The 57,671-nt window shown below is 63.8% G+C and carries 48 protein-coding genes; 22 read left to right on the plus strand and 26 right to left on the minus strand.

What is annotated here, in order from left to right:
* Window positions 1-225 precede the first annotated feature (225 nt).
* Complete coding sequence (locus ACFW3F_RS05140) at window positions 226-1,149, minus strand: alpha/beta fold hydrolase (RefSeq protein WP_388054978.1); 924 nt, start codon at window positions 1,147-1,149, stop codon at window positions 226-228.
* A 30-nt stretch (window positions 1,150-1,179) separates the two neighbouring features.
* Here ACFW3F_RS05140 and ACFW3F_RS05145 point away from each other — a divergent pair, with 30 nt between their 5' ends.
* Entirely contained in the window at window positions 1,180-2,076 is an 897-nt protein-coding gene (locus tag ACFW3F_RS05145; protein WP_388054980.1) for an alpha/beta fold hydrolase, read from the plus strand.
* Between the two features lie 105 nt (window positions 2,077-2,181).
* Here the strand turns inward: ACFW3F_RS05145 and ACFW3F_RS05150 are convergent, their stop codons facing one another.
* Window positions 2,182-3,441: a DUF222 domain-containing protein gene (locus tag ACFW3F_RS05150; RefSeq protein WP_388054982.1), complete on the minus strand. Its 1,260-nt coding sequence runs from the start codon at window positions 3,439-3,441 to the stop codon at window positions 2,182-2,184.
* Between the two features lie 1,239 nt (window positions 3,442-4,680).
* Between ACFW3F_RS05150 and ACFW3F_RS05155 the strand changes: the two genes are divergently transcribed.
* From ACFW3F_RS05155 to ACFW3F_RS05170, 4 genes are read left to right on the plus strand one after another with little or no spacing between them, the layout of a single operon-like run.
* Window positions 4,681-6,225, plus strand: a complete 1,545-nt coding sequence (locus ACFW3F_RS05155) for a hypothetical protein (protein WP_388054984.1) — start codon at window positions 4,681-4,683, stop codon at window positions 6,223-6,225.
* Window positions 6,222-7,667 carry a glycosyltransferase family 2 protein gene (locus ACFW3F_RS05160; protein WP_388054986.1) on the plus strand — a complete coding sequence of 482 codons (1,446 nt, stop codon included), beginning with the start codon at window positions 6,222-6,224 and terminating at the stop codon, window positions 7,665-7,667. The genes ACFW3F_RS05155 and ACFW3F_RS05160 overlap by 4 nt, the downstream gene beginning before the upstream one ends.
* Window positions 7,660-9,624 (plus strand): hypothetical protein, encoded by a 1,965-nt coding sequence (locus ACFW3F_RS05165; RefSeq protein ID WP_388054988.1) that lies wholly within the window; start codon window positions 7,660-7,662, stop codon window positions 9,622-9,624. Before ACFW3F_RS05160 ends, ACFW3F_RS05165 begins: the two co-directional genes overlap by 8 nt.
* Entirely contained in the window at window positions 9,621-11,378 is a 1,758-nt protein-coding gene (locus tag ACFW3F_RS05170) for an ArnT family glycosyltransferase (protein WP_388054990.1), read from the plus strand. The genes ACFW3F_RS05165 and ACFW3F_RS05170 overlap by 4 nt, the downstream gene beginning before the upstream one ends.
* Before the next feature lie 3 nt (window positions 11,379-11,381).
* Here ACFW3F_RS05170 and ACFW3F_RS05175 read toward each other — a convergent pair whose 3' ends face one another.
* The 3 genes from ACFW3F_RS05175 to ACFW3F_RS05185 all read right to left on the minus strand — a co-directional run bounded on the left by ACFW3F_RS05175 (window position 11,382) and on the right by ACFW3F_RS05185 (window position 14,052).
* On the minus strand, window positions 11,382-11,798 hold the full coding sequence (locus ACFW3F_RS05175) for a hypothetical protein (RefSeq protein WP_388054992.1): 417 nt from the start codon (window positions 11,796-11,798) through the stop codon (window positions 11,382-11,384).
* An 87-nt stretch (window positions 11,799-11,885) separates the two neighbouring features.
* Window positions 11,886-12,713 carry an SGNH/GDSL hydrolase family protein gene (locus tag ACFW3F_RS05180; RefSeq protein WP_388054994.1) on the minus strand — a complete coding sequence of 276 codons (828 nt, stop codon included), beginning with the start codon at window positions 12,711-12,713 and terminating at the stop codon, window positions 11,886-11,888.
* A gap of 94 nt (window positions 12,714-12,807) precedes the next feature.
* Complete coding sequence (locus ACFW3F_RS05185) at window positions 12,808-14,052, minus strand: lipase family protein (RefSeq protein ID WP_388054996.1); 1,245 nt, start codon at window positions 14,050-14,052, stop codon at window positions 12,808-12,810.
* 68 nt (window positions 14,053-14,120) lie between these two features.
* Between ACFW3F_RS05185 and ACFW3F_RS05190 the strand changes: the two genes are divergently transcribed.
* Both ACFW3F_RS05190 and ACFW3F_RS05195 read left to right on the plus strand, forming a co-directional pair.
* Window positions 14,121-16,028: a glycosyltransferase family 2 protein gene (locus ACFW3F_RS05190; protein WP_388054998.1), complete on the plus strand. Its 1,908-nt coding sequence runs from the start codon at window positions 14,121-14,123 to the stop codon at window positions 16,026-16,028.
* Complete coding sequence (locus tag ACFW3F_RS05195; RefSeq protein WP_388055000.1) at window positions 16,025-18,157, plus strand: acyltransferase family protein; 2,133 nt, start codon at window positions 16,025-16,027, stop codon at window positions 18,155-18,157. Before ACFW3F_RS05190 ends, ACFW3F_RS05195 begins: the two co-directional genes overlap by 4 nt.
* Window positions 18,158-18,401: 244 nt before the next feature.
* On the opposite strand, the gene ACFW3F_RS05200 is transcribed toward ACFW3F_RS05195, so the two are convergent.
* Window positions 18,402-18,650 (minus strand): hypothetical protein, encoded by a 249-nt coding sequence (locus ACFW3F_RS05200; RefSeq protein ID WP_388055002.1) that lies wholly within the window; start codon window positions 18,648-18,650, stop codon window positions 18,402-18,404.
* Window positions 18,651-18,770: 120 nt separating this feature from the next.
* Window positions 18,771-19,406 (minus strand): glycoside hydrolase family 26 protein, encoded by a 636-nt coding sequence (locus ACFW3F_RS05205; protein ID WP_388055004.1) that lies wholly within the window; start codon window positions 19,404-19,406, stop codon window positions 18,771-18,773.
* 1,060 nt (window positions 19,407-20,466) lie between these two features.
* On the opposite strand from ACFW3F_RS05205, the gene ACFW3F_RS05210 reads away from it, so the two are divergent.
* On the plus strand, window positions 20,467-21,870 hold the full coding sequence (locus ACFW3F_RS05210; RefSeq protein WP_388055006.1) for a sugar transferase: 1,404 nt from the start codon (window positions 20,467-20,469) through the stop codon (window positions 21,868-21,870).
* 190 nt (window positions 21,871-22,060) lie between these two features.
* On the opposite strand, the gene rfbA is transcribed toward ACFW3F_RS05210, so the two are convergent.
* On the minus strand, window positions 22,061-22,945 hold the full coding sequence (gene rfbA, locus ACFW3F_RS05215; protein ID WP_388055008.1) for a glucose-1-phosphate thymidylyltransferase RfbA: 885 nt from the start codon (window positions 22,943-22,945) through the stop codon (window positions 22,061-22,063).
* A 1,223-nt stretch (window positions 22,946-24,168) separates the two neighbouring features.
* Between rfbA and ACFW3F_RS05220 the strand changes: the two genes are divergently transcribed.
* The 7 genes from ACFW3F_RS05220 (at window position 24,169) to ACFW3F_RS05250 (ending at window position 32,297) form a co-directional block, all read left to right on the plus strand.
* Complete coding sequence (locus tag ACFW3F_RS05220) at window positions 24,169-25,203, plus strand: glycosyltransferase (protein ID WP_388055010.1); 1,035 nt, start codon at window positions 24,169-24,171, stop codon at window positions 25,201-25,203.
* On the plus strand, window positions 25,187-26,506 hold the full coding sequence (locus ACFW3F_RS05225; RefSeq protein WP_388055012.1) for a hypothetical protein: 1,320 nt from the start codon (window positions 25,187-25,189) through the stop codon (window positions 26,504-26,506). The genes ACFW3F_RS05220 and ACFW3F_RS05225 overlap by 17 nt, the downstream gene beginning before the upstream one ends.
* A gap of 981 nt (window positions 26,507-27,487) precedes the next feature.
* Window positions 27,488-27,820 carry a hypothetical protein gene (locus ACFW3F_RS05230; protein WP_388055014.1) on the plus strand — a complete coding sequence of 111 codons (333 nt, stop codon included), beginning with the start codon at window positions 27,488-27,490 and terminating at the stop codon, window positions 27,818-27,820.
* Between the two features lie 28 nt (window positions 27,821-27,848).
* Window positions 27,849-28,739 (plus strand): glycosyltransferase, encoded by an 891-nt coding sequence (locus tag ACFW3F_RS05235; RefSeq protein ID WP_388055016.1) that lies wholly within the window; start codon window positions 27,849-27,851, stop codon window positions 28,737-28,739.
* A 272-nt stretch (window positions 28,740-29,011) separates the two neighbouring features.
* Window positions 29,012-29,791 carry a glycosyltransferase gene (locus ACFW3F_RS05240; RefSeq protein ID WP_388055018.1) on the plus strand — a complete coding sequence of 260 codons (780 nt, stop codon included), beginning with the start codon at window positions 29,012-29,014 and terminating at the stop codon, window positions 29,789-29,791.
* Between the two features lie 2 nt (window positions 29,792-29,793).
* Window positions 29,794-30,879: a polysaccharide pyruvyl transferase family protein gene (locus ACFW3F_RS05245; RefSeq protein ID WP_388055020.1), complete on the plus strand. Its 1,086-nt coding sequence runs from the start codon at window positions 29,794-29,796 to the stop codon at window positions 30,877-30,879.
* Window positions 30,880-30,881: 2 nt separating this feature from the next.
* On the plus strand, window positions 30,882-32,297 hold the full coding sequence (locus tag ACFW3F_RS05250) for a polysaccharide biosynthesis tyrosine autokinase (RefSeq protein ID WP_388055022.1): 1,416 nt from the start codon (window positions 30,882-30,884) through the stop codon (window positions 32,295-32,297).
* A gap of 963 nt (window positions 32,298-33,260) precedes the next feature.
* On the opposite strand, the gene ACFW3F_RS05255 is transcribed toward ACFW3F_RS05250, so the two are convergent.
* Window positions 33,261-34,046 carry an SGNH/GDSL hydrolase family protein gene (locus ACFW3F_RS05255; RefSeq protein ID WP_388055024.1) on the minus strand — a complete coding sequence of 262 codons (786 nt, stop codon included), beginning with the start codon at window positions 34,044-34,046 and terminating at the stop codon, window positions 33,261-33,263.
* 116 nt (window positions 34,047-34,162) lie between these two features.
* Between ACFW3F_RS05255 and ACFW3F_RS05260 the strand changes: the two genes are divergently transcribed.
* Entirely contained in the window at window positions 34,163-35,164 is a 1,002-nt protein-coding gene (locus ACFW3F_RS05260) for a cellulase family glycosylhydrolase (RefSeq protein WP_388055025.1), read from the plus strand.
* Window positions 35,165-35,167: 3 nt separating this feature from the next.
* On the opposite strand, the gene ACFW3F_RS05265 is transcribed toward ACFW3F_RS05260, so the two are convergent.
* The 11 genes from ACFW3F_RS05265 to ACFW3F_RS05315 all read right to left on the minus strand — a co-directional run bounded on the left by ACFW3F_RS05265 (window position 35,168) and on the right by ACFW3F_RS05315 (window position 45,785).
* Window positions 35,168-35,443 carry a cyclic-phosphate processing receiver domain-containing protein gene (locus ACFW3F_RS05265; protein WP_388055027.1) on the minus strand — a complete coding sequence of 92 codons (276 nt, stop codon included), beginning with the start codon at window positions 35,441-35,443 and terminating at the stop codon, window positions 35,168-35,170.
* Between the two features lie 84 nt (window positions 35,444-35,527).
* On the minus strand, window positions 35,528-36,589 hold the full coding sequence (locus ACFW3F_RS05270) for a capsular biosynthesis protein (RefSeq protein WP_388055029.1): 1,062 nt from the start codon (window positions 36,587-36,589) through the stop codon (window positions 35,528-35,530).
* Window positions 36,586-37,875, minus strand: coding sequence for an O-antigen ligase family protein (locus ACFW3F_RS05275; RefSeq protein WP_388055031.1), 1,290 nt, complete (start codon window positions 37,873-37,875; stop codon window positions 36,586-36,588). The genes ACFW3F_RS05270 and ACFW3F_RS05275 overlap by 4 nt, the downstream gene beginning before the upstream one ends.
* Window positions 37,872-38,597 (minus strand): hypothetical protein, encoded by a 726-nt coding sequence (locus ACFW3F_RS05280; RefSeq protein ID WP_388055032.1) that lies wholly within the window; start codon window positions 38,595-38,597, stop codon window positions 37,872-37,874. The genes ACFW3F_RS05275 and ACFW3F_RS05280 overlap by 4 nt, the downstream gene beginning before the upstream one ends.
* A complete protein-coding gene (locus tag ACFW3F_RS05285) occupies window positions 38,597-39,286 on the minus strand; it encodes an acyltransferase (protein ID WP_388055034.1) in 690 nt (229 codons plus the stop codon). The genes ACFW3F_RS05280 and ACFW3F_RS05285 overlap by 1 nt, the downstream gene beginning before the upstream one ends.
* Window positions 39,283-39,939, minus strand: coding sequence for a hypothetical protein (locus ACFW3F_RS05290; protein WP_388055036.1), 657 nt, complete (start codon window positions 39,937-39,939; stop codon window positions 39,283-39,285). Before ACFW3F_RS05290 ends, ACFW3F_RS05285 begins: the two co-directional genes overlap by 4 nt.
* A complete protein-coding gene (locus ACFW3F_RS05295) occupies window positions 39,936-41,969 on the minus strand; it encodes a GDSL-type esterase/lipase family protein (RefSeq protein ID WP_388055038.1) in 2,034 nt (677 codons plus the stop codon). Before ACFW3F_RS05295 ends, ACFW3F_RS05290 begins: the two co-directional genes overlap by 4 nt.
* Window positions 41,953-42,801, minus strand: coding sequence for a glycosyltransferase (locus ACFW3F_RS05300; RefSeq protein ID WP_388055040.1), 849 nt, complete (start codon window positions 42,799-42,801; stop codon window positions 41,953-41,955). The genes ACFW3F_RS05295 and ACFW3F_RS05300 overlap by 17 nt, the downstream gene beginning before the upstream one ends.
* Window positions 42,788-43,921, minus strand: coding sequence for a glycosyltransferase (locus ACFW3F_RS05305; RefSeq protein WP_388055042.1), 1,134 nt, complete (start codon window positions 43,919-43,921; stop codon window positions 42,788-42,790). Before ACFW3F_RS05305 ends, ACFW3F_RS05300 begins: the two co-directional genes overlap by 14 nt.
* Complete coding sequence (locus ACFW3F_RS05310; RefSeq protein WP_388055044.1) at window positions 43,918-44,496, minus strand: acetyltransferase; 579 nt, start codon at window positions 44,494-44,496, stop codon at window positions 43,918-43,920. The genes ACFW3F_RS05305 and ACFW3F_RS05310 overlap by 4 nt, the downstream gene beginning before the upstream one ends.
* Window positions 44,493-45,785, minus strand: a complete 1,293-nt coding sequence (locus ACFW3F_RS05315) for a glycosyltransferase family 4 protein (protein WP_388055046.1) — start codon at window positions 45,783-45,785, stop codon at window positions 44,493-44,495. The genes ACFW3F_RS05310 and ACFW3F_RS05315 overlap by 4 nt, the downstream gene beginning before the upstream one ends.
* Window positions 45,786-45,862: 77 nt before the next feature.
* On the opposite strand from ACFW3F_RS05315, the gene ACFW3F_RS05320 reads away from it, so the two are divergent.
* The gene (locus ACFW3F_RS05320) at window positions 45,863-46,306 is read left to right on the plus strand and encodes an acetyltransferase (protein ID WP_388055048.1); all 444 of its coding nucleotides are present in this window, start codon (window positions 45,863-45,865) and stop codon (window positions 46,304-46,306) included.
* Here the strand turns inward: ACFW3F_RS05320 and ACFW3F_RS05325 are convergent.
* The 3 genes from ACFW3F_RS05325 to ACFW3F_RS05335 form a co-directional block, all read right to left on the minus strand.
* A complete protein-coding gene (locus ACFW3F_RS05325; RefSeq protein WP_388055050.1) occupies window positions 46,274-47,293 on the minus strand; it encodes a GDP-L-fucose synthase family protein in 1,020 nt (339 codons plus the stop codon). The genes ACFW3F_RS05320 and ACFW3F_RS05325 overlap by 33 nt on opposite strands.
* The gene (gene gmd / locus ACFW3F_RS05330) at window positions 47,290-48,321 is read right to left on the minus strand and encodes a GDP-mannose 4,6-dehydratase (RefSeq protein WP_265968725.1); all 1,032 of its coding nucleotides are present in this window, start codon (window positions 48,319-48,321) and stop codon (window positions 47,290-47,292) included. Before gmd ends, ACFW3F_RS05325 begins: the two co-directional genes overlap by 4 nt.
* A gap of 62 nt (window positions 48,322-48,383) precedes the next feature.
* Window positions 48,384-49,904, minus strand: a complete 1,521-nt coding sequence (locus ACFW3F_RS05335) for a sugar transferase (RefSeq protein ID WP_388055052.1) — start codon at window positions 49,902-49,904, stop codon at window positions 48,384-48,386.
* An 868-nt stretch (window positions 49,905-50,772) separates the two neighbouring features.
* Here ACFW3F_RS05335 and ACFW3F_RS05340 point away from each other — a divergent pair.
* Window positions 50,773-51,201, plus strand: a complete 429-nt coding sequence (locus tag ACFW3F_RS05340; protein ID WP_388055054.1) for a hypothetical protein — start codon at window positions 50,773-50,775, stop codon at window positions 51,199-51,201.
* A 73-nt stretch (window positions 51,202-51,274) separates the two neighbouring features.
* Here the strand turns inward: ACFW3F_RS05340 and ACFW3F_RS05345 are convergent, their stop codons facing one another.
* Entirely contained in the window at window positions 51,275-52,114 is an 840-nt protein-coding gene (locus tag ACFW3F_RS05345; RefSeq protein ID WP_388055056.1) for an SGNH/GDSL hydrolase family protein, read from the minus strand.
* Window positions 52,115-52,346: 232 nt separating this feature from the next.
* Between ACFW3F_RS05345 and ACFW3F_RS05350 the strand changes: the two genes are divergently transcribed.
* The 4 genes from ACFW3F_RS05350 (at window position 52,347) to ACFW3F_RS05365 (ending at window position 55,724) form a co-directional block, all read left to right on the plus strand.
* Window positions 52,347-53,012, plus strand: coding sequence for a response regulator transcription factor (locus ACFW3F_RS05350; protein ID WP_388055058.1), 666 nt, complete (start codon window positions 52,347-52,349; stop codon window positions 53,010-53,012).
* Window positions 53,013-53,284: 272 nt separating this feature from the next.
* Complete coding sequence (locus tag ACFW3F_RS05355) at window positions 53,285-54,190, plus strand: sensor histidine kinase (RefSeq protein WP_388055060.1); 906 nt, start codon at window positions 53,285-53,287, stop codon at window positions 54,188-54,190.
* Between the two features lie 95 nt (window positions 54,191-54,285).
* Window positions 54,286-55,233: a hypothetical protein gene (locus ACFW3F_RS05360; protein ID WP_388055062.1), complete on the plus strand. Its 948-nt coding sequence runs from the start codon at window positions 54,286-54,288 to the stop codon at window positions 55,231-55,233.
* A gap of 155 nt (window positions 55,234-55,388) precedes the next feature.
* Entirely contained in the window at window positions 55,389-55,724 is a 336-nt protein-coding gene (locus ACFW3F_RS05365; RefSeq protein ID WP_388055064.1) for a LuxR C-terminal-related transcriptional regulator, read from the plus strand.
* 115 nt (window positions 55,725-55,839) lie between these two features.
* Here the strand turns inward: ACFW3F_RS05365 and ACFW3F_RS05370 are convergent, their stop codons facing one another.
* Window positions 55,840-56,115 carry a transposase gene (locus ACFW3F_RS05370; protein ID WP_388055066.1) on the minus strand — a complete coding sequence of 92 codons (276 nt, stop codon included), beginning with the start codon at window positions 56,113-56,115 and terminating at the stop codon, window positions 55,840-55,842.
* Window positions 56,116-56,186: 71 nt separating this feature from the next.
* A complete protein-coding gene (locus ACFW3F_RS05375; RefSeq protein WP_388055068.1) occupies window positions 56,187-56,744 on the minus strand; it encodes a hypothetical protein in 558 nt (185 codons plus the stop codon).
* Window positions 56,745-57,671 lie beyond the last annotated feature (927 nt).

Consider the following 57,671-nt stretch of genomic DNA (forward strand, 5'->3'; position numbering starts at 1 on the left):
ACCCTTCGTGGCTCGCTTCGCTCGCACCTCAGGGAGCATGGATTTCGGACACTCACGAGTGTTCTTTCGTGGTCCACGACGGCCGCTAGGCCGCAGATACTGAGGTGCGAGGAGCGATAGCGACGAGCCTCGAAGGGTCGTGGCGAGACGAGTTGCGAAGACCCTTCGTGACGCGCCCTCCGCAAGCTGAGCCGTCCGTTCTGCTGGCTGAGCTTGTCGAAGCCCTCACTCGCCCAGCGGCGGCCGCGACTGGTCCCAGAGCGCGAGGAGTTCGTCGATGATGTCGGTCGCCATGTGCAGGGTGCTGAGGTGACTCTCGCCGGACATCTCGTACAGCTTCGCGTCGGGTAGCAGCGACACCATGTGCTCACCGTGGGCGTACGGGATGATGTGGTCGTCGTCGCCGTGCCACCAGCGCACCGGCACCGTGACATCGCCGACCCGGAAGCCCCAGTCCCGCGCGAACACCACGACGTCGGCGAACGGGGCGGCCATCCGGCGGCTCCCGCCGTGGAGCAGGTCGTCGAGGAACATGGCCCGGAATTCGGGGCGCGCCAACAGTTCTCGGTCTGCCTGTGGCGACAGCCGGCCGTAGATGGTGATCGCGGGTTCGGCGATGGGCCGGGCGAAACCGAGGGCGACGCTGAGTACCTGGCCGATCGGGGCGCCGGCGACACTGACCAGCGGTGCCAGCAGCGTGCCGAGCCGCATGGCGCCGCCGTCGATGCGGTCGGGGCCGACAGTCGGTGCGACGCCGCCGAGGATGCCGGCCGCTGTCACCCGATCGGGCATGGCATGCGCGACCCCGAGTGCGTACGGCCCTCCGCCGGAGAGTCCGATGATGGCGAAGTCGTCGATGCCCAGTGCCTCGAGGACCTCGGCGAGGTCGGGCGCGAAGTCGGCGACGTTGTCGTAGCGATGCGGGGTCGACGATCCCACGCCCGGCCGATCCAGTCCGATGAGCCGGACCTTGCGTTCGAGCGCATACGCACGCGCCTCGACGGGGATCTGGCGCCGCGCACCGGGTGTCCCGTGCAGCCAGACGATGGCCCGTCCGGTGGCCGATCCGTACTCGGCGAATCCGATTCGACGACCGCCGTCGGCCACGGCGATCGACCCCTCGATTTTCGGTCGGGCGATGTCGATCATGTGATCAGCATCTCACGTACCGTTGGTGGCGTGATCCCCGAGTTCGTTCACGGCACCGCGCGCGCCATCCGCCACGTGTTCACCCCGTACCCGGCTCGGGACATCCCGGAGGGCCGGATGGTCGACCTCCCGGGGCGCGGGCGGGCGTTCGTCACCGACTCGGGCCCGCGTGATGCGCCCGCCGTCTTCCTCCTGCATTCGGTGCTCACCACCGGGTTGCTCTGCTGGTACCCGACCATTCCGGCGATCAACGACCGCTATCGCGTCATCACCCTTGACGCGCGCTGGCACGGCCGCGGCATCGAGTCCGAGACGTTCGACCTCCGTGACTGCGCCGACGATGTCGTCGCCCTCGCCGACGTCCTGGGTATCGACCGGTTCACGGTCGCCGGGTTCTCGATGGGCGGCGGCATCGCCCAGCTGGTGTGGCGTCGCCATCCGGAACGTGTCGCCGGTCTGGTGCTCTGTTCGACCGGCCCGTACTTCAGCACCCACGATCCCCGGCACCGCGCGTCGTCGGAACGCATGGGACGCATCCTCCGCCCCGTCTACCGCATCCTGCCGCGAGTGTCCGAGAAGAGTCTGAACAAGACGACCTCACACACCTCGATCTGGGCCCTTCGGCAGTTCTTCTCGACGCCGCTGTCGCACCTCGGTGACTTCGGAAACGGGCTGGGAGAGTTCGACTCTCGCGGATGGCTCCACGAGGTCGACGTCCCGACCGCCGTCGTCGTCTCCATCCGCGACCGGGTCGTCGAGCCCGAACGGCAGCAGCTGCTGATCGACGGCATCCCCGGCGCACAGCGTTTCGAGGTCGACGGCGGGCACGCTTGCTGTGTCCTCGGCGCGCGCTACTTCATCCCACCGTTCGCCGAGGCGCTCGACGCCGTGGTGCCCCGCGATCGAGCATCGGTGGCGGCTCACTGACAGAGCCGCCGTTCACACTGTGGAGTTGTCAAGGGACGGATGCGGTCCCGGGCAAGGTCCGGGTGCGGAAGGTGCTACGCGAACGTATGTGTCGGGAAGAGTCGGTCAGGCGGCGTCGTCGAGTCGCATGGTGCGCCGGTTGTGGGCGGGTCGTGGTCGACGGTGCGGATCTATCGAGGTGGGCGGCACGAGCCAGGGGTGTCGGTCGAATCCCATGACGATGTCCCAGCCGTGGTGGTGGACTTGGGTGTGGCAGCGCTGGCACAGTAGGCAGCCGTTGTCGAGGTCGGTGGGTCCGCCGTCGGCCCACGACTTGATGTGGTGCACCTGTGTATGCGACGGCGGTGCACCGCATTTGATGCAGCAGGCGTCGCGCACGATGATCGCTTTGCGGAGGTGCGCCGGATACAACCGATGGGTGTGGCCCATCTGTAGCGGTACGCCCTCAGCGTCGAGAATGATCTCCGTCAGCGATCCGTCGCACGCTGCTTGTTTCGCGGTCACTCGGCTGACTGTTCCGGTCCACGGCAGCGTTGCGAGGTCTCCGGTGGCGGGGATGGTCAGCATGAGTTGCGTGCGTGGGCTTCCGACGGTGTCGATGGTCGCGCCGATGGCAGCTTGGTCGAGGATAAGCTCGAACGCATCAGCGCGCCGCTGCTCCGCGGTACGCCGATCCTCGGCACCGTCGGGTTCCGGCCGCGGGCAGGACCGTTCGTCGATCATGGCCAGGAACTTCTCGCCCACGACCTGGGTGAGGTCGGCGCGGATTTCGACGCGGCCGTCGTCGGTGGTGTGGGCGTTCACCGAGTTCAGAGACGTGTCGTCGGCTGCGGGAACACCGGTGTCGGAGGCGTCGGCGAGAGCGTTGGCGATCGCGCGGGCGTGTTTGAGGACCTGTGTCGGGGTCGCGCCGGACAACGCTTGTGCGATGAGTTCGCTTTCGTATTGGGGGCGGTCACCGTCGGATAGCGGCTCACCACAACGCTTGTCGATCTCGTTCATCCCGCGGACGACGGCGTCGACGACCTCGCCGGACAGCCGCCCGTCGGCGGCGTGACGGGTCAGGGCTGGAAGCGCGGGCAGGGCGTCGACACTGCGCATGGTGCGAAGAGCAGCGGCCGGTGCATGTCCTGACTCGATCAGCAACTTCTTGGTGGTGCTGCCGGCTTTCTGAGCGACGCCGAGTTCGTCGAGTTGTGCTGCGTGGGTGACGATCTGGTGGTCGACGGTGTTGCGGATCAAGCGCAGCGTCTCGAGCGCGTCGAATGTTGATCGGCCCGTGGGGTCGTCGGCGGGTGGGGTGGTCTCGATGAGCTGATCGAGAAGAGTGGCGAGCTCTGGCATGACTCCAAGGTACAGGAACATTCGTTCGATTTCGAGATTTCTCCACAGGCTTGAAACTCCGAATTCATCGACTGTGCAGCGTTTTTCGTCGACAGTGTGGTAACTGTTGTCAGTAATTGACTCCAGTCACACCCGTTTCGAGTTCGCGCCCAGAATTGGTGATTCGCGCCATGACCACGAGCCCCACGGGCGGTCAGGTAGCGGCCTTCGTGATGCGGACGAACGCCCACTCGGTGCCCGTCATCCCCACAGAGATCGGCGGTGGCCGGTAGGTCGAAGTTCGGCGACACCTGCGCGAGTGGCGCGTAGACCTCCTTGCGCTCAGCGGGTCCGCCGAAGCCCGCCACGCCGATCGGCCTGCGGTCGGTGGTGTAAGCGGCGCGTTGCCGTGCCGAGCCCCGCCAGTTGTCCCCGTTGTCGGCGATGCCGCCTGCCACGCCGACCGCGCCAACGGGTCCTCAGGTTGGACGGGTGCAACGGCCAGGCCGCCGCCCGAGGGTCGTCCCTCACGAGGTTGACGAGCGGTCCGACGCGTCGGCTGATGCACCCGTGTCAAATCGGTGGGCCCAAAAGCGGAGGGCGCAGCCGATGACGATGGATGCGCCGACCGATCACTGTCACCGACGTGGATGGTCGAGGTCTGCTGGTCCGGTCGCGAGGACGCAGAGCGCCAACACCGCCGTTGTCAAACGACCAGAAGTCGACGCAGTAGCACCACGTGACGTCGACGTGGTCTCGCGAATGGACTCACGACGATCCCGCTGCGACTGCTGACTGACAAGTAATACTTGTCGATGATATTCCGCAGTGGCCGCACCACCCAAACGTCTCGACATTGTTGCCGAACCACATGGATCGTTTGTGAATAGCTGCAGCGCAGCGTCTTTAGCGTTGCGACACGGTCAGGTGACCCACTTTCTCAGGTGTGACATCAACTACAAATTCGTGCCGTAAGTCGCGTGACTTCCGCCCAGATCGCGGCTCAGTCGGCGATCCCGGACGACGCGACACATGATCTAAATAAGCTGTAGCGCAACCAAAGACGAGAGACGACTCGACTCCGAGTCAGGCCCTCATTCGGCACCGGCACGGCCGCGGCTCACGAATTCGGTGCGGCTGATGATCTCCATCAACTTTCTTTTTAGCGTTACTCTCATTTCAGTTCGCGATTCGGTTGCCAGGGGAGGCCCGCAAGGGTTGGCACCGGAGCCGCGTCTGGCGTTGGAGCCCACCGCTGCGGCGCCGTCCTGGGGAGGGCTCATGACTGTTCTTGATTCTGTCGCGCCTGCGTCACCGCCATATGCGGACGTCGACGCCGACGCGTCGCCGACGCCGGCACAAGGCGCGGCTCGTCGCACATGGCGAGCGACGCTGACCGCGCCGCGTGAGATGTCGATGGGCGCCCGGTACGCGTCGACGATGGGTGCGGGCATGCTGGCGTTCGCGCCGGCCATCGCCGCCGAGTTCGACGCGCTCCGCCAGGGGTCGCCGACGGCATACCTGCTGTTCGTACCCCTGTGGTGTCTGATGATCGCCTCCGGGCTCGACGTCTCGTCGCGGGGCCGTGAGATCGGTGACGGCGAGTTCGACCGCATCCTGGTCGTCGTCGTGGGCGGCGCACTCGGACTCACCGCGGCCCTGGTCATCCCGCGGATTCCGGCCGTCGCGGCGTTCTGGCACGCCGATCTGATCCCGCTCCTCATCTGGGTCTTAGCGGCGTCGATCGTGGTCTTCGGGATCCGACGCGTCGTCCGCGACTACCTCATCTGGTTGTTCCTGCTGACCTGCTTCCCGCCGAACTACCTGCTCATGGGGCAGATACTCGGCGGCACGACCGTCGCCTTCGCCGCGTTATCCGTGGCGGTTGCCCTCGTCGTGACGTACATGGCGCTGCGTCGCCACCCGCGGATCGCCGTCGCCACCGCGGCGGTGTCCGGCGTCGTCGGTGCAGTACTGGTTCTGGTACTCCAGCAGACCCCGGTCCTGGCCTACACGGTTCCCACCGGCGTGGTGACCGCGATCGCGATCGTCGTACGACTCCGGTTCGGCAGAACGGGCTCGGCACGCGCCGGGCTGCCGAAGCAGTCGATCGCCACCCTTGCGTCGGCCTGGTTGGTGGCACTGGTGATCCTGGCGGTGACCCCGTTTGCACCGGAATCGCCGAAACCCGTTGTGTCACCGCCCATCGGCGCGGAGTGGCTCGAACAGTTGCGGACGCTCGGTATCGCGATCACTGAGCCCGAGGTGTTCGACTGGGGTCCGCGGGTCATGGGGTCCGGCGGTGACGTGCGCCGGTACCGGGTCACGACGGGGCAGACCGGTCCGGAGAACAGGCCGTTGGCCACCGCCTATCTCGACGTGTTCGCCACCGCGGATCTGGGCCGCTTCTCCAGTTACCGCCGTGGTCTCTGGTACGAGACGGTGCCGCCGGCGACGATCCACTCGACTCCCGCCTCGGCGGACGGCCGGCACACCCGGCTCGGCAGCATCGCCAACACCCCGGAGTCGGTCCGCACCTCGGATCAAGCGCTGTGGACCGGCCGGTTCTGGGGTTGGCGAGTACCCACGCCGGCCGGTGAGCGCTATATTGCCGTCTACCTGATGGCCGCCCGCGACCAGCCGGGATCGTCGAACGTTGCGGAGCCGAAGCCGCCCAGCTATGTCACCACCGTCGCCGAACCCATCAGTTGGCTCATCCGCGGTGGCGACGACACCCCGGACCCCGTCGACGACTCCGCCCTCGATGGCGCGCTGACCGAGCTCGCGTGGTCGATGATCGACGCCGTCGAACGACCAGCTCGGTGACCGCCCCCGACGCGCGACCGGTCACCGACTTGCGCCACGTCTCAACCCTGTCGGCGCGACATCCGCTCAGCCGCAGGCAGCGTCTTGGCCTCGTCGTGCTCGCGATCGTGACCGCGGCCGCGTTCCTCTTGACCTGGCGGGTCTCGCTCGCGGTCATCCTGAGCACCTGCGCCGTGTACTTCCTGGTCTCGAGCGTCGACAAGTTCGTGCTCGTCACCCGCGGCATGTCCGGCAGGGGAGTGCTGCGGGTGTCCGACGACGACGCACGCGCGATCCCCGACGCCGACCTGCCGGTCTACACTGTGTTGCTGCCGGTCTACGGGGAACCCGAGATCGTCGCCAACCTCGTCGCCGGTGTCGGCAAGATCGATTATCCCGCAGACAAACTCGACATCCTGCTGGTCCTCGAGGCCGACGACCACGAGACCCGGGCCGCCGTCGAACACGCCGACCTCGACGGGATCACCCCGGTGCTGGTCCCGCCGAGCGAACCGCGGACCAAACCCAAGGCGTGCAACGTCGCCATGGATCTGCCATCGGAACGCAGCGACATCGTCACCATCTACGACGCTGAAGACATCCCGGATCCGCTGCAATTGCGCAGAGCGGCAGCCGTCTTCGCCGCGAGTCCGCCCGAGGTCGGCTCGGTGCAGGCCCGGCTCGGGTACTACAACGAGCGCGAGAACCTGCTGACCCGATGGTTCGCCATCGAATACGACCAGTGGTTCTCCTACATGCTCCCCGCATTGAGTGCGTCGAAGTGTGTGATCCCCCTCGGCGGGACGTCGAACCACATCCGCACCGACGTGCTGCGGGAGGTCGGCGGATGGGATGCCTACAACGTCACCGAGGACGCCGATCTCGGAATCCGACTGGCGCGCTACGGATATCGCACGGTCGTCCTGGACTCACTCACCGGCGAAGAGGCGAACGCCGACGTGGTGAACTGGGTGCGGCAGCGCTCGCGCTGGTACAAGGGTTATCTGCAGACCTTCCTGGTGCACACCCGCCACCCGGTCGACATGGTCCGCGAACTCGGACTCGTTCCGGCACTTCGTATCTCGAACCTGACCGCAGGAATGCCGATCGCCAACACCCTCAACCTGCTGTTCTGGGCGCTGCTGCTGGTGTGGTTCGCCGGCAAACCCGACTTCATGCATTCCCTGTTCCCCGGGCCCATCTATTACCTGTGCGTTCTGATGTTCACCGTCGGAAATCTGGCGACCATCATGCTGGGCGTCGTGTCGACGCGGACGCTCGGCAAACCCCATCTACTCGGTGCCGCGCTCCTTGTGCCCGGTTACTGGTTCCTTCAGTCCATGGCTGCGATCAAGAGCATGGCGCAGCTCATCTACAAGCCCTCCTACTGGGAGAAGACCGTGCACGGACTCTCGGCCATGCCCGGTGTGTCCCGACCGCCGAAAGGTACTGAGAATGTCTAGCAACAGACCTGTCCGCCTGCGACGCCTCCTGGGAGTGGTCCTGGCGACGCTGATCGTCGGGATGGTAGCTGTTGCTCCGGCCGCGGCGGCCCCGGGAGACGGCACGACGACGCTCAATTGGCGACAACTGGGCATGGGCACTTCGGTGACCATCGACGGCGCCGACGTCCCGGTCGGCGTGAGCATCCCGGTGCCGCAGGGGATGTCGCCCACCACCCTGACCGGTGTGGTGGCGTCGGCAACCAACGTGTCCGACGCCTTTCTCCAGGTGGCCCGCACCGACGGCACGATCATCGGCACCGTCGTCGTCCCCAGGTTCGGCCCGCGGCAGCTCAGCACCCCGTTCACCGTGCCACTGACCGCTGTTCCCGTGGGCGACAACGGTCGCGCGGATCTGCGACTGACGCTGCGCAACGGGACCGACGACTCGGTGTGCGGACCGGTGCCGGAGGTCGCGCTGACCAACCTGAACGTCGCTTTCCGGGGCGCCGCGACGGTGCCTTCCACCATTCAGGATGTGTTCGGGACGGTGGTCAACCGGGTGACCGTGTACACCCCGGCCAACCCGAGTGCCGCGGCCGCGCAGACCACGCTCGGCGTCGTCGCCGCTGTCGCGGATCACTATCGCCCACAGCGTGTTGCGATCGACGTGGTGGAGTCGGCAGATGCCCGGCTGCCGCGTGTGGCCAGTCCGCTCGACCGCGCGGTCGTCATCCGCGAGGAGGGCGGCCCGGGGAGTATCCGTCTGGAACGTGCGGGGCAGCCCGGGGCTGCGCTGGTGATCAGCGGTGATCAGGATTCCCTGCCCGATCAGGTGGCGCTCTTCCGCGACGGGCTGACCGATCTTGCCCAGACAGACTCTGCTGCAGTCGAATCCGTCGGAGACCGCGAGGTGCAGGGTTCGGATTCGGTGACCTTCGGGGAGTTCTCCGATCGGTTGTCGGTGGAGGCTCTCGGAACCGCCTCGCTGGTACCGGGTTTCGATCCGACGATCCTCGCCCTCGGTCGGCCCGGCGCGGTCGACGTCGCGCTGAAGGCGCGCTACACCCCGGTCCGCGACGACGAGCGCGCGAATGTCATGGCCGTCACCGGCGGCGAGATCCTACACACGAGTGCGCTGGATGCGTCCGGATCGCTGGACACACAGTTCACCATCCCCGCCGCGCAGGTGGCGGCCAACGAGCCGCTCGAGTTCCGGGTGTCCTACGAGCCGGCCCCGGGCGCGTGTTCGCCTCGCAGTGTGCCGCTGACGTTCCAGATCGATCCGTCGTCGACGGCGTCGTCGAGCACGACTCCCGTTCGGATGGGCGGTTTCTCGTCGGTGCCGCTCGGGTGGCAGCCGACCGTCCAGGTCGCGCTGGACAACACCAATCCGGCGCAGCTCGACGCCGCCGCCGAGCTGATCGCGTCGGTGCAGCGCAGTTCGGCCACCGCACTGTCACCGGTGCTGGTACCGCTGGATCAGGCGATCGCCAGCAACACCGGCGCACTCGTGGTGGCCGACGCGGCGAACGCCCGCCCGCTGAATCCGCCGATCAACACCGAGGACTCGTCGACGCTCGTCGACCTCGCGGCACAGATCCGGCTGGCCATCCCGGACGGGCTGGGCACCATCCAGGCGTTCTCGCAGAACTCGCGCACGGTGGTGCTGGTGAGCACCTCGGGGTCGTGGGATCTGATCGACCCGCTGTTTGCGTATCTCGATGATCAGCAGGGAGATCTGGCGAACCTCCGCGGTGACGTCCTGGTGGCCGGACGCGCGGGTCAGCCCGAGCTGATGACCGTGCGGGCGGACGGTCCGCAGGCCGAGGTCGATCAGGTCGGTACCAGCTGGGTGGTGTGGCTGGGTGTCAGCGCCGCAGTTATTGCGATCGCAGCCCTGGTCGCCATCGCGATCATGTTGTATCGCAGGCGCTTCGGCGACTCGAGCGGCACCGCTGACGGCTCGACTACATGACCGTCGCGGTTCACGACCACGCCTCGGCACCGGCGGCCGGTGTGCAACCGCCGGTGACTGAGAGCCGTCGACGGCTCACCGCGGCGCAGTGGTGGGGTATCTCGCTGTTCGCCGGTCTGTTCGCCGGGTACCTGGCGGTCGGCGCGTACCTGTATCTCGCTGTCGGATACATCAATCCCGATGCGAGCAGTCGCGTGGGCAACGCCGGGTTCACCATCTGGAGCCGGGACCCGCACCTCGGCGCGATCGGTTTCGTCTGGAATCCGTTGCCGAGCCTGATCGAGATCCCGCTCGTCGAACTGTCGTCGCACTGGCCCCTGAACCAGTGGCCGGAGCTGCGTCGCGTCGGGTTCGCCGGTGCGGTCATGAGCGCGGTGTTCATGGCCGGTGCCGGGTGGCAGGTGCGACGCATCGCCCTCGACTACGGTGCCGGCCGCGTGCTGCGCTGGATCGCGATCGCGGCATTCGCGTTGAACCCGATGATCATCCTGTACGCGGGGATGGGCATGAGCGAGGCCCCGTTCCTGTTCTTCCTGCTGTGGGCCTGCCGTCGAATCCTGCTGTGGGTGAACCGATCACGTGTGCTCGATCTGGTCATCGCCGGCGTCGCCCTGGGTTTGGCGTACCTGACGCGCTACGAGGCGCTACCCGCGGCTGCGGGCGTGGCGGTCGGGGTGTTCGTGGTGTCGACCCGACGGCACCGTCCCGAGGAGCCGTCCGGACCCGCAGCGTGGCGGGCCGGCGCGCCCTTCGGTGTGCACGACGCGACCATCGTGGCCATGCCCACCGCGTTCGCGTTCGTGGTGTGGGCGGGCCTCGGCTGGCTCCTCGACGGGAATGCGTTCTCCCAGTTCTCCTCGCAGTACGGCAACTCGGCGCAGGTGGAGGCGGCGGGGATCGTCTCGGCCGAGGACGTCGGAGCAGGGCCGCTGGCGGAGGTGATCGTCGCCAACCTGCTCGGCATGCAACCACTGCTGTTCGCGGTGCTGCCGGTCGTGGCCTGGATCGCGGTCCGGTTGCGCAGGGTCGACGCCGCGGTGCCGGCAGTAGTGTTCGGCTCGGTTCTGCTGTTCCAGATGTCCGCGGTGATCCTCGGCTCGACCTTCGGCTGGTTCCGCTTCTACCTGGCGTCGACGCCGCTGATCGTCGTCGCGGTCCTCGTCGCGTGCGGGCCCGGCTCGCTGCGCACCCGCCGCTCCTTGAGCAGCGACCGGAGCTTGCGGAGGTCGTGTGTCGAAAGGACCACCCTCACCACACTCATGGCGCTGGTCCTGGCGACCTCGTTACCCGTGACGGCGTCGTCGATGCTCAACCCGGCGCTGGGCAAGGAGGAGTACGGCCTGCGCTCGGCATTCTGGCCCGATCGCCACCCGCCGTCGGAATTCTGGTTCTACTGGTTCGGCGAGGTCTCGGGCAACGTCGCCGCCTGGCTGGACAGCCAGAATCTGCCGGAGGGCTCTGTTCTCGTCGACACCTTCGGGGTCTCGCGCGTCTGGCTGGAGTCGGAGCGCCCCGAACAGTTCGTCGTGCGCAGCGACTTCGACTTCTTCGCGAAGCTGAACGCACCCGCCGAGCAGGGCGTTCAGTACATCCTCACGCAGCGGCCGACCGGCCTCGGTTCGCTCGACGCCATCAACGTTCGCTATCCGACGCTTTGGGCCGACGGCGCCGGCATCGCGACGGTCGCCATGACGGTGACGACGCCGACCGGGAAACCGCAGTTCCGCATTTACCGGATCAAGGGATCGGATTGATCGTCACGGATTGACCCAGAAGGTGGCGGCTACCGGCGTGCTCAGGATGATGTTCTCTTGCGGGTAGTACTCGCCGGTCACCACCAGCTGGCCGGCTCCGGTGCGGATGGTGCTGCGGCGGTGGGGGTAGTCGTACGGGATCGAACCGGCGGCTCCGGTGGTGAGATTGCGCCAATGCCACCGGAATCCGTAGCCGAGGGGATATGGGTAGATCTGGCCACGTCCGTAGTACACACGCGGCTGGGCGACTCCGGCGCCGCCGACGCCCCAGACCAGCCCGGGTACCTGCACGGTTACCGAGTGATCCAGCTTGGGATGAGGCGGCGGCGGCGAGGCGGCGGCCGTGGCCGATGCCGACCACAGCGGCACGATGACCGCGAACGCGAGCATCAGCGAGAGGAATGCGCGACGAATTCTCATTTCGTGACGGTAGCGCCCGCTGGTTGAGTTTTCCGCGCTATTTGAGCTGCGAGTGGCTTTGACGAGGCCAACCATCAAGAACCCCACCTACGCCTGCAGCTCGAAAGCCTTCAGTACGGTCGTCGTCCAGATCTGCTGGCCGGCCGGGTTGGGGTTCACGGTGTCACGCAACAACGGGCGGAGTGCAGCGGAATCGGCGGGGAATGCGGAGTACACGTCGATGACCTGGATGCCTTCGGCGTCCATCGCGGACGCGTAGCCCTCCATGATCGCGTTGGTGGCGCCACCCTGCGCGGGGCTCTGCTTGATGGCCACGAGCTCGGCGTTGGGGTACTTCTGACGCAACTCGGTGATCAGCGGCTCGAGCTGCTCGGCGAGCGGGGTGTTCGGGTCCTGGGTGTGGCCGAAATTGAGCAGGATCAGATTCGGCGTGACGTCCGGGGTGATCAGTTTGTCGAGATTCTCGAGCGCGTAGTCGGCGTCTTTACCGGAGGCGCTGCCGTTCCAGAAACCGATCGGACCGTTCGGGCCGTCGCCGAGTCCGACCATGGCGCCGTAGTCATTGGTGGTGGCATTCCAGAACTTGGTGGCCATCGGGCGTTGGAGTTTCTGGCTGATCGTCGTCCCGAGTGCGGGAGCCCATCCGTCGCGGGCGGCGCCGGTCGAGTCGCCGAGGAGCACGATGGTCCGGGGCTCAGAGGGGTTGGCCTCCGCGTCTTCGATGAATTCGAGGGTCGCCGGCTGCTCGAGGGGTGCCATGCTCGCGGGGGTCACGCCTGCCGAAGATGTCGACGTCGGCGCTGTCCGATTGCTGGACACGATGAGTCCGACGATCAGGATCACCGCACAGACAACCATCACGATCCAGGCCCAGATGGGCGCGGAACCGAAAACGCGTTTCACAGCGTTCAACATCTACGTAATCTCCAACTCGATTGAGGCCCCCCAGCCAACGTTGTCACCATAGCGGGCGTTGATTCCGAGTGCGCGTGACGCCAAACCCGACGGGTCAGCAATCGGTGGGGGCTAGCGCTCCGGCGAGGCGGTCCTGCATCCACGTGGCCATCGCGGGGCCGGGGTCGACGCCGTGTCCCTGATGGTCGTGTCGGACCCGCATCAACCGGTCGCCGAGTTCGCAGGCTCGAGTCAAGGTGTCTTCCATGACGTCGACGGGGATGAGTGGGTCGGTGCCGCCATAGAAGACCGCGATCGGGACATTCGTGGCGAGCCGCGGTAGGGCGTAACCCTCGAGTGCGTGGGACAGGGTTTGCGCTGCACCCGGAGTCACTGCGTTCAGCGCGGCATCATCCGGCACCGACAGACCCGCCAGCGCCGTGCGATCGGCCGAGCAGACCGGCGCGGTGTCGGTGCTCAGTCCGGTCAGATGGTCGCCCGGGCGGACGGCGGGCTGGGCTTGGGCGACGCCGTGCACCACCAGCGGATACAGGAATCGTTGCGCGCGCGAAAGACTCCCTTCCTGCGCGCGGGTGACGAAGTAGCCGGCATCCAGCAGGGGAGCGACGGCAACCGCACCCACCAGTTCCCCGGCGCCATCGCCGTACTGCGCGAACTCCTCCGCTGTCGACCATGCGGCACCTCCGCCCTGTGACCGGCCGACGGCGAACCACCGGCCCCCGACGCCGAGGTCGGTGGACTGTGCGGCCCGGGCAGCGTCGATGACGTTGTATGCGGCGGTGCGGGGTTCGAGATAGGGATGAGGTGCTTGTTGGCCCGGCCGCACTCCCAGGCCTTGATAGTCGGTCGTGACCACGGCATATCCTGCGGCGAGAAAGTCCGCGACGGCGGTCAGATCCCCGAACATCGAGTCCCGGTCCGACGGTCCGCAATCCCGTGTGATGCCGGTGGTGCCGTGGGCGTAGGAGACCAGCGGATGACCGCCGGGCGGGGGAGGCGACCCGGGGACGAACAGGGTGCCGCTGACGGTCGTCGATCTGCCGTCGAGCCCCGACGCCGATCGGTAGACGATGCGCTGGGCGCCGGTGCCGGGCGGCAGGACGGCGAGCCACGCGTCGGGAACGATCTCGGTGCCGACGATCTGACCTCGCGCCCGTCGCACGTCGGCAACCAGTACCGGCGGAGATGACGGTGGCGCGTCGACCGCCGCCGACGTGACCGATCGCGCGGATTCGCCGGTCCCGGACGTCGAGTCGCAGGCGGCCACAGAACCGAAACCCAGGGTCGCCACGACAACCCATACGCCCGCCGTTCGGACGCGGCGCCACCCTCTTCTCACCTGAGAAAGGTATCCCGGCGATTCCCACGGTTTGCTTCGACGTATCTGTTTGCCCGATTCTCTAGGGCGTGGAATCGATCACCGGGACCCGTCAGGCGGGCGCGTCTTCTCTCGGTGAATACGACGACGCCGATACCGTCGCCTTCGCGGCAGCCTCCCGTCGGTCCGCCGATCCGCCCGCGCCCGAGCGCGATCCACTTGCGGTGGCCGCGCCGTCTGATGCCGAGGTGTATGAATACCTCGGCCCGCAGATGCGCTGGGTACAACTCGTCCTCATCGCCGCATTCGTCTTGGTGTCCATTTCCCTCGCCGCTTTCGCGACGACCCATGTGTGGCTGTCGCCCGTTCTGATCGTTCTTCTCGCCAACGTGATCGGAAACGCACTCTCGTTGGCGACGGGAATGAACCGTCGACGGATCACGTGGCGGTCCCACCAGGGCCGGGTCTCGAACTGGCGGCCCGTGGACCGGACGTATCCCAGCGTCGACGTCTTCCTCCCCACCTGCGGTGAGAGCATCGCAATCCTGCGCAACACCTATCAACACATCGCAGCTCTGCGGTGGCGCGGCCCGCTGAACATCTACGTCCTCGACGACGCGGCTCGGGGCGAGGTGCACGAGCTGGCCGCCGAGTTCGGATTCACCTACGTCGTTCGTCCGGATCGCGGCCATCTACGCAAGGCGGGCAACCTCCGGTACGCGTGCTCCATCAGCCGCGGGGAACTGATCGTCATCTTCGACGCCGACTTCTGCCCGCGCCACGACTTTCTCGCCCATCTCGTGCCGTACCTCGACGACCCGCAGGTCGCGATCGTCCAGAGCCCACAGTGTTTCTCGACGACCGAGGCGATGAACTGGATCCAGCGCACCGCCGGCGCGACGCAGGAGTTCTTCTATCGCTGGGTCTTACCGTCGCGGGATCGGATCGGAGCCGCGAACTGTGTCGGTACCTCGGCGGTCTACCGGCGCCAAGCTCTCGACCGCGTGGGAGGTTTCGCAGCGATCGAGCACAGCGAGGATCTCCACACCGGGCGGCTGGTCCAGCAGGCTGGATACAGCATCCGGTACGTGCCGGTCGTGTTGTCGCGCGGTCTGTGTCCATCGGACCTCGCCGGCTTTCTCAACCAGCAGTACCGCTGGTGCCAGGGGACGCTCTCGCGCGTCCCTTCTGCGCACTCTGAGCGCACCCTCCGACAACGCATCGCCGACTGGGCCGGCGTCTTCTACTACCTCACCACCGCGATGAACGTCTTCCTCCTCTTCCTCCCCGGCGTCATCATGGCCGCCTTCTATCCGGAGGACGTGCGCCCGGAGCAGCTCGTGCCGTTCCTTCTGGGGCTGTGGGTGTATGTCGTGTTGTTCCCGCTGGTGTCGAGGACTCGCTGGCGTTTCGAGGTACTCCGCATCCAGATGGCGTACAGCTTTGCCCACGTGATCGCGATCTGGCACAAGCTGATCGGCCGCGAGATCGGCTGGGTGCCGACGGGTGCGATCGGGAAGTCCAATTCCCTGGCCCGCTCGATCAGCGCGCTGGGGGCGATCACGCTCGGTACATCGCTGCCGGTGTTCTGGGTGTTCATCATTCGCGACGTGATGCAGTACGGGCTGGGCCAGTTCTGGATGATGGTCGGGCTGGTGGTCGCCTACACCTATCTGGCTGTCCCGCTGCTCGTGGAATCCCTCAGAATTCTGCGTCCTCGACGTGCCGATGAACCCCAGCCCCCTGAGGTGCGAGGAGCGATAGCCCCCCTGCTCCCTGAGGTGCGAGGAGCGATAGCGACGAGCCACGAAGGGCCCCGCAACCCAACTCCCGGTCCTCACCAAGACCGCCCACACATCACCACCAACCGGCCGACCGCGACCAACTGGAACCGCATCTCGGCGTGGGAGGCCGTCGGCTACACGTGCGTGATCCTCTTCGTCGCGGCGCTCGCGCTGGGGTGGTTCGACGTCATGCTCCCGTGGGCCACACCGTGAGCGGGCCCAGCAGGGGAGCGGAGCCGACGAACGTCGACGACGCGCCGACCGTTCCGCTCCGTGCGCAACCGGCGGGCCCGGCACCTCAACCTTTGGCGCCGAACACCTTCTTCGACGACATCGCGGGTTTGCGTGGCATCGCCGTCCTGCTGGTCGTGCTGTTTCACTCGCACGCCCCGTTCCTCACGGGCGGATTCGTCGGCGTCGACGTCTTCTTCGTAATCTCCGGGTTCCTGATCACCGGGCTGCTGGTGCGCGAGTACGAGCGGAACGGTCGAATCTCGTTGCGCGACTTCTTTGCCCGCCGGGCCCGGCGGATCATCCCGCCGGCCGCGCTGGTGATCGTCGTGTCGATCGTCGCCGCGGCCTTCCTGATGCCGTTGCTGAAGGTGTTCAAGCAGGCCATCGACCTACTGGCCGCGGCCGCGCAGTTGTCGAACTGGCATTTCATCGAGCAGAACGCCGACTACCTGGCGGGAGCGATCGACGGCAGTCTGGCCACCCATTTCTGGTCCCTCGCGATCGAGGCCCAGCTATATTTCGTGTGGCCGTTCCTGGTGATCGCGGCTGCGGCGCTGGCGATGCGCACGCCGCTGGGCCGGGTGTTCTCCGTCCGATGGTCGGTCGGGTTGGCGGTGCTGATCGTCAGCGTCGTCTCGCTGGTCCTCGCCATCCTCATCACCGCGACCGATCCGGCGACGGCGTATATGGCCACCTACACGCGGGCGTGGCAGTTCGGTGTCGGCGGCCTGGTGGCGATCGCGCTGCCGGCGCTCGCCCGCTTCGGCGGACACCGCGCCGGCGTCCCGATGGCCTTCGCCATCGGCTGGGCCGGTCTCGTGGCCATACTGGTCGCGGGCTTCGTGATCGACGCCCAGACGCCCTACCCGGGCACAGCGGCGCTGCTGCCGACCTTCGGCGCGGCATTCGTGATCGCGTCGGGCTGCATGGTGGGCACGCGATCGGTGTACGTCGGTCATCTCCTGGCAACGCCGCCGCTGACGTTCCTCGGCCGGGTGTCGTATGCCTGGTACCTGTGGCACTGGCCGGCGATCGTGCTGTACGAGTCGGTGGCCGGTGCGTCGAGTTGGCCGGTGCTACTGCTCGTCTCGGCCGGGACGCTGGTGCTGGCGACGTTGTCGACCCTGTTGTTCGAGGAGCCGCTGCTCCGCAATCGCGAGTTGAAGCGCAATGCGTCTGCGTCGATTTCACTGGGCCTGACCGGTGTCGTGGTGGCCCTGGCGGTCACGATGACCGCCGGCGTCGTCACCGTGCAGCTCGCGAGTCGGGACACCGTCGCCAATGCGGCGCTGACGTACCAGTCGGTCTTCGGCGCTGAGGCGAGCGAACCGAGCGGCCCGGTCACGCCCAACCCGTTCCAGGCGTTCGACGACCGGCCGGAGCCGTTCGAGTGTCTGATCCCGGTCGGCGACGTGGAAGCCCGCGCGGATTGCGTCTTCGGCCCGCCTGACGGCATCCCGGTGGTGTTGTTCGGTGACAGTCACGCCGACCAGTGGGCAGAGGTGGTTCGCACGATCGGCGCCGATCACGGGTGGCGAGTCCATCAGTTCACCAAGGCGGCCTGCCCGGCGCAGCACCTACGGCCGCAGCGGGGGATCTTCGAGCCCTACGTCAAGGCGGACTGCCAGGAGTGGCGCGAGGCCACGTTGCGCCGGATCGCGGAGGTGGGTCCGCGGATCATCTTCGTGTCGTCGTTGTCGACATATGTGCCGTCGCGCGAGGCGTCGCAGGCCGCGTGGGATCACTCGCTCACCCAGCTGCGGAACACCGGCGCGAACCTGGTGTACATCGCAGACACCCCGTATCCGGGCTTCCAGGTCGCCGACTGCATCTCCGGGTCGATGGACGACTGGACGCAGTGCGAGTTCAACTTCGACGACTACCCACGCGTCGAGCCCATCATCGACGCCGTCTCGCGTGACGCCTATCGGGACATCACCACGGTGAACGTCAACGAACTGCTGTGCTCAGGCAACTCCTGCTCCGCAGCGCACAACAAGATCCTCTTCTACCGCGACGACTCGCACCTGACCGCAACCTCCGCGCGGGTCCTAGAGCCAGCAGTGCGCAGGCAGCTAGACCGACAGAGGTTCGACTACAACGGCTAACGTCTTGTGCTCCCTGAGGAGCGAGCTTGCGAGCGTCACGAAGGGTTGAGCCGGCCCCGAGCTCCCCCTGCTGGTTGAGCCGGCACCGAGCCGCTAGGCGAGGAGCCGAGTCGAAACCACCTGGCGACCTTTCTCCTTTGGTTGAGCCGACCAGAGTCACTCCCCGCTGGTTGAGCCGGCTCCGAGCGAAGCGAGGCGCCGTGTCGAAGCCACCTGGTGACCACTCCCCACCACCACTCGACCCCTACTCCTCCCACCTCCGCCGTTCGCGCGTGCGGACACAGGCGACACCAGCAAGTACAACCCCGACAATGCAAAGAATGTCGGACTCGGTGAACCCGTGCTCGATCGTGATGAAGATGAGCACCCGCCCCTCGATCGGACCGTTCCAGAGGAACCACGTACCGGACAGAGCAGCGAGAACCGCAGCTACCGGGTAGCTCGGACGCGCGAGGCTCCATGCGCCGGTGACGAACAGGAGGTTGAGCAGCACCAGCGAGTGGAAGACAGTCGGGGGGATCGGCTCGGGTGGCATCCGACCAGTATCCATACGGGATGGCCACACCCGCGCGACGAACGCGCGTGATCTGGCTTCCAAACAAAGTCGACTGACTTAGCGGCGGGGCGTCTCCAGCCATTCCGCGAGCCCATCGCGAAATGCCGCCGTGCTCGACGATGTCGAATTGATTCTCCAGTCGCGCTCTTTGTCGGTTTGAAACCACAGAAAGCCGGTTACGTCCGTATTACGAAGCATAAGTTCGAAGAACTCGTCCATCCATCGCGCCTTGTCACCTGGTCGCGCCCCCTCAGCGCACCCGACCTCCGTCAGGAGTATCGGCAACCCAGGGGCGAGACGCCGGATGGTGGACAGGCTCTGAGAGAACAGCTTCTCCGGGGACTGCCACTGGTGGCCGGGGGTGTCTCCCCAGTTGTAACCGTCGAGCCCGAGGTAGTCGACGAACTGGTCACCGGGGTAGCAGTCAATGAAGTTCCGGGTACCTTCGGTGAGCACATTCGGTGTCCAGACGAACTCGACGTTGGGCGCCTGGGCACGGAAGATCCGGTGCATCCTCACCCACGCCGCGCGGTACTCCGCAGCAGTGTTTCCATAGAGCCCCACCGACCACGGATACCAGGTCCCGTTCATCTCCTGGGCGAATCTCAGCAGCAGCGGATGACCCCAAGAGCCGAGGTCCGCAGCCCACCGGTCGAGGTCGGAATCATGCTGACCAGCGCCGATGCTGCTCAACGAGAACTCGGGCTGGTACGGCCCGACTCGCGGCTTCCACGGTTCCAGCGAGAGGACTGGGGTGGCCCCTAGCTCGCGAATCGTGTCGAGGTGGGGCTGGGGGTGCGAGTCCTGAATTGCTGCATATAAGTGCAGAAGTCGTGGTTCAGCGCCGGCTAGCGCCGCGAAACGGTCGAAGGCCACGCGGGCTGCAGATGCATGCGTGGACAGGAACGCCCCCCACGCAGGGTTAGGCAACGAGGACGTCACCCGAGCTGAGTGCTGTGTGCAGGAGGACAGCAGCGCGCTCGATGCGGCGAGAGAAGCTACGAGCAGTGTTCGACGGGTGATAGCGACTGTACCCAGAGCCGAGGATGCGTCGCCGTCCATTTCGTCATTCTCGCGTGCTGCCGCTCAGGCCGACGCACGGGTACCGGTGTGGCCGTCGCCCGCAAATTTCAAGCAAACCAACGGTGAGTGACAGCCGGGTGAACGCACCATTCTGCGGCGAATTCACTAAATGCAGAATGAAGCAAATATGTCGAATTTTCAGGTGGTTCGGAATATATCGCGCCGTAGCCGGGTTTGCTCGCTAAAAGACCAATGCGCGATTAAGTAATGTTACCAACTGTGGTGCTGATCACACCCCGCTGTGGCAGGCGTCGTCGCCCAAACTCGCAGTTAGAGCGCAGATTTGCCAGTCGTCGCGAGCTGCCGAGGCGAAATGAAGTCGACGCCCCCCGGGGTGATGCCTACGAGATCCTCTGGGCAAAAGTCGAGACGAAAAATTTGCGACAGAAGTGTCACCCGACCGGACTACAACGGGCCTTCGAGTTGTATCCGTGACCCTACTGAAATAGTCTCCTTAGCAGTCGTGAAGCCAATCGCGGCTCCGCCGTCGTAGACGTTCTGGTGGTTGGGCGCAGGGGCCGATCGCCGCCTTCAGTTTCATCGTGTTGGGAGGTTGGCAGTGGCCCATGGCCCGGCCTTAGGCTCGTTGGGGCGCACAGAGCGCACACGTTTGCGCTTGCGTGTCGCCAGCAGAGCGAGGGAGCAGTCGCGATCGTGGGTGCATGGCTACGTGATCAAGTTGGCGTGGACTGACGCGATCGTAGTGATCGCCGCAGTCTGCGTGGCTCAGCTCGTGAGGTTCGGCGCAGAGAGTGCCACGACGCCCAACGGCGCGGCACAACTCCCAGCGGTTGTCGTTTCGGTTGTTCTCGCCTTCCTGTGGCTTCTCGCGCTACGCGCATTCCAGACTCTGGACCGCAGAATTGTTGGTTCGGGGTCTCAGGAGTACAGCCGGGTCGTCACCGCCTGCCTCGCCGTCTTCGGCGTCATGGCGATGGTCGACCTGTTGTTTCGGCTCAACATTGCACGAGGCTTCATCGCAATAGCTCTGCCTGTAGGCACTGCGGGGTTACTCCTGTCACGTTGGCTCTGGCGACAGTGGCTCGGACACCAACGGATCAGCTCGCGGAATCTGGAGCGGGTCCTGGTCGTGGGCAGCGAAACGTCAGCCGTCCCGATGATGCAACGGCTACTCCGTCAACCAAATCTCGGCTTTCAGGTCGTGGGCGTCTGCCTCCCTGGTCATGCTGGTCAACGACAGTCCGTTCGTGTGGACGACGTCGGTGTTCCGGTGTGTGGCACTTTCGACGACGTGCGTGAAGCAGTTCTGGATTCAGGTGCAACCACTGTGGCTGTGACCTCAGCCGAAGCACTAGGTCACGAAGCTATGCAGGCATTGAGCTGGGATCTCGAGGGTCTCGATGTCGAGATGATGGTCTCGCCTGGCGTCACAGATGTCGCGGGACCGCGCGTGATGGTTCGTCCTGTGGCGGGACTGCCACTCCTGCACATCGACAAGCCGCGGTACGAGGGCGCCAACAGATTCCGTAAAGCGTTCGTCGACAGGGTCGGCGCTGCAGCGATCCTTACAGTTCTCGCCCCACTGTTCGTGGGGATTGCGATCGCAGTTCGGCTCGACTCTCAAGGGCCGGTCTTCTACCGGGCCACTCGTGTCGGGATCAACAACGCTCACTTCTCTATGTGGAAGTTCCGCTCCATGGTGCAGGATGCGGATGCCTTGAAGGACAATCTTCGCAACCTCAACGAGGGTTCCGGGGTTCTGTTCAAGATGCGAGACGATCCCCGAGTGACCAAAGTCGGAGCCTTCATCCGCCGGTACAGCCTCGATGAATTGCCACAGCTCTTCAACGTAGTCAGTGGCTCAATGAGTCTTGTGGGTCCAAGGCCTCCGCTGCCGGACGAAGTCGAACGCTACGACGGCAGGGTTGCGCGCAGAATGCTAGTTAAACCAGGTATGACTGGTCTTTGGCAGGTGTCTGGGCGCTCCGATCTTTCGTGGGAGGAGTCCGTCAGGTTGGACCTGTCGTATGTCGAGAACTGGTCGATCATGCAGGACGCGCTGATCATGTGGCGAACAGTGAGGGCTGTAGTTGCGAAGGACGGCGCTTACTGAGGAACCCATCGGGGTCTGAGGAGCGATGGCGGTCGCGGAACGACCTAATTAGCAAAAGCGTCAGTTCGTGGCCGCGCTTTCCAGTGCCGTCAAGTCAAGGCCACTTTGGCGAGCATCGGATGTGGATAATGCAGCGAGAATCCGTCTTCAGGTAGAAAAAAGTCTACTCTGATTGTCACGGGTATCTGTCCTACTCTTGACCTAGGGCGTCTGCGCGTTCCAAGAGTGCCTCTAAGTAGTTCCCGTATCCAGATTTCTTAAGCTTTTCGGCGCGCAGTTGAAGCTCATCACTGGAGATGAAGCCTTGTCTCCACGCGATCTCCTCTGGGACAGCGATTTTGAGTCCCTGGCGTTGTTCGACGGTGCGGACGAAGTTGCCGGCGTCGAGGAGGCTGTCGAAGGTGCCGGTGTCGAGCCAGGCCGTGCCGCGCGGCAGGACGGTGACCGACAGTTTGCCGCGGTCGAGGTAGTGGGCGTTGACGTCGGTGATCTCGTATTCGCCGCGGGCGCTGGGCCGCAGGTTGCGGGCGATGTCGACGACGTCGTTGTCGTAGAAGTACAGGCCGGGCACCGCGAAGTTCGACTTCGGCTGTGCCGGTTTCTCTTCCAGCGAGATGGCGGTGCCGTCGGCGTCGAAGTCGACCACGCCGTAGGCCTCCGGGTTGGCGACCCAGTAGGCGAACACCGCACCGCCGTCGACGTTCTCGAAACCCTGCAGCCGGCTGCCGAGTCCGGGTCCGTAGAAGATGTTGTCGCCGAGGACGAGTGCCACCGAGTCGGTACCGATGTGGTCGGCACCGAGGACGAAGGCCTGCGCGAGTCCGTCCGGGGAGGGCTGGGTCTTGTAGGTGAGGTCGATGCCGAACTGGTCGCCGTTGCCGAGCAGGTTCTCGAAGGCCTGGGCGTCGTGCGGGGTGGTGATGATCAGGATGTCGCGGATCCCGGCCAGCATTAGCGTCGAAAGCGGGTAATAGATCATCGGCTTGTCGTAGACCGGGACGAGTTGCTTGCTCACCCCCTGCGTGATGGGGTGCAGCCGCGTGCCCGTACCGCCAGCCAAAATGATGCCCTTCATAACCTTAGGCTAATGGTCTTGAGGTGAACTTGCAGAACTCTTTCGGTCCGATGTGACGAAGAAGCTTCAAATGCCCATGCATCGATAACTCAATCAACGGTGCTAGTTCAGCGAGCCGCACAGAATGCGCCTACCCACAACTGAGGCACAGATTCACGTCGGTACCTGGTAGGCACAGTCGCTCGGCCGACATGAGCCCGTCATTCGAGTGCTCGCTTAACACCCCTCGTTTTGGCCGCACTGACAAAGTGTCGACGTCTGCAGCGCGGACTCACCCTGGGGACCGTGTGTTCGCGGTTCCGCAACTCCGATTTGTTACGACCTTCGAAAGAGACACAGAAAAATCTGCGACGAGAACAGGGTCCTCGCGGACGATCAAGTCCGCTACATCGGAGCCCCAGCCGCTATGGCATGCACAGCATAACTGCTCATTGTCGATGCCAGGACGGGCGACGTGACGGCATCAAGCACCGTTCTTTGCAGGTCAACGTCCTGCATACTGGGGCGCGGGAGGTCGTGCTTGGCTCTGGCCCGTCATGCGAACCCCGCGGCAGCCGGCAAAACGGCGCTCTCGTAATGCCCTTCGGACGTCGCGGGCCTGGACTCTACTGCTCCTCTGAGTTGTAACCCGGACTACGCTGAAATACGCTCACTTCATCCGCAGAATAGTTTGCTGGGGAGCGGACGGCAGGCGTTCGGGCGGCTCGGCATCGGACCAGTCGCCGACCATAAGGTCGATCCTTTTTGGGAGGTAGACAGTGGCCCATCGTCCGGCTACTCAGGCCGCAGAGCTATGCTCCGCACTAGCGCGGAAGGAAGCACGCCACGCGCGGTACGAGGGGCGATTGGGCGCAGGGAGCTTACGGGACTTAGTGTCGGGTACTAAGACGAACCTAGCCGCTGCGGTGGGTGCGGACAGGGCAACTCGGTATGCGCTACCGGTTGCAGCTGTCGGGCTCGCGAGATGCACCCGCACCCTATTAGTTAGCGAGTATCGCCGCACACGAGCCCATCGCCTTTCCCGTCCCTGCAATTCGAGCAGACGCAGCACCCCGGTTGTGGAGATGGTATATGCCGGGCAAATCGCACTTTGTAGTCGAGAGCTTGCGCGAGTAGTCCATCGTCCACCTAATCGTCTCGCGGGTGGACGCTCACGCACCCCCGCATCGACTTCATGACTCTCGTTCGCCAGGCGAGCCAAGTCAGGACAGAAGGGTAGTACATTGGCGAGAGTCGTTCTGCACATCACCGAGGCCCTTGGCGGTGGCATACACACCGCAATATATAACTACGCGTTAATTTCTCAAGAGTTCTCGCACGAGGTCTTTGCCCGTGTTCGCGCTGGCCAGCAGACACATGATTGGCCGGACTCTATTCGTACAATCTACTTCGAAGGAAGTCTGCTCGGCTTTCTAAGATCAGCAGGGGCAAGTATCGCAGAAAAACAGCCTGACGTGGTTCATCTACACTCATCCTATGCCGGACTTCTAAGGGCTTGGATCCCGAAAAAAACACGCGTGGTGTATTCTCCACATTGTTTCGCAATAGAGCGGGATAGCGAGCACAAAATCGTCCTAGGGATTTACAGAGTCTTGGAGGCCGCGCTGGCAAGAAGGCACAGTACAGTTATTGGCGTAAGCCCGCGTGAACTAGCGATCGCACGCGAGCTGAACCGCTCGGGTGAGAAGGTGCTGGTTCCCAACTTCGCGGAAAGAAGAGTTACAACGCCTCGAGAGTCTTCTGATGGTGGTGGCGCATGTCATGTCGTCGGTGTTGGTAGATTATCGACGCAGAAGGACCCGATCTTTTTCAAGAACGTCGCGGAGATTCTAGGCAGAGGCTACACGTTCACCTGGATCGGTGACGGAGAACCAGCAATGAAGGAAGCCCTAATTGCAGCTGGCGTCGAGGTCACAGGCTGGTTGTCTCCAGATGAGGTTGCTTCGTACTTACAACGTGCTGATCTGTACCTACACACTGCCCGCTGGGAGGGCTCTCCGCTCTCAGCTATTGAGGCGGCGTCTGCCGGATGTCCTGTGATTTCACGAGATATTCCTTCGATGGAATCCCTCCGCTACGTACTCGGCGGCGCGAGTCCGCGCGAAGTCGCGAAGGTAGTCGAGAAGTTCTTTTGCGACGAATCGTTCTCGACCGAAGTCGCATGCCAGACGGATGCGGTAGTTAGTGAAAACTCGCTGGAGATAGCGAGATCAGCACTGGTGAAAGTGTATGGAACCGTTGGTGACCCCGCTGTCTAGGTACAATCTGTCATCAGGATCAGGCTTCGTCACCCGCCTCTTCAAGAGTGGTGCCCCGGCGGCTGTATCGACCACGTTCGCACTTCTGATACCGATCCTCGGACGCTTCTATCTTAACGATCAACAGTACGCTGCATGGGCTCTGGTTGCGACGATCGCGACAATCGGATTGCTCATCGACTTTGGTGGGCCAAGTCTGGCTGTTCGGATTTCCGGGGCCGGGCCAGTCTCGTACAAGCGGGTCTTTGTGCTCGGCGGACTGAGTGGCGGTTGCTCGTTAATAGTCGGAGTTGTAGCGGCGCTTATATGGCCCATCTACTCTACGCACATTGCGGTAGAACCGCCCTCCGGAATGCAGGCGATGTTGCTTCTGACTGGAATAGGGGCTGCTTTCCGAAGCCTATTGATCGTTCTAGCGGCCATAGCTCTCGGGAGGGAACGCTTCGTATCGCGGGCTTCGAACCTAATCTTGCAGGTTTCGATGCAATGCGTCATAGCATGGCTACTACTGGCGGCCGGCGTGGGTGTGATAGCAATGCCCCTGTCAATTCTTGCCAGCTGCATTCCGCTCTTGCCGTTCTACTTGAGTGACTTCAGGATCGGGGAACGCAAGCAAAGTTCAAGGAGTGCGATGCTCACCGCCGGTGCCTCTGCCTCGCGCATCGACTTTTTGGCAGAAGTGAAGACTTTCATGGCGGCTCGGGGCGCGGCTTCATTCATTAGTCTCGCCTTTACCCAGGTCGATCGCTGGCTGATCGCCCTTAGTGCGGACGCCAATTTCGTTGCCAACTACGATTTAGCCGCTAGAATTGCCGTAATCCCCAAGACTGCGTTACTCACACTTGGTTTAGGATTCGTCCACGAGGCGGCACGATTGAAACTCCGAAGCGAGGTCAGTTCGGTACTAAGGAAGGCATACATCGTAAGTGCTGCGGTGGTTCTAGTTGGCGCCTGCGCCACTCTGGGCTTCGGGTATCTCGCGTACCGCATATTTGAGGATCAGGTTGATCCTCTTTTCTTGCTACTTCTGATTCTATTGCTTGCGTCGAACTCGGCACATGCGATGACGGCCCCGGGCGTCTTAGTATCGACTGGTCTAGGGAAACCGCAATTTGAACTTGTCTATCTAGTGCCTGCTGCAATCACTGGAACCGTTCTAGGGGGTATAGCGGTCATGACCTCGTCCGCGTGGGGTACCGCACTGGCGATTGCTGGAAGCCTCTTTTTCTGGTCGAGCCTTTTTAGCCTCTGGGTTCCGCATGCGTTACGACGCGCTGATGTCAAACTAGCGATGGCTAGCTGATCCATGAACGAGAGCATGAAACATTCCGGGGTCGCTCATATCGACGGTTCACTCATGACGTCAATGTCCGCAACGGCTGTACTGAAAATGGGTCCACTCGCGTTGCTGCCGATTGCAACCGCGCTCCTATATCTATTGATACCGGTCGACTTTGTAGTAGTGAATACGGCATTCGCTCGCACCATATATCTCTGCTCTGCGGCGTCGCTCTTACTCGCACTAATGCTAGCCCTCAGCTACGCCGGTAGCGCCCTGTCATGGCTGATACTTGGTCTCCTGTTCATTGCTTCTGTGCCACTACTCGCGGCGGGTCCAGGGAGCGCAATCGGGGGACTATTCATCTGTACGCCTATAATCGTCGGACTCCTAGTTGCACACCTGTGCACGCCGAAAGTGTTGACCATAGCATCATCGGTGATGGCAGCGACACTATTAGTAGAAACTGTCCTGCGGACCCACTGGTACACCGCCCTACTGGGGACCTACAGATTTGAGAGCTTCGGAACCTTAGATTTCCGTGCAAGAGGGTTTATTGGTCACCCGGTGCCGGCGGCGTTCATAATTGTTGTCATTGCGATATCTTGTGCAGTCATCTTTGGTCGACAGAGGCAATGGAAGTGGATGGCGTTATCCGTAGCGACCCTCTCAATTACCTTAGCAACGACTGGAACCAGGTCGGCACTGATTCTTGGTGTGCTGGCTTTGGTTGTAGTCGGGATACGTTTGAGATCTTTGATCGAGAGCAGATTGCTTGGGGTCGTGTTCGCTTTCGCTCTGACCGCGTGCGGCCTTATTGCATCGGTTGTTTACGGCGGTAGTTGGTCAGCGATCAGCAGGCTCTTCAGCTTCTCGGAACTGTCGAACTCGGAGTCCGCTCTTGTCCGGGCTAGTGCACTATCGTCTATGCTCGAGCTACCCAATACATGTGGCTCGGCGTGCTCCCTACTGGGCCATGGGGGAAGGCAATTCGAAAGCATGCTGATGACGACACCATCGGCTTTCGGCCTCAGTACTGTCGACAATCAGTTCGTAACTGTGTTCTGGGATTTTGGATTACTGGGTCTAATCGCATTAGGGGTCGCAACTGTCTTTTCCATCGCTGTCCTTGTTTCTGCGCGGCAACCGGCAATGGCCAAGTTCGGAGCGGCTATAGTCGTTACCTCGGTGGTGTCTGGCGCGTTCTATGATTCGATTTATGTAAGACCCTCAGGCCTGCTTCTTGGAGTAGGAATTGGGTTATTGATTTTTAATTATCGTTCAAATTTGCAAGCGCGTAGCGGTGAAGAAGGGGCGTTCAGTGCCAAGTACATATGATCGTGCTGAGATATCTGTAGGTATCGTCGTGTACAACACCGACCCAGCTCTGCTCAAAGAATGTATTAATTCAATTCGCTCGCAACAAGGTAGCGAGGTCGGCGACGTCGAAATCGTCGTTCACGACAACTCGTCTAGCCAAGACCTTTTCGATCAGTTTCGAGGTGCGGTCGATGTGTGGATTAGTAGTCCAAACGTCGGCTTTGCCGCCGCTGCGAACCGGTGCGTCGAACTCGCGAGGCATGAGTGGATACTGCTGCTCAATCCAGATGCTCGTCTAGGGGACGGTGCTCTTCACCGCCTTGCATCCCTCGCGACGCGTGATATGGCGGCCGGTGATCGCATCTACTGCGGATGGTTGATATCTGGACAGCGAGTTCAAGTTGACGCCATGATGCTGTGGATCTCAAGTCTTTCGCGCGTCGTGAGGCGGGCCTGGTATCGGCGATATCTTGAGCGCAGATCTGGACGAGATGCAGTTGAGATTCAGAAAGTTTCGGGCGGCGCTTGTTTTGGTTCCCGATCAACTCTTTTGGCATTAGGGCCCTACGATAGTCGGTTTTTCCTTTACGGAGAGGACGCGGATATGTCTGCGCGTGCGCGACATAGCGGTATTGCGTTAATGGCTGTCCCTGGCGTTCATGTCACTCACAGCGCTGCGTCCTCGCAGGCCTCTCATTCAGCGCTAGTGGAGGCTGCTCGTGCGGATGCTGCGATACGGTTGTCTGCCTATCGACTGGGACGTGTGGGAAGCTATCTATTTCGCTTCGAGTTCTTGCTTGTCACCTTACTGGGGGCTGTTTTGGCTGCTAGGACTTCGTCGAAGTCGGCTAGAACCAGACTTAAGCGCCTTTTGGTGATGAGACAGTGGGGGCTGAGGATGGACCTGCCGAAATGGGACCCTGCATGTCTGAAATAGTTGTTCTAGTGCCCTGGTTAGAGGGCGGTGGTGCGCAGAAGGCGCTGAACGGCCTTCTGAGTCGGTTGCCATGCGAGTTGACGCACGTCATAGTACTTTTTGAGGGTTCTCGCAATTATGACGAAATTGTGAGACGTGGAGTCAGGATCACGTTTCTTGATTGTCGCCGTAGTGCTAGAGGCGCATTCTTTGCGTCTAGGAGGATCCGTCCGGCGCTTCGCCACGCTTCGCGCATATTCTCCTTGTTGCGGGCAGGGCACGTGGTGATCGGCATGTCGGGAATGGCGCACCAGTTGCAAGGGCGTTTCGTCGCGTCCGTACATCAGATGCCTTGGGTTGACTCTGTCGGCATGCGCGGAAGAGTTGAAGACGTTTTCCAGAGGATCGCGCTTCGAAATGCCGTATTTGTGACTAGTCCTTCGGCGGCAGCTTTAGAGTTCCTCGTGAACAGACGAGTGCTTACTGAAGAGCAAGCTGTTGTAGAGGCCAACATATTGCCGTTGAATGTGAAAGGGGCTACGGCTGTCACGTACGATGCAAAGGCGCCCCTTCGATTACTTTTCTGCGGGAGGCTTGAGCGGCAGAAGGGATTAGACCGTTTGATGTTGGCTATTCCAAAAGTCGGCCGGCCGATTCATGTGCTTGTTGCGGGTTCCGGATCGCAGGACCTAGAGCTGCGTGAACTTGTGCGTCGAGTGATCACCCCCCCGCACACCGTTGAGTTTCTTGGATATGTCTCAGACGTAGGCGAGCTGATCGATGAAGCTCACCTTGCGATCATGCCGAGTCGTTCCGAGCTGGAACCGGTCTTCGTCTGGGAGTGCTGGGCCCGTGGTCGCGCTGTCATAGCTTCCGCAATCCAGGCGTTTGCAGACCTGTCGAGGCAGGGGCCGCTGCACCTGTTTGAGGATCAGGCCGAACTGGTCGAGCTACTAGAGACAGCCGACTCGACTAACCCCTTGTATATCTCGGATTTTTCGCGCGCTGTCGACGCTGTCAGCGGTTACAAGGTCGATAGTAGGCTGACCCAATTTCTAAATGAAGAGGGCTGACAATGTCCATAGTGGTGCTGCATGCGTACAGCAGGACGAACTCGGGAGACGGGCTGCTAGTGGACTTGACAGTTCGCCGTCTATCGAGAATCTTTCCGGAAGACCGAATTGTCATCGTGGCGCAGGATCCTGGTTCGTTCCCTGAGTACGAGGTCAGATCATGGTCGGCAGCCCGCTCGTTATTAGCCCCTTCGTCTCGGTGGTCGACTGTTCAGGTTAGCTTGACGGGACCCGCTCGGCATCTGCTGTCCGAGCTGGATGCCGCTCGGTTAATTGTCGGGGTTGGCGGTGGCTATTTGCGTGCAAGCTCGGTTCTAGAGCTCGCTAAGAGTTTCTTTGCTCACTACTCGCAGTTGAAGGCTGCAACTTCAGCAAATGCGCCGGCGGTGTATCTACCGCAGAGCATAGGTCCATACCCGAAGTATCTCAGTCGTATTGTTCTCAATCGAGTAGGTCGACTTCAAGCTTTCCACGTGAGGGACGATCGATCTCTGGAGTTTCTTGCAGGAGCGCAGAATGTGAAGCGAACTCCCGATCTGGCCGTACTGGAGCTTTTTGAGAATGAGATTGGCACGATTGATGGCCCGTTCGGTAGGCCGGTTGCCATTGCTCGTGAGATCGACCGTCCCGGTACGTACTACGATACGCTCCGGGACATGTCTGACACAGGTCGATTTGATTGGGCCGTACAGGCATCAGCGCGGGGAAACAATGATGTTCCGCTTTCGCAGCGGTTGGCAGGCGGCTGCGCGAAGCCTGTCAGCGAGGTCCTGAACGGGGACCAGTGTCGGGTGGTTGTGAGTACACGACTGCACGGTGCACTTGAAGCGATACTGCGCGGGTATCCCGCTGTGCATCTAGGATACGAACGAAAGAGCTGGGGCGCATTCGAGGACCTCGGCTTAGGAGAATTCGTTCTAGATTGCCGAAGGACCTCAGGTGCCGAAGTAGCTAAAGTTGTCGATCGAATTGAGAATGATCCGGATACATACTGGTCGCGTGTGCGCAGTGCCCAGGAAAGTATGTCCGAGGCCTCGGGTCAACTAGATTCGATGCTCTTAAGTGCAAGTGTCGAGGCGGGTAGCTGATTATGGAGCAGAAATTGTCAACAGAACACACGCGAGGGTCATCCTCTGCCGACCCCCTCCGACGTCAGCTTGGTGTGCTCCGCCGCGGGTGGTGGATGCTGGTTGGGGCGGCGCTGCTGGGTGGTTGTCTAGCTCTTGCTGGCAGTCTGGTCCAGACCCCTCTGTACGCAGCGTCATCGACACTTTACGTGAGCGTCCAGGGAGGGGAGCGCTCAGATGCGGCGTACCAGAATTCTATGGCGTCTCAGCAGCGAGTCCTGTCGTACGCGAAGTTGATCAACTCGGATGTCATCGGGGCTGAGGTCATGGAGCGATCAGGAGTGGGTCTCTCCATACCCGAGATTCAGTCCGCGCTCACTGCTTCCTATACGCCCGATACAGTGCTACTGACAATCAGCGCCGAGGATCGGGACCCTGCGGTGGCAGCCAGGCTTGCGCGTGCGGCGGCGGAGTCCGTTGCTGACTACGTTTCGGAGCTAGAGCGACCGGTGGGAGGCGGCGATTCCCTCGCCAAGATGACCGTCGTAAGTCCTGCGCAGGTAAGTGATACACCGGTTTCACCCCGTGTGTATCGGAATACCGGCGTCGGCCTCTTGATTGGCGCGATTTTGGGCCTGGGTCTGTTGGTACTTCGTAATCGATTGGACAGTCGGTTGCAAGATGAGTCAGGAGCTGTCGCTGCTTCTGGGGCCGCGGTGCTCGGGCGCATTCCCAATCAACGCGAAGGGAGTGACGAGCTTGTTCCGTCATTTACAGGTGGGTGGAGTTCTACTGCGGAGGCGTTCCGCAAGTTAAGAACCAATCTGCAGTATGTAGAAGTTGACCATCCTGCGAGGATCATCTTGGTCACAAGCGCACTTGAAGGGGATGGTAAGTCGACTACATGCGTCAATTTGTGCGCGGCACTGGCCGAGGCGGGTGAGCGTGTAGTGCTGATCGACGCTGACTTACGGAGAGCTAGGGTCGCGGCGATGTTGTCAGCGAGTTCTGCGGTAGGGCTCACCGACTACTTGCGGGGTGACACCGCTATGGCGGACGTCGTGCAGCAAGCTCCTCTGAGGGGGTTCGATCTTGTCGCTAGCGGATCGATCCCGCCTAACCCGGCCGAGTTGCTGGGGTCCGAGCGTTTCAAGTCTGGAGTAGCGGAGCTGTCGAGTTCTTACGATTACGTGATTATCGATTCTCCACCGGTGATTCCTGTAACTGACGCCATGGTGATCGCCGGCTGTGTAGATGGGGTCTTAGTGGTGGGACGCGTCGCAAAAACTAGGGAGTCGGCACTCCGTAGCGCGTGTGATCAGTTGAGAAGTTCATCAACACGCATTATTGGTATCTTGCTTAACGGAGTGCGTAATTTGGAGGGGTCTTACCAGTATTCCTATACGGGTGCTGGCGCGCAGCCGATGACCAAGAAATGATTACGAATCGGGTCCTGCAATTCCCTATCTGACTGGTCGCGAAGATATTTGTGGGGATTCGGGTGACGTTCGGATCGATCGTCTAGCGCGACTGCGTTTGTCCCATGACGGTGGGCGACGTTAGATCGAGCCAGAGGATATTAAACCGCCCTGGGCAAGCTGGATGCGGTTTATTTGAATATGACTGTGCTCCACCTCTGCGTCTGCGCGCACGGTGCCCACCATTATTTCTGCTCTCGCTGTACCTTCTGCGGATGGGTTGCGAATGCGGGTACGAGATGTGGCGGACCGTCGAGATGAGCGAAGGCTCTACTGGGGAGGTAAAAAGTCGCCTCAATCGGCGTCCCGACGACCTCGTAGCCGTCGGCGATCATCTAGCAGTCGGTCCCCGGCTCTGCCCATAAAGGCTTCTAACGCCTTGCCCGTCCAGCTCTTCGTGGCCACTAGTATTCTTATCTTCATCCGCGCTATCGAGGGACTGGCTATTCTAACCTTGGGTTCTTAATCGTTCTACATGTGGCCTTCGAGCCGACGGAGCCTTCGATCTCGATGCCCACAGTGCTGTGATCACGGGGGCCGGGCGTGAGTGACTTGCGTAGCGGACGTTCTGGTCGGTCCGCCGTAGAGCTAGCGGTCGTCTACCGGCATGCGGGTGATGATCGTCGGGTCGCTGCTAGTGCCGACGCCATTGAGTGCTTCGATCAGGTTTGTCGTAGCAGCTGCTAGTGCTGTGGCTGACTGTGTGTCGGCACTCGAACGGGATTTGGCGCTCACCGGGTTTGCATACACCCCAGCCCCGGGGGCATAGCCAGTATGCCGACAAGGTACCCGCGGCAGTCAAATGACGTTCCACCGATGGGTGGTGCAACACCGGCCGTCGTCTGAACCAAAAGCCTGCGGCTCAGTGGTCTGCGGGCGGGTGATGTGTGTGGCCTTCGTGGGCATCCTGCATTGGCTCGAATTTCATAGCGTTCGCACGATCAGGTTCGCGATCGCACGGCTGGCGAGGGGCGTCGGGTGGCGGGGTTGGGTCTGGGACTGCGAGGCGTTCCCTTCGAACCAGCGGGCTGCGCCGGCGCATGCGTCGTGCCCGACGGCGGCGGAGGCGACGTCGACGAAGGTCATCGATCGGGTGACGGCAGCGGTTCGGAGGATGGCGTCGAATCGTTTGAAGAAGGTTTGTAGGTACGCGGCGTCGGCGTTGCTGATGTTCGCCTGGCCGGGGCAGCCGGTTCGGCCGTAGTAGCCGCCGTGGCCGACGAGGACCACGCGAGCGAGGGGTGCGCGGGCGCGGATGGTGCTCAGAGTTGCGCCGATCTTCGGTGCCACAGCTGTCAGGGCCGAGGTCATCCGGTCGGCCATGGCTCGATCTTGGCGACACCGAGCGTCCTGGCCGAACCTGGGCGTGAAGCAGGAGGAGACGATCGACCACCAGCGGAGGTCGTTGCCGCCGATCGAGAGAGTCACCAGTCGCGTGGACCACGACAGTGCGTTGATCTGGACGGGCCGGGCACCGAATGATGTCGTCTGCTGGCGGGTCGTGACGTCTGCCGTGGTGGCGTACACGCAGGCAACGGAGGTGAAATTCATCCGGAGCTGGGCGGCGAGGTGCGTCGGGTAGGCGTCGCGTGTACGTCCGCAGCTGTCCGGATGCTGTGCCGAGGTCATCGTCGGCGCTGCGGCGCGTGAGTCTCCCAAGGCGACGTAAGCCGGTGCGGCCGGTGCAGCGATAAGCCGGAATTCGACCATCAGATTTAGCCCGAAATACGGTATCCAACCATCCGAGATGTGGTTCTATCGGTTTGGTCAATAGCGAGCGGGAGAAACTCATGCGTCGTCTCTCAGTTGCGATTTGCATCGGTGCTGTGTCGATCTTGCTCCTCGTCACCGTGCCGCAGTCAGCGAACTCGGCTCCCCGCGTGCGCGTGGGAGTCGCTTCGATTTCCACCCAGTACGCCGGCGCCGACTTTGCCAGCGAATCGAGCCAGATCAAGGCGACCGGCGCGACGGCCATTCGCATCCCGGCGAAATGGAATCTGCTGCAGCCGTCGAGTTCTAGCTCGTCCACGTGGACGCGACTAGATACCGCGGTCAGCGCCGCAAGGGCCAAAGGGTTGTCCATCCTGATGAACCTCGAGGGCCCGGCGCCGGTATGGGCGCAGAAGCCAGGTGCGAACCCGCTCCTGAACGGAAACTCTCCCGCCGACCCGTCGACTTTCGGTGAGTTCGCGCGACAGGTCGCACTTCGGTACTCGTCACGCGTGGCGGCGTGGGAGGTGTGGAACGAGCCGAACCTCGCCCACTATTTGATCCCGCCCACGGCTGGAGAGTACGTTCCATTGCTCAAAGCCGCGTTCGGCGGCATCCGAGCGGCCGGCGCCAATCAGCCGGTGATCACCGGCGGACTGTCGAGTCTCCGCACCGAAACGCGAGATGTCACCTTCATCTCGGACATGTACGCCCTCGGCGCGAAGCCTTACTTCAATGGCGTTGGCGTACACCCGTATACGTTGCCGTATCCGATCACCGCGGACCCCCGGGCAGGTGACGGCGGGGGAGCGGCCGTTCTGCCTGAGGGGCGGGCGATCATGGTGGCGAATGGTGACTCGACGAAGTCGATGTGGGTGACCGAGTTCGGGCAGCCGACCGGGAACACGCCGGCGTCGACCACCGAGGCCGTGCAGTCCAGCATCATCGTCGACGCTGTCAACCGGGCAAACGGCCTGCCGTGGATAGCGGCGATCTTCCTCTTCACGACTCGCGACCTGTCCGCCAACAAGGCGGAAGACAACTCGAACTTCGGGTTATACCGATTCGACGGTTCGCCGAAGCCGGTTGTCGGTGCTCTGCAATCGGCCCTTGGCTAAGCACTACGAGCGGGGCTGATACCGGTTGATCATTCCGGTCAACCACTCGACGCCAACCGGATTGGCGCTGTGCACCCGGACTTCGCGCGGCCACCGTTCGTGCTCGCACATCCACAGCACCACCGCCCGGGTCGTGTCATCCCCGCCGAGGTCATGATCGAGTGACATCACATCGACCTCCTCGACTCGGGCGTCGAGGAGGTCGATTGCTTCAGCACTCGTCTTGGCCCACTCCCAGCCTTCTGGCGGGATGCGGAGATCGTCGACCCACAACTTCATGACCGACGATCATGCCGGGCGAGGGCGGCTAGGGCATCTTCTTTTACGCCAGCTCCCGGAGGTGGACACCGCTTCGCGAAACTGTCAGATGGACCGGCCAGGCCCCGCGAATCCGCCGCCGAGCCGCGTTGCGGAGTGCCGGCTCAGGGTGTGGCGAGCTGTGTAAGTGGCGTGGCGGGGGGTGGTTTCGACACGGCGCCTCGCTCCGCTCGGTGCCGGCTCAACCAGCGGGGGGCGGCTGCCTGTTTCGCTCGGTGCCGGCTCAACCAGCGGGGGGCGGCTGCCTGTTTCGCTCGGTGCCGGCTCAACCAGCGGGGGGCGGCTGCCTGTTTCGCTCGGTGTCGGCTCAATTAGCGGGGGGCGGGTGGCTTCGACACGGCGCCTCGCTTCGCTCGGTGCCGGCTCAACCAGCGGAGGGTGGCTGTTCGCTGCCGTCGACTGCTCGACCGGCACGTGCTGGCTTCGCATCGCGCTCGACGGGCGATTGATGGTGACTTCGATGTCACCGGTGGTCGGGCCGTCGGGGACAGTGTCGAGCGCCTCCACATCAGACATGCCACCGCGTCGGCGGTGGAGTAGCAGCGCGATCAGTGAGCCGGCGAGCGCGCCGGCCACCGCGCCGATGCCGAGAAGAATCGGGTCGATGAGCTGCTCACGCACGGCGCCTTGGGTGTTCGGGTCGACGACCACCAGGCGCAGCGCACCCGGACCACCGCTGGTCGGTTCCTGCAGAGCGGTGACCGTGCCGACGAGTTCCTGGGCGAGTGCGGTGGACAACCGCTCCGCGTCGGCCGACGTCGAGTTCTGGACCGAGACATCGAGGATGACCGTCTGCGGCGGGACGCTGACCGAGATCTCGGAGAGGAACTGTGGCAGCGAGATGTCGACTCCCGACCTGTCGATCGCCCGCTGCGCAACGGTCGGATCGGTGGCGAGCACCGCGAATGTCTGGATACTCGCGCGGGCCGCCTGATTCCCCTGGTAGGCCTCCAACATGTCGGAGGTGCCGGTGGCGATGTACGTCCGGACGGTCGCCACGTAGGTCTGGGGTTGTAGCAGCGAGTACCCGATGGCCGCGATGAGACCGATCAGGGTGAATGCCACGACGAGCATCCATTTCGCGGCAATGACATTGAGGACTTTCATCGGAGCTCCATCTGTGACTCGGTGGGCACCTCGTGACTGCGCACGGGTGGAAGGGATCGGGGCGAACGGTGGTGGTACAGGAAGTACGGGAGGAGTGCCGCGAACGGCGCGATGCCGAGGAAGTACGGGACGTACACCGCCTCCAGCGAACTGAGGGCGAGGATGGTGCTGAAGTAGGCGAGTAGATACGCCCGTGTGGTGCCGTCGGTTGTCTGGACAACCTTGACGACGGCGGCCAGGACGATCAGTACGACGCCCCAGACCCCGACCGAGAGGAGGATCTCAAGCCAGCCGTTGTGCGGGGAGTAGTTGGCCTTGAACAACAACGACGCGCCGGACTCCACCCAGAACGCCGGGTTGTGGCCGAAGAACCACTGGTCGGGGATCTCCCGCAGCGCCTGGTTCCACAGATAACCCCGCAAGCTGTAATCGGCGTTGGTGTAACCGATGTAGAGCGGGAACAGCGAGTAGACCGCGCTCGCCACGAGTGCGAGACCCAACATCAGGTTGCGCACGCGAGAGGTGATCGACGGGACGGCCAGCAGCACCCCGAGCACGCCGGCCACCGCGATTCCGCCGAATGCCGTTCGGCTGCCGGCCAGCAGGCCGATCAACACGACCCCGGCGACCGCTGCGAGCACACGCCACATGGCCACTCGATATACGGCGAACGGCAACAGTGCCGTGATGGTGATCCCCGCGAGGTTGCCGTTGCCGGCGAACGGTGAGGTGAGCACCGCGCCGAGATCGGTGCACTTGTCGATTCGACATGCGCCGACGACCCGAGAAGAGTTGAACAGCACCGAGACCAGCAGGATCGCCGTCGTCGCGACGAGGGCGATGCGGGCGGACCTGGCCACGTCGTCGAGCTCGAAGGATCGGTAGCGGAACACGAATCCCATCAGCAGCGCCATCGACATCAGGAGATTGACGATCCGGCCAGACCCGTCGACGATCATGGCCGCGCACGCGTACACCATCAGTAGCGCGAGAACCGCCGCCGAACCGTCGATGCGGAAGTCGTGGGTGGCCACCGCATGCAGTGCGGCCGCCACGCTGATCGCTGCTGCGGGGCCGTACAGCAGGACCGCGAAGATCGCGCCGGCGGCGTCGGCCGACGACCACAACGCCGGGGCCACGGCGTAGATGACGATGACCGGCCACGCCGTCAACGCGATCAGCCAGCTGCACAGGAACCGATCGACATGCTGAGCCCACAGCCTGTCGTAGGCGACTGCTACGAAGAGTCCCAGTGCCACCAGCAGCGTCGCGAAGATCATGGTCATGACGCCCACAACTCGCGGAACGACGCCGGACTCGTGCCCGGGGCGTCCTCGTACAGTTCCCAGGTCGCCCAGCTGCCGCCGAACTCGGCGATACGGTTGTCGGTGAACACGATGGACGTGGCGTCGGGCAGATAGACCTTCGCCCGATCCCCGTCCAGTTCGATCTCGAACCGGGCCGCGTCACGATCGAACGCGGTCCGGTAGGTGCCCTGGCCCAGGATCGTCTGTCCGGCGTCACCCGCCTGCCAGATCGCATACGACCATCGCGTCCGGGTCGCGACGAAGTGCACCGCGGCGTCGGGTGCTGCGTCGGACTCGTTCTGCGGGACCGGCTTCGCGCTGACGAGTAGGGCGATCGCCCCGGCATCGTCTCCGGTGAAACTCACCGTCGCGCCGATGCGGGTGATCCGGACGGGCGAGAGGTCGGTCGAGATGTACGACGCCGCACCGGATGCCGACGACGTGCCGTGCAGCAGACGACCGTCCGAGACCCGGAGCGGGTGGCTGTTGCGGCCACGTTCGACGGCGACGAAACCGGGAGGCACGGCGGCCGCGGTGGCGTAGTCGACGTGTACGGCGGCGCCCTGCGCCGACGCGACACGATCGTCGGATCGTTCGGCCTGAGCCGCGGTGTCGCACGCCGAAACCAGGGCGACGACAGCGGCGGCCAGCAGCGCCAGGGCCGTCGTCGTCGACAGCCTGGACTTGGAGGTCGGAACCATCAGAATCCCTCGACCCCCCGCACCGGCGTCATGTACGACGACCGGTACCACCACTTGCATTCGGGAAGGTCGCGTCGCCACCGTGCCGGAGCGCCGGCATACAGTCCGGCGTCGCCGATGGCGGCATCCGTCGACGCGGTCACCACCGAGCCGGCGGCGACGAGCGAATAGGGCGGAACGGCAGCGTTCTTGAGGATGAGACAGGCGGTCGCCGTGAGGCTCCGCTCGCCGATCGTGATCGTGCCGATCGTGGTCCGGTCCTCGACGATGTCGATCTCGTGGGACTGCAAGAGACTTCGGGTGCCGCCCACCGCGCTGTAGGGCCCCATCTCGATCCGGCCCGAGCAGTCGAAGTAATGACGGTTCGTGACTGCGGCCTGTTCAGCCATCGACAGGACCCCGGCGCGGTCGCTGAACTTCTGATACGACGGCGCGGACGTGAACTGGTTCAACCGGCCGATGAAGTTGTCCTTCTCGAGTTCGACTCGTGCCATCTGCCGAAAGATGTTGAACGGGGCGATCACTCCGCGGTCTCCGATGCGGAACGGTCCGCAGCCGAGCACGAGGTTCGGTCCCAGGCTGACGTCGTGTCCGATGGTGTTGCCGAGGGCACGCAGCGCTGCGTTCTTCGCCTTCGACGCGGGGAGCAGCCAGACGATCAGGCTGAGCCACTTGTTGGGTCGCTTCATGGTGTCCTCCAGACATCAGCGGGCGGTGTGGGTTGGGGGAGTGGTCGGTGGGCGCGGCGTCGGGTGACCATCACGGCCAGCGCCAGTACGGTCAGACCTGCCAGGGTCGCGAGCAGAGCGGTGCGCAGCAGCGCCTCGGGGAATGTCTGACCGGCATCGGCCGGCCCGAGCACGAGCGATGCAATCGGCGCGGGTGACTCGAGTTCTGCCAGCGCTGCGGTGAATTCACGTCCGACGCCCATGGCGGCAGCTTCGACGGTGAGCGCGTCGTCGCCGCGGACGGTGAAATCCATGATCGTCGTCTCGGGTGGGGCCGTGATCGACACCGCACGGCGGAGGTCGGCGGGACTCATCGCGATGTGGTGGGTGTCGATCACCCGACGGAGGAAGTTCTCGCTCGTGACCAAAGACGAGTACGACTCGATACTCCGCGTCAGGAGCATCGTGGGTGCGGGATCGAAATCCTCTGGCGGTTGCAGTGCGTCGCGTTCATAGGTGAGTACGACGCGCGACGTCGCCTGCACCGTGTCGTGTTGGGACGAGTACGTGAGCATCCCCATCGTGAGGATCAGTCCGAGGCAGAAAATGACTCCCAGAGCGGTCACCATGCGGCTGACCCGCACGCGATCACGGGTGGCTCGCAGCGGGCTCATGCGCATGTGCCTTTCCGCGCGAGACCTTCGAGGACGGGCGTCATGTGCTCCGCGATGAGGGCATGCCCCTCGTCGGTCGGATGACGCTGATCGGCACCCACGATCGAATGGTCGCGGGGGGCGGAGTACCACCCGGATCTGTTCGGATCGATGAAGGAGACGCCTTGCCGCTTCGCCGCGTCCGCGAGCAACCTGTTGGCACGCAGATAGTCCGGGCCGATCGGGCCGTCGTGGATCCAGGAGAGTCCGACGATCACCACGCGCAGATCCGGTCGAGCTTTGCGCACGGCCCGGATGGTGTCGTCGACCGCGGCGCGGTACTGCTTGGACGGATGCGAGAGGTCGTTGCCGCTGCCGACGAGCACGATCGCCGACACGTCGGGCGTGAGCAGTCGTTGCGCCTCGGAGGCGAACGTGGTGTGCCGGATACCGGTGGTCAGGTACCCAGCGCCGCCCCGGCCGGACACCCGCAACAGCACGGGGCATGTGCCCGGTCGGGCGTCGGACAACCGGCCCTGGGCGATGCGCGTCCAGTTCGAACTGCCCTTCCCGCCGTATGTTGTTCCCTCGGTGAAGCTGTCACCGACAACGAGGATCTTCACCGCCGCATCGGTGGTCGCTGCGCCTCCGACCCCAGCGCCGTTCGCCGACCGCGACGTCGATGCGGCGGAGGTGACCTCGACCCCGGCGCTGTGCGCCGCGGTGTCGGTTGCGGGTTCGCGGGCGACTGCGAAGGCCACTCCGGCGGTGGCGGTCAGAACCACGACGGTGACCGCCAGAAGTGCTTTTTCCCAATGAGTTCGGATGAGTCGGGTCATTCTCCCACCTTCGTGGACGTCGGAGAGCAGGGCAGCGAGTACGAGGAGTTGACCGGCGATGGGCGCGAGCCAGATCGCGCCGACGTGGTCGAGCGCGCCGGCGAGGAGCAGAAGGGCCAGGGTGGCCCCACCACCCAGGACGATCGCTGCGGTCACCGTGTCGGGGCGTCCCGCGGCGATGTGCTTGGCGCTGATCGCCTGCGAGAGCGACGAGATCCCGGCCGCGATGATCACGCCGGTCAACAGCAGTTGAGCGGGTTCGTATTTGGTGCCGACGATGTGCACGACGGCCCAGGCGGCCGGCCATGCCGCGAGGATCACGACGACGCAGTAGACGATGACGAGGTTCCGGTAGCGGCGGTAGATCCGGTCGAACGTCGACGCGTCGTCGACGGTGCGGGCGAGTTCGGGGACCGCAACTGTCGACAGCGCGGCGGACAGCAGGGTGAGCGGCCCGGTGACGCGTGTGGCCATCGCGAAATAGCCGACGGTCAGCGGGGTGGCGAAGACGGCGAGTGCCGAGACCTGTAGCTGTGCCAGTGTTCCCGACATCGCGAGCGCCCAGTAACGGACGGTCTCCGCACCGGGCCGGCGGAGTTCACGGGTGGCGCGCCGCAGTCCCCGGACTCCGATGGGAACCGCGGGCACCACCAGTGCGGTCACCGCCGTGCACGAGAAGATCACGGCGAGTGCGGCTGCATCGAGGCCGATACCGGACAGCGCCAACCCGCACCACACCACGAGGGGTACGGCACGCGGGACGACGATGAGGCAGCTGGCGGCGGTGTGCGTATGGGTGCCGGCCAGGAAGCTCTGTGCGAAGTTCTGGACGGTGTCGGAGTAGGCGAACACCACGCCCGCAACGACGATCGCGGGCAACCCGGCGAACAGCAGACCCGCTGTGGCGACAAGGAAGACGCCGGAAACCGCGACGGTGTGCGCGACGTAGAGAGCTGCGGCGGTGGGGGTGTCGTCGGATGCGCTGACACGCATCACCCGGATCGGTGCACCGAAGCCCGCGGCGAGGCCGACCACCACGCCGAGCGTGTAGGCGAGGATGTACTGCCCGAAGGCGTCCACGGGCAGTGCTCTGGCCAGGAGCAACAGAAAGGCGCCGAGCATCGCGGAACTGGCCACCCGGGCCAGAATCCGTACGGTGGCGTCGGTGCGCAGCCGTTTGTCGGCGTGACCTTGCTCAATGGCGGAGGACACCGCGCAACCTTCGATAGCCCGGCGTCAACCGGATGCGGAACACGAGGAACGAGACGAGTTGCTCGGCGGTGCCCAGGAGGCCCAGCAGGCGTTCCGTCGGTGACGTCGCATATCGCAGCCGCAGTCGGAACGACTCGGCGAGGAAGGTCCGCCACAGGTTGGCCGACTTCGAGGCGTCGTGAAAACGCAGGGCGCCGAGCGGAACCGGCATCGACTGTTGTACCGGCGCGGTTTCGGCGATACGGAACTGCAACGAGTAGTCCATCGTGCAGTGCAGATGCTTGTCGAACCCGCCGAGCGACTCCAGATAGTCGCGGCGGATGATCACCGACCCGGAGAATGACGCGCACGTGGACCGTCGCAGCAGGGTTCGCGTCTCGATGGGCTTGCCGCGGTACGTCCCGACCACATCACCGGCCGCCCGGAGCAGTTGATGATCTCCGGTGAGCACCGTCGCGCCAGGTGACTCACGAACCGCGGCACGGATGGCGACAAGTGCTCCCTCGACGAGCACGTCGTCGGCGTTGAGCCAGAGCACCCACTGTCCGGTGGCACGCGCCAGCGCTCGGTTGAGGGCATCCGATTGACCCTCGTCCGCCTCGATCACGGCTTTCACCCGCGGGTCCGTCTCGGTGAGAGCGGCGATGAGGTCTTGGGTTCCATCCGTGGAACCGGCGTCCTGGATGACGATCTCGTCGTGTGGACCCAACTGGCGCAGTGCCGACCGGATCGCCGGCTCGAAGTGAGCACCCGGATCGAAGGACGGAACGAGGACGGAGATGCTCACTGTCTCCACGCTGTCCGTCGTGTCGGTGAGCTCAGCTGACCGCATCGTAGTGCTCCTCCAGTTGTTGTGCGATCGACGTGATGCCCCAGTGCTGTTCGACGGCGCGCCGCCCCCGCAGGCCCTGCGCGCGCGCCCGGTCGGGGTCGGCGAGGAGACCGGTCAGGGCCGCGGACAACGCGTCCATCGAGGCATCGACGACGAGGCCGGCGTCGGCATCGGCAATCAGACCGGCGAATCCGCAGGTGTCGGTGACCACCACCGGCAGCCCGGCGGCCATCGCCTCGAGGACCGACATCGGCAGCGGTTCGTGGATCGACGGGAGAACGTAGATCGTGGCCTGTGCGAGTCGACCGGCCACCCGGTCGGTGGCGATCGGCGGCTCGCGCCGGACGCGGTCGGCGACCTCGGCGTCGTGCGTCGCGCGGAAGGTGCGCAGCACCGCGTCGACGGCAGGCCCATCGCCCTCGTCGGGTCCGATGATCGTGAAGCGGGCCGCGAATCGCGGCGCGAGGTCGGTAGCGACGCGGGCGAAGGCGACCGCTCGCTTCCGGGGATGCAGCCGGGCGAGGAAGAGGACCTCGGGTAGTCCGTCTCGCGGGGCTGCCGAGACCGCGTCGGGCAGCGGCACGCCGTTGCCGAGGTAGGAGTAGCGGGGTGAATCGCCGACCGCCGTTCGCAGCTTCCGCAGCTCGACGTCGTTGAGATAGAACGCCGTTCGAGCGTCGCGCACCGCCGGGATGGTGAGGGTCCGGTCGATCACCTGATAGGGCAGCGACGGCCGCGGATTGACCATCCCGTGTGTCTGCACATGAGTCGGGACGTTGCTCCTCGACAGGAGGCGAGCGGCGGGAAGGGTCACGAAGTCACGTCCGAGGTGGACGTGGGCGACGTCGAAAGTTCCTGCGTGTGACCGTATCCAGCGCAGCATCGACGGCGCGACGATGCGCGAGCAGCTGTGCCCGCGTCCGACGGTTCGCGTCGGGAACGTGTGGACACGAACACCCGGCACGTCGGGGACCGACGCCGGCCCGCCGCGTGAGCCGGCGATCAGCGTGACGTCGTGTCCGCGTGCGGCCAGCGCGCGGCTCTGGTTGACCGCGACGGTTGCGGGCCCGCCGAACTCGCCGGTCGGTGACAGGAGTGTGAGTACCTGCAGGATCTTCATGGCCGGCCGCCTGACGTCGCCCGACGCGACTTCGCCGAGATCGACGGGATCACCACGGCGCCGGCCGGAACCTTGGTACCGGGTTGCAGCACAACACCCTTCAGCACCGTGACCCCGTTGCCGAGGTGGCATCGCGCACTGAGGACGACCGACTCGCTCGTGCGGGTGAAGGTGGGCGAGCGGTGATCGTGCCCGCCCGAGCAGATGACCGTGCGTGGGCCGAGTGAGCAGTCGGCGCCGATCGACACCGGTTCGGGATTGATGATCCACACATCGCGGTCGATGCGGACCCCGTCGTCGACGTCCAGCTTCCAGGGGAAGTGGACCCGGAAGCTCCGGTGGATGTCGCACCTGGCGCCCACCCGCGCGCCGAAGGCGCGTAACACGGAGGAGCGCAGCAGCGTGCCGCCCACCCCGCACCGGAGCACGGCACCGACACCCAGCCAGGTGACCATCCACACGCGATTGCGGCCGCGATCGGACTTGTCGACGATGTAGTCGCGCAGGCGTCGGGGTTCCAGCTCGGACAGTATCTCCGAGCGTGCGGTTGTCGTGGTCGGCGTCGTCACGGTCATACCCGCACCGAGGCATGGTGGGACAGCTTGTGCAGCCACATCTCGAACCTCTCGACGGCGGCGTCGGCGCCGAGGACTTCGTGCGAATACCGTTCGCCGGCTTCGCCCATCGTCTGGGCCGCGGTGGTGTCCGTGGCGACCCGTGCGATCGTCGACAGCAGTGCGGCGGGGTCGCCGGCCGGGACGACGACGCCGGCGCGCGAGCGCCGGACCTCGGCAGCCGTGATCCCCTCCTCGGAAACGGCTGCCACCACCGGGATTCCGTAGCTGAAGTAGGTGGTCAGCTTGCTCGGCAGGGACATCTCGACCACGCCGGGTTTCTCGTTGACCACCAGGACGTCGGCGGCGGACAGCATGAGGTGGAACCGGTCGTCGGGCAGCGAGTCGACGAACGTGACGTCCGTGCAACCGCGTGCGCGGTCTTCGAGGTGCCGGCGCTGGTTGCCGTCCCCGACCAGATACAGGTGGACCTTCCGCGCTGCGGCATCGGGTGATTCGGAGACGAGGCCGGCCGTCTCGACGAGATTCTCCAAGCCCTGCTTCTGGCCCATGTTGCCGGCATGGACCGCGACGATCTCGTCGTCGGGGATGCCGAGCTGGGCCCGCGCGATGTCGCGGGGCGCGCGTGGCGCGTGGCGCACCTGCGTCCAGTTACGGACATGGGTCACCACCGCCGGGTCGACGCCGAGACGGTCGACGATGATCTCGCCGAAGCGCGGGTGCACCACCGCCACCTCGTCGGCGGAACAGAGCGCGAACCGCTCGAGTCTGCTGACGAGGCTGCGACTGAGGCCGCCGCCCGCGGCCGCTTCGCTGACCGCCTGGCTGTACAGGTCGTGAACCCAGACCCCCATCGGCGACAGGGTGCGGCGTCCGACCTTGCGGCGCATCATCACCAGCGCCGACGCGATGAGCGGAGGACTGGCCATGACGGTGACCGCTTCGGGGCGCAGATGTGCGACGATGGCACGCAGCCCGAACTCGAGTTCCATCCGCGAGCGAGGCACCAGCGCAGTGCCTTCCGGGATGCTGTGCGGTACTCGCACCACGATGACCCCGTGATCGACGACGGTGGACGTGTAGTCCGACATGTCACCGTCGAGCCGCCACTGCGGATAGTGCGGATAGCCGGTGATGACGCGCACGCTCCACCCGCGGGCGGCGAGGCGCCGGGTGATGTCGGTGACGTAGGGCGCGATACCGGTGACCTCGGGGGCGTAGTTGATCGCGATGAAGTCGACACACTTGCGGCTCCCGGACCGAAGCGGTGGCTCGACGTCGCCGCTCACCGGGCCCGAAAGGCGTCCGATTCGATACGATGGGGATCGTGTTAACTCAGTTGTCATCGCTGGCTTGGCCTTTCGTGATGCGTGCGATCGGGTGGGTGTTCGTACCCAATTCCCTTCGCCTGGCGGTGCTTCGGGTGTTCGGTGCGCAGATCGGTCGCGGTGTGCTGATGCGGCCACGCGTACGGGTGACCAGTCCGGCACGGCTCGCGATCGGCGAGGACTCGTGGATCGGCGAGGCGGTGACTCTCGACAGCGCCGGTTCGATCCGGATCGGCGCGAACGTCGTGGTGTCCCAGGCCGCGCTGTTGCGGTGTCCGGCCGATGCGCGCGGGGAGCTCGTCGTCGACGACGGTGCGTGGATTGCGTTGTGTGCGCGGGTGACCGGCCCGGTGACGATCGGCCGACGCGCGGTCGTGGGCGCCGCCGCGGTGGTCGCCCGTGACGTCGCGCCCGGGACTGTGGTGGTGTCGTCCGCGATCACCGATGACTCAGATCCGGACATCGCCGGCCCCGACCTCTGAGCAGGGGTCCATATCGGGGTGGTGAGCTGCGCGGTACCACTCGACGACGTCGGCGACACCCTGCTCGAGACTGATCGTCGGCCGCCATCCCAGGCTGTGAATGGTGCTGATGTCGAGCAGCTTTCGCGGTGTCCCGTCGGGCTTGCTGACATCCCACTCGACGGCGCCATCGTAACCGACCGCGGCGGCGACGATCTCGGCGATCTCGGCGATCGAATGGTCCATACCGGTACCGATGTTGACCTGGCGCGGATCGTCGTGATTCTCGAGCAGGCACAGGCAGGCCTCGGCCATGTCGTCGGCGTGGAGGAGCTCGCGACGCGGTGTCCCGCTTCCCCAGTTGGTGACGCTCGGCGCGGCCCCCCGGCGCGCCGACTCGTAGCGACGGATCATCGCCGGGAGCAAATGGCTCGTCTCGCCGGAGAAGTTGTCGTTCGGCCCGTACAGGTTGGTGGGCATCGCGGAGATCCAGGGCAGCCCGTACTGGCGTCGCGTCGCCTGCACCTGCATGATCCCCGCGATCTTGGCGACCGCGTACGCGTCGTTGGTCGGTTCCAGGGCGCCGGTGAGCAATGCGTCCTCGCGGATCGGCTGCGGGGCGAACTTGGGGTAGATGCACGACGACCCCAGGAACAGCACGCGCTCGACGCCATATGCGGCCGCCGCGTCGAGGACGTTGACCTGGATGCGCAGGTTCTCGGATAGGAAGTCGACAGGCCAGGCGTTGTTGGCGGCGATTCCGCCGACCCGGGCGGCCGCCAGGATCACGACGTCAGGTGTGTTGTGCGCGAAGAACTCGAAGACGCTGTGCCGGTCACGGAGGTCGAGCTGACGGCTGGTCCGCCCGATGATGTCGGAGACACCGCGGCGCCGCAGCGCACGCACGATAGCAGAACCGGCGAGTCCGCGGTGGCCCGCGACGTACACAGAGGTCAGCGGGTCGAGTGGGCCGGGCTCCCAGCCGCGTCGTCGAACAGATCGAGTCATGACGCCCGGCTCCAAGCCACCAGGTGCGGCGTGTCGATCCATTCCGTGCCTTCGCATTTCAGGGCCGCGATGTCGGCGTCGACCATGATGCGAGCGAGTTCCGGTGCGCGGACCGCGGCTCGCCACCCGAGGTCCAGTTCGGCCTTCGACGCGTCGCCGATCAGCGAGTCCACTTCAGTGGGGCGCAGGTAACGTTCGTCGAAGACGACATGGTCGCGCCAATCGAGGCCGGCGTGGTCGAAGGCGTGCTGGAGGAAGTCGCGGACGGTGAAGGGGACGCCGGTCGCGAGTACGTAGTCGGAGGGTTCGTCGGCCTGCAGCATCCGCCACATGCCTTCGACGTACTCCGGTGCGTAGCCCCAGTCGCGCACCGCGTCGAGGTTGCCCATGTAGAGGTCCTTCTGCACGCCGGCTTTGATCCGGGCGACGGCACGGGTGATCTTGCGCGTCACGAATGTCTCTCCACGACGAGGTGATTCGTGGTTGAACAGGATGCCGTTAACCGCGAACAGGCCGTAGGCCTCGCGGTAGTTGCGGGTGACCCAGTACGAGTAGACCTTCGCCGCGCCGTACGGGGAGCGCGGGTAGAACAGGGTGTCCTCGTTCTGCGGCGGGGGAGAGGCGCCGAACATCTCCGAGCTGGACGCCTGGTAGAACCGGCAGCGGATGCCGGCCTGGCGCACCGCCTCCAGCAGTCGGACCGAGCCGATGCCGGTGGTGTCACCGGTGTGCTCGGGCTCGTCGAAGCTGACGCGGACGTGTGACTGCGCGGCCAGGTTGTAGACCTCGTCCGGGTCGATGGACGCCAACAGGGTCACCAGTCGCGCGCCGTCACTGAGATCGCCGTAGTGCAGGAAGAGCCGGGCGAACGGGTCGTGCGGGTCCTGATAGAGGTGGTCGATCCGGGCGGTGTTGAACGACGACGAGCGACGGATGAGTCCGTGTACCTCATAGCCTTTGGACAGGAGCAGCTCGGCGAGGTAGGAGCCGTCCTGACCGGTGATCCCGGTGATCAGGGCCTTTTTCATGATGCTTCCTTCGAATGGTGTCGATCCGTGGTGGTGGTGCGGAGGGTGGTCGGACGCGGCGGTCAATAGGCGCCCCGGCGGGACAGGACCGCACTCGCGGTGCGCCAGAGAATGGCGAGATCCGAGGTCAGGGACCAGTTCTCGACGTAGGAGAGATCGAGACGCACGGAGTCCTCCCATGAGAGGTCGCTGCGTCCGGAGATCTGCCACAGGCCGGTCATGCCCGGCCGGACGAGCATGCGCCGCCGGACGACGAGGTCGTAGGACTCGACTTCCTCGCGTAAGGGCGGGCGTGGACCGACGAGGCTCATGGTCCCGCCCAGCACGTTGAACAACTGCGGCAGCTCGTCGAGGCTGTAGCGCCGGATGATCCGGCCGACGCGGGTGACCCGCGGATCGGTGTGGAGCTTGAAGAGGACCCCGTTCCCGTCGTCGCGGACGGCGAGACCGGCACGCATGGTGTCCGCGTCGACGACCATCGACCGGAACTTCCACATGACGAACGGGGTGTTGTCGGTGCCGATGCGTTCGGCGCGGTAGAACACCGGACCTCTGCTGTCGAGCTTGACGGCCAGTGCGCACAGCACGAGCAGCGGCGAAAGAATCACCAGCGCAACCACTGTCAGGGCCTTGTCGAAGGTCTGCTTCAGGAAACGGTTGGCACCCTTGTACCGCGGACGATCGATGTGGAGCAACGGGAGCCCCGCCTCGGGCCGCACGGTGATCCGCGGACCGGCGACGTCGATCAGTCCCGGGGCCACGAGCATCTCGACGTCGCAGTTCTCGAGTTCCCACGACAGTTCGCGCATCGCCCGGTGTCCGAGTGCGTCGGCAGACGTGACCGCAACGGTGTTGGCGCCGCAGGTGCGGACCAGTTCGGGAGCGCGGCCGTAGCCGGCGAAGACCGGGAGGTCGGTGCACCCGAGGTGGGTCGCGAGTCCGGAGGACCCCGTGCCGGCGGCGGCGCCGGGCACATCGGTGAGGCACACCCCGACGACCCGGTAACCCAGAGCGGGGTTCTCGTCCAGCCGCTCGATGAAGGCCCGGGCGGATGATCGCGAGCCCACGACCAGGACCGATCGGAGGTATTGTCCGGTTTCGCGGCCCAGCAACAGATGTCGTCGCCAGCCCCATCGACCGACGACCAGCATCAGGGTGCCGGCCGGCAGCGCGATGGCGATGAAACCGCGGGCGATACCCAGCGCGAAGGCCACGTCGACGATCGCCCAGACGCCGAAGCATGCGAAGCACGCGCTCAGGACACGGTGATACTCGACCGGCCCGGCGCCGAGAATGCGCGGGTCACCGGACTGGGTGACGCGCAGCGCTGTCTGCCACCCCGCGATGAGGGGGACGGTGACCAGGAGTGCGGGGATACCGTCGCGGCCGATCGGCCGGAATGGGTCGGCGCCGAACCGCAGGAATTGCCCCGCCAGGACGGCGATCGAGATGAGTGCCAGGTCGGTCCAGGCGACGTGGCGCGCGTACGCGACCAGCCATCGGTGCGGCGTCGTCGGCGTCGCGTCAGGAGCACGCTCCGTGCCGATGAAGGCACGCGTGACCCGGTCGATGGGAACGCTCATGTACTCCCCCTGAGTGAAACAAACAGGCGAACGGCCGGTGTATTCGAGCGGCCCATTGCCTTGGCAAATCGGAACACTACAACGCATTCCGCGCCATTCACACGGTTTCTTTTCGACGTTGTTCCGGTCCGTGACACCGCATTATCGAGAAAGGCTGGGAAGTGGGACAAATGACTCAATGCCCGACGTCGGGTCGATTCATCTGTTGTTGTCGCATCGGCCCGGAATCGTTTGTCACGTGATTCTTGTCGACTGTCTCGAAACGCGATCAGCGTGTTGACACGACAGCGATGGGGCATCTTGGCGTCGTCTGTCGGTGGTCTGAACTGCGGTTACTGTGCGTTCGTGACCTACTGACGAGTACGACAAAGTGCTGCTCGACCTGTGACGACGATCACCCTCGATTTTCGAGTTGACAATCCCAGGTTGATGAACCGCGGTTGACTATTGACCGCAGATGTTTGTGAATCGGTTTTTCGAGCCGTTGGGGATGCAATCCGAACGCTTACGAATCACGCCGGAAAAGGGGGTGCCGATAGGGCGTCTGAGGTGAAGAATGCTTTCGCGTGGCGGTTCGTCGAAGCGCCGTAACACGTCGATGAGTTGGCACAGATTTGTACCGACGCGGCGTGTCTGTTGTCCGCTTCGCGCTGTTTCAGGCGTCGGATACTGCACCTGCGGACGGTGAGTCGCCTTGTCGTCGGAGACGCGTCCGCTGCGCAGGTCAAACATTTGCGATGCGAACGTATTTCGTCGGTGGGCGGCCGTCATCGTCTGTTCGGACCAACTGGGGTGCATCTGCGCACGACCCGGTGTCTACGTGTGTCAGCGTGGGAGGAGCCCGAAGTCATCTACGGAGGTCCCGCTCATGAGAAAGCTAATCGTCCGGCTCGGCGTGGCGGTGACAGGCGCCGGGATAGGTCTGGTGATGGTGACATCCCCGGCTGCCGCCGCATCGTCGGCGCGCGTGTCCCTGGCAACGCCGGCCCCGAACACGGTCGTGTCGACGATCGTTAGTGTGAAGGACAGTGACCAGCGCTGTTATGTCAGTTTCTATGGTCCTGCCGCGCATCAGAGTCCACGAGTTCGGATCATGCCGTATGGAACGTCGGCGATCAGGACGACCGGTTTGCCCGCCGGCCGATACTCCGCTTACTTGAACTGCGGGGCGCTACAGGTCAGCAAGCAGAACCTGACCGTGACCGGAAAGTCCTCGGGGACGCCGACGAGTGTTCTGGTGGCGCCGGAACGGGGCTCATCGCTGAGCTCGGTCGTAGACATCTTCGGGTCGTCGTGACCGCTCAGTCGGCGGACAGCCTTGTCGTCGGCAGTTCGTCGCTCGAGGAGGGGTCTGCCCGTAGGCCGTGGGTCTAGAGTGCTCGCGCGATCAGATTTGCGATCGCACGGCTTCCGAGAGGCGTCGGGTGGCGGGGTTGGGTCTGGGACTGTGAGGCGTTCCCTTCGAACCAGCGTGCTGGGCCGGCGCACGCGTCGTGTCCGACCGCGGCGGAGGCGACGTCGACGAAGGCCATCGATCGTGTGATGGCGGCGGTTCGGAGGATGGCGTCGAATCGTTTGAAGAAGGACTGGAGGTAGGCGGCGTCGGCGTTGCTGATGTTGGCCTGGCCGGGGCAGCCTGTTCGGCCGTAGTAGCCGCCGTGACCGACGAGGACCACGCGAGCGAAGGGTGCGCGGGCGGCGATGGTGCTCAGAGTTGCGCCGATCTTCGGTGCGACTGCGGTGAGGGCGGAGGTCATCCGGTCGGCCATGGCTCGGTCGTGTCGGCACCGGGCGTCTTGGCCGAACCTGGGCGTGAAGCAGGAGGAGACGATCGACCACCAGCGGAGGTCGTTGCCGCCGATGGAGAGAGTGACCAGTCGCGTGGACCATGACAGTGCGTTGATCTGGACGGGCCGGGCGCCGAATGATGTCGTCTGTCGGCGGGTCGTGACGTCTGCGGTGGTGGCGTTCACACAGGCAACGGAGGTGAAGTTCATCCGGAGCTGGGAGGCGAGGTGCGTCGGGTAGGCGTCGCGTGTACGTCCGCACCCGTCCGGATGCTGTGCCGAGGTCAGCGTCGGCGCTGCGGCGCGTGAGTCTCCCAGGGCGACGTAAGCGGGTGCCGCCGGCGCGGCGAGAACCGACGGTACCGACATGCAGCTGATCGCGATGGCGAGAACGGCGACGAGTGCGAGGCGGAATCGGGTCACGGCAGGAGTATTCCAGCCGTGTCGGAGAACGTTACGAGGGGTCTGGGCACCGTCTGAGAGGCCGGTCCGAGGGCGCCCTGTGGCCGACTGAGAACAGCCCGTTCAGTCGATACAGAGCTTCGAGTCGACGGGCTAGCGTCGGTGATGTCAACACGCGGTCCCCGAGTCGCGAACGGATGTGATCCGTGCAACATTGCCACCGTGGTCGAGGGGCGTCGGTCATGATTGCGCCATGGTGGTGCGACGGGGCGAGCGCGCGCGGATCGGAGTCGTCGATGATCACCCGTCGATCGTCGCCGGGCTGCGAGCGATTCTCGGGGACCAGCCGGACCTGGAGTTCACCGCCGGCGCAGCGACAGTGTCGGAGTTGCTGACAGTGACCCGGGATCTCGATTTGGTCGTCCTCGATCTGCGGTTGGAGGACGGGAGTTCACCGCAGATGAACGTCGACTGTCTCGCTGAACTCGACATCCCGGCTGTTGCCTACACCTCCGGAGACGAGCCCTATCTGGTCCGGTTGGCAGCCAGTGCGGGGGTGAAAGCGGTGTTGCGCAAGAACGTTGACGACGACGTGCTTCTGGCTGCAATCCGGGCGGTGCTCTCGGGCGAGGAGACTCCGACGGTGGATTGGGCTGCTGCGATAGATGCCGACGACGACTTCGTCGACCTACCACCACAGCTGCGACGTGTCCTCGAGCTTTATGCCGCAGGTGAATCCACGGCCGGGGTTGCCAAGTCGATGAGTTTGTCCCCAGACACGGTCAGTGACTACGTCGGTCGGATCAGAACGAAGTACGCCGCAGTGGGGCGACCGGCGCCGACCCGGCAGCATTTGATGTTTCGAGCGATAGAGGACGGATGGTTACCGATACCGCGGCGGCTTCGACGGCGGAGATAGCGTCTGATCGCGACGTCGCACTCGACGAATCCGCAGGCGAGCGGATTCTTCGGCAGTTCGCTGTGTTCATCGCCTGTGGCTACTTGGTGTACCTGGTGCTCACCTCCCCGGCTATCGCGGCGTCACTGGCAGTGATGCACATGTGGTGGACGGTCCCCGCGCTGGCTGTCGTGTTCGGTCCCGGGCTCGCGCTGGGGCCGCTCGCGTGGCGAGGGTCGGCTCGAGCGCTACGGGTGTGTGCAGGGGTTGCTGCCGGCGGATATCTGATAGCGGTGGCCACCTGGGGTTTCGGCTGGAACGGCGCGCATCTTTCCGAAACCACCGGCATATGGTTCTTCTCTTTTTGTGGATTGGCTGCAATCGCCGCCGCGTTGGCCATGCGTCCGACCTACGCCTTTGTCGTGCTCGTGGTGGTGGTGGTTTCGACCATCACGATCAACTATGTGGCCCGCGACGTCGCACGCAGCGGGCTGTTCGTTCCGGACATGGCGTGGGCATTCGCCTTCTCGCTCGTGTACTTCGCCGCTGCCGTCATGGGGATGCGTACCGCAACCGTTCTCGATGACACGCGGGCGCAGGCCTATCGAACGGCGGCGGCCGCCGCGGCGTCACAGGCTCGTGCCAACGAGCGGCAACGGTTCAATGAACTCACCCACGACGGCGTCATGGCGACCTTGCTGGTCGCTGCTCGCCGCGGGTACTCCACGCAGTTGGCAGCTCAAGCCCAGGCCACCTTGCACGCGCTCGATCGGATCCGAGGCGACACCGACACCGACGGCACGATGACCGCCGACGTTGTTCTGACGCATCTCAGTGAGGTGACGGTCACGGTGGACCCCACCCGGCGTTTCGAAGTTCGCCGGACAATCGACAGCTCAGACGCCGGCTATCCCGCCACGGTGGTTCGTACAATCGCGGCAGCGGCAGCGGAGGCGGTCCGCAACAGCGGCCGTCACGCGCGGGCGTCGACGACAATTGTCTCGGTGGAGATCACAGATGACCGGCTGCAGATAGAAGTAGCCGACGACGGGCATGGTTTTGATCCGTCGACGGTGCCGGCCGATCGGCTCGGAATCGCGATCAGCATTCGTGAACGGATGTCGCAGATCGGTGGCTCCGCCACCATCGAGTCGGCGCCGATGCGCGGTACTCGTGTGTGCTTGGAGTGGGCACGGTGATGGTGCCCCCGACCGGTGGGCGCGAGGACATTCGCGACCTGCTCGGAATGCGAACGCGCGGTGCATGGCTCATCATCGGCGGCTACCTCGCCGCGATGGTCATCGTGACCGTGGCCACGGTCAGCAGTTACACCACTCCCTGGGTGGCGGCGCTGGGACCAGTCATATTGATTGCCGCGACGCTCGCGCTCGTCCTCGTCCCCGGCGATCCACTCCCATTCGGGACAACTCTGGCGCTCACCGCTTCGGGGCCTGTGGCCTGCGCATTGGTGTTGTCAGCCACCCCCGCAGTACTCAGTTCGTCCCTGCAAACCTGGATACACGGCGGCGGAACCGCCGTCTACTGCTTCATGAACGTTCGCGGCCGGCGGATCGCGCCGTGGATCGGCTTGCTCGCAATGGTGCTCGTGTTCGCTTTGTGGGCCGCCGCTACCGGTCGGGGCGCCGCGTATGGCATCAGTTTTGTTGCCATCGACGCAGCACCCCTGGCCATGGCAACCCTGCTGTCGTTCACCCTGCGGCCTACAGCGAAAGCCGTGTTCTCGTTGCGTGCTCAAACAACCGAACGCGTCGCCGAACTGGCGGCGCAGACCGCCGGCGCCGATGAGCGCGCGAAGCAAACGCGCCACCTCGACCGCCTCGCCCGACCCATGCTCGAGAAGATCGCGTCAGGCGAACCCCTCACCACAGCAGAGCGAGCCGAGTGTGCATTGCTCGAGGCCCACCTACGCGACCGGCTCAGAGCACCGATCCTGTCCACGCTCGAGCTCGACGACGCCGCATACAGCGCACGGCAGCGGGGCGTGGAGGTCATCTTTCTCGACGACTCCGGAACGCCAGAACAGGACCCCGCCGTCATAGCGTCAGTGCGTGACGCCGCCGCACACGCCCTGCAGGAGGCGGCCGGCGGGCGCGTATGCGTACGCATGTGGCCATCCGGCCGGGAAACCATGGCCTCGGTACTCGTGACCGATGCCGCCGGCACACGACGCACCGAGATCGCAACTAGCCACGTCGAGGAAAACCCAACTCCCGGAACCTAGGCGACTGGACGCGCGGCATATGTTCGCCTAGCTAACGATGCCCCCCGGGGTGGTGGCACCATCGCGGGTGCCCCCACAAGATCGGTCTGTTGCCGGCACCGCGACCGTCTTAACGTCACTCCCATCAGCCACAGCAGACCAGCAGGAGTGCAACGATGACGATTCAGGCTCTTGATTCGGTAGGGCGGCCTGCCCTCAGCAAGCGCGAGATCGAGGTGCTGACCGTGTGGCTCGCGTGTGATTCCAAGCAGCAGGCCGCCCGACGACTCTTCGTCGGTGAATCCACGGTGCATACTCACCTCACTCGGATCCGCGACAAGTACCGAGTCGTCGGCCGACCCGCGCCGTCGAAGATCGCCCTGCTCATCAGGGCCATCGAAGACGGAATCTGCACCCTCGAAGAGATTGCCAGCCTTACTGCGTTGTTTGACAAGGCAACTGAAGCGCAGCGCAGGCAACAACATCCGAGTAACGGTCGGCACCTCGCCTGAAGAGACCCCGCGATGATCTGAACGTCGTCAGAGCGCGTTCAGGATCAAATGTGCGATTGCGCTGCTTCCGAGGGCATCGGATGGCGGGGCTGCGCACCTTCTTGTTCACGGTGTCCTATCCGTCGAACCGCAGCCACGCCCAGGCCTGACGGAACCCGTGCCTGAGGTTCTTGCGAGCGTAGATGCTCACGCAACCCGGCATCGGGGTCGGCAGTGACTGCGCTTGCGGTAGTTGACGATAGGCTGAGCGGAGCTTCTTGGCGGAATCGGCGTCTATGCCGCCGTACTGGCGGCGCCAGTTGTACAACGTTGCCGCCGACACGTTCAGCTCAGCGGCGATCTCCTCGCCGGTTTTGCCTTCGGCCGCCAGCTCAACATTTACTCCGGCCAACTCGCAGAACGCCTACACTAATTGAAATCAGGAGGGCCGGTTCCTTCCTTCAAGGAGATCCAAACAGGGCCTCATCTTGTGGCGCCGAATACCCATTTTGAAAAAACGTCAGGAAATTGAACGACACTATTCTTGATTCGGCTGAATAACTGCTCGATAGTTTCCCCGTATGCAATTTGATCTTCGTAGCTTGTTGTTTCTGCAAAAAAGAACATCGCATGCAGCGCGAACGCGTATCCGAAGGCGACTAAAGTCAGCCATACCGTTTGATCGAAAAAGAAGTAAGTGGCAAACGCACCAAGCAACATAAGAATGGCTACCATGAGAACTTTAACATTCTCCATTTGTTTGAATCGGCGCGCTAAATTGCGAGGTCGTCTGCGGTACACGAGAGTATCGAAAAGACCGCTAAATCCAATCAGTATAAGCGCGAACATAACGACGGCTAGGGTTTCTAATGCTGGCCCGCCAGCGGGTACCGAAATGAAAGCAAATAGCCACGATGCGACGGTGAGACCCTTGATCGCGTCCCTTTGTGAACACGCCAAGGTCCCTGACTTCAAGTCACGCTTTCTTGGCACAAGCCCCGCCAGACTGTCTGACTTCGCAATTTCGGGAGCGATGTTCAAAGAGGCTCCTCGTCTGAGTAACCCTGCCCGCACAGCACATAACATTAGATGGCTGGCTTGAAGTAGCCGCGTCGACACAGTAGTTTGTTCGGGTCTGGAGCCCGGCCCTTTGCGTTTGTGAATGAACCGGCTAGATTCTGCAGACCATTGTTGACTAGTTAAGAAGTATTCTGCGAATGAGATCGTAACGGTTGCAACTAGTATGCAAACTAGATTTTTCGTGGTCCATTCTGCAACACTCACGCATGCCACCGCGCCGAATCGGATCGTGTATCCAAGCGGAATTGTCGCTAAGAGGAGATTCTCAATTCGGAATCTTTTGGGCACTGTGTGAAAATCCGGTCTGTCGATCTCTTTGGACTTCAGAAACTCATAGCAGATGGTAAGAAATAGAACACCAACGGCGGCCGCGGCGGTAGTGATTCGGGTCCGCTCGGAAGTTGGTGTCAGTGCCAATACAAAGACGACTGCGAGCAACCGAATCAAGAAAGACTGAAGAAGTAATGCTCTTCTGGAGTCGGTTGCATCAAATCCTAGTCTTCCGCGCATACCGGACTCGGGATGTGCCGCATCCCGGCTGGAGTCCCGTATGTCGTTTATTTGATATCGGATTGCGTAGAATACTAGCTCAATCGCTAAGGCGCAGAGCAGTCCCTCGATAAGAATTGAACTCAGCTCCCCGTTTAGTGCCCAGCAGACAACGACTGCCGATAGGGTAATCGCCGGTTTTGGAAGCATCTGCATTATGCGGCGAGGGTATACAATGAACCGGACAAATTGACGATTTTGTGCGCGCGAAGCTGACGAATGTCGATCAGCTGACGAGCGTGCTGTTTCGAGTGCGTCCGTCCACAGCGTTTGGGTGCTGCGCCGAGTATCCCACAGCGAACTCCGTACAAACCTCAAGAGGACTAAGAAGATCGCAAA

The sequence above is a fragment of the Gordonia sp. NPDC058843 genome (assembly GCF_042743165.1).
Lineage (GTDB): Bacteria > Actinomycetota > Actinomycetes > Mycobacteriales > Mycobacteriaceae > Gordonia.

Excerpts from the sequence above, each read along its gene's own strand:
- ACFW3F_RS05360 (WP_388055062.1), top strand. The coding sequence starts at position 54,286 with ATGGTCATCGTGACCGTGGCCACGGTCAGCAGTTACACCACTCCCTGG.
- ACFW3F_RS05255 (WP_388055024.1), bottom strand. The coding sequence starts at position 34,046 with ATGGTCGAATTCCGGCTTATCGCTGCACCGGCCGCACCGGCTTACGTC.
- ACFW3F_RS05230 (WP_388055014.1), top strand. The coding sequence starts at position 27,488 with ATGACGACACCATCGGCTTTCGGCCTCAGTACTGTCGACAATCAGTTC.
- ACFW3F_RS05245 (WP_388055020.1), top strand. The coding sequence starts at position 29,794 with ATGTCCATAGTGGTGCTGCATGCGTACAGCAGGACGAACTCGGGAGAC.
- ACFW3F_RS05320 (WP_388055048.1), top strand. The coding sequence starts at position 45,863 with ATGCGTGCGATCGGGTGGGTGTTCGTACCCAATTCCCTTCGCCTGGCG.
- ACFW3F_RS05335 (WP_388055052.1), bottom strand. The coding sequence starts at position 49,904 with ATGAGCGTTCCCATCGACCGGGTCACGCGTGCCTTCATCGGCACGGAG.
- ACFW3F_RS05290 (WP_388055036.1), bottom strand. The coding sequence starts at position 39,939 with ATGAGCCCGCTGCGAGCCACCCGTGATCGCGTGCGGGTCAGCCGCATG.
- ACFW3F_RS05180 (WP_388054994.1), bottom strand. The coding sequence starts at position 12,713 with ATGTTGAACGCTGTGAAACGCGTTTTCGGTTCCGCGCCCATCTGGGCC.
- gmd (WP_265968725.1), bottom strand. The coding sequence starts at position 48,321 with ATGAAAAAGGCCCTGATCACCGGGATCACCGGTCAGGACGGCTCCTAC.
- ACFW3F_RS05305 (WP_388055042.1), bottom strand. The coding sequence starts at position 43,921 with ATGAAGATCCTGCAGGTACTCACACTCCTGTCACCGACCGGCGAGTTC.
- ACFW3F_RS05325 (WP_388055050.1), bottom strand. The coding sequence starts at position 47,293 with ATGACTCGATCTGTTCGACGACGCGGCTGGGAGCCCGGCCCACTCGAC.
- ACFW3F_RS05175 (WP_388054992.1), bottom strand. The coding sequence starts at position 11,798 with ATGAGAATTCGTCGCGCATTCCTCTCGCTGATGCTCGCGTTCGCGGTC.
- ACFW3F_RS05340 (WP_388055054.1), top strand. The coding sequence starts at position 50,773 with ATGAGAAAGCTAATCGTCCGGCTCGGCGTGGCGGTGACAGGCGCCGGG.
- ACFW3F_RS05270 (WP_388055029.1), bottom strand. The coding sequence starts at position 36,589 with ATGAAAGTCCTCAATGTCATTGCCGCGAAATGGATGCTCGTCGTGGCA.
- ACFW3F_RS05365 (WP_388055064.1), top strand. The coding sequence starts at position 55,389 with ATGACGATTCAGGCTCTTGATTCGGTAGGGCGGCCTGCCCTCAGCAAG.
- rfbA (WP_388055008.1), bottom strand. The coding sequence starts at position 22,945 with ATGAAGGGCATCATTTTGGCTGGCGGTACGGGCACGCGGCTGCACCCC.
- ACFW3F_RS05265 (WP_388055027.1), bottom strand. The coding sequence starts at position 35,443 with ATGAAGTTGTGGGTCGACGATCTCCGCATCCCGCCAGAAGGCTGGGAG.
- ACFW3F_RS05275 (WP_388055031.1), bottom strand. The coding sequence starts at position 37,875 with ATGACCATGATCTTCGCGACGCTGCTGGTGGCACTGGGACTCTTCGTA.
- ACFW3F_RS05240 (WP_388055018.1), top strand. The coding sequence starts at position 29,012 with ATGTCGGGAATGGCGCACCAGTTGCAAGGGCGTTTCGTCGCGTCCGTA.
- ACFW3F_RS05165 (WP_388054988.1), top strand. The coding sequence starts at position 7,660 with ATGTCTAGCAACAGACCTGTCCGCCTGCGACGCCTCCTGGGAGTGGTC.
- ACFW3F_RS05285 (WP_388055034.1), bottom strand. The coding sequence starts at position 39,286 with ATGAAGCGACCCAACAAGTGGCTCAGCCTGATCGTCTGGCTGCTCCCC.
- ACFW3F_RS05280 (WP_388055032.1), bottom strand. The coding sequence starts at position 38,597 with ATGGTTCCGACCTCCAAGTCCAGGCTGTCGACGACGACGGCCCTGGCG.
- ACFW3F_RS05350 (WP_388055058.1), top strand. The coding sequence starts at position 52,347 with ATGGTGGTGCGACGGGGCGAGCGCGCGCGGATCGGAGTCGTCGATGAT.
- ACFW3F_RS05140 (WP_388054978.1), bottom strand. The coding sequence starts at position 1,149 with ATGATCGACATCGCCCGACCGAAAATCGAGGGGTCGATCGCCGTGGCC.
- ACFW3F_RS05155 (WP_388054984.1), top strand. The coding sequence starts at position 4,681 with ATGACTGTTCTTGATTCTGTCGCGCCTGCGTCACCGCCATATGCGGAC.
- ACFW3F_RS05250 (WP_388055022.1), top strand. The coding sequence starts at position 30,882 with ATGGAGCAGAAATTGTCAACAGAACACACGCGAGGGTCATCCTCTGCC.
- ACFW3F_RS05170 (WP_388054990.1), top strand. The coding sequence starts at position 9,621 with ATGACCGTCGCGGTTCACGACCACGCCTCGGCACCGGCGGCCGGTGTG.
- ACFW3F_RS05300 (WP_388055040.1), bottom strand. The coding sequence starts at position 42,801 with ATGCGGTCAGCTGAGCTCACCGACACGACGGACAGCGTGGAGACAGTG.
- ACFW3F_RS05310 (WP_388055044.1), bottom strand. The coding sequence starts at position 44,496 with ATGACCGTGACGACGCCGACCACGACAACCGCACGCTCGGAGATACTG.
- ACFW3F_RS05150 (WP_388054982.1), bottom strand. The coding sequence starts at position 3,441 with ATGTTCCTGTACCTTGGAGTCATGCCAGAGCTCGCCACTCTTCTCGAT.